Here is a 57,671-nt window from a genome sequence, read left to right on the forward strand (position 1 = left end):
CAGCAACGACTGAACACCCGACAAGGGGGTCAGTCCCAATCCGTCGTTACGGGGTTACTCCCAACCCGCCGTTGACAACGCCCTGGTCGTCTACGTCGAGCGACTGCGGGGGAGTGCCGCGTGACGGAGAAGAAGCGCACCCGACAGCCGAACGGTACGTCGAGCATCTACGAGGGCAAGGACGGCTACTGGCACGGCCGGGTCACCGTCGGGGTTCGCGACGACGGCAAGCCGGACCGCCGCCACGTCATGCGGAAGTCCAAGGCGGCCGCCATCCGCGCGGTTCGCAAGCTCGAACGCGACCGTGATTCGGCAACCGTCCAGGCGCCCGGCCGGGTCGGCACGGTGGGGGAGTGGTTGGAGCACTGGGTGGAGAACATCGCCGCCGCCGTGGTCCGGGAGAACACGCTCGCCGGGTACCGGGTCGCGATCCGTACGCACCTGATCCCTGGGATCGGCGCCCATCGGCTCGACCGGCTGCAGCCCGAGCACCTGGAGAAGCTGTACGCGCGGATGATCCGCAACGGCAGCTCGCCCGGCACTGCACACCAGGTGCACCGCACGCTCCGGACCGCGCTCGGTGAGGCCGAACGGCGCGGACGGATCACCAGGAACCCGGCCGCGCTCGCGAAGGCGCCCCGGGTCAGCGGGACGGAGGTGGAGCCGTACTCGGTCGACGAGGTCCGGCGGCTGCTCACCACCGCGGCCGAGGGGCGGAACCACGCCCGCTGGGCCATCGCCCTCGCGCTCGGGCTCCGTCAGGGTGAGGTCCTGGGGCTGCGTTGGGCCGACGTCGACCTGGACACCGGGACGCTCCTCGTCCGCCGGGGGCGACTGCGTCCCCGCTACCGGCACGACTGCGGCGGCTCGTGCGGGAAGAAGGCCGGCTACTGCCCGAACCGGGTCGCGGATCGGCCGGAGACCGACGAGACGAAGTCGCGCGCCGGACGTCGCGCCATCGGCCTCCCCGACGAGCTGGTCGCGCTCCTGAAGTCCCACCGTGAGGAGCAGGACCGCGAGCGTGACACGGCCGCGCAGCTCTGGCGGGACTCCGGCTACGTCTTCACCGACGAGCGCGGCGAACCGCTCAACCCGAACACCGACTACCACCACTGGAAGAAGCTGCTGCGCGCCTCCGGGGTCCGTGACGGACGCCTGCACGACGCCCGCCACACCGCCGCGACGGTGCTGCTGATCCTCGGTGTTCCGGAACGCGCGGTCATGGGCCTGATGGGCTGGTCGACGACCGCGATGGCGGCCCGCTACCAGCACATCACCGGGGTCGTGCGCAGCGACGTCGCCCAGCGTGTGGGCGGTCTGATCTGGGGCCGGCCGGATGACAAGTGAGACTGGAAATGAGACTGAACGCCGAACGCCGGGCCACCTTGTGCGGGTGGGCCCGGCGTTCTGCCTGTTCAGGCTGGCGGAGGATACGGGATTTGAACCCGTGAGGGATTGCTCCCAACACGCTTTCCAAGCGTGCGCCCTAGGCCACTAGGCGAATCCTCCGCGAAGAAGGTTACGCGACGCCCTCGGCGATCCGACGCGGCCCCCTCGCCGCCCGACGGCGCCGTCCGTGGCACACTGTCCGCGGACCCCGTGCGGCGTCCATCCTGTGAACTCCCCCAGGGCCGGAAGGCAGCAAGGGTCAACAGGCTCTGGCGGGTGCGCGGGGTCCCCTTCTGTCTCCGAGCGGGTCCCCGAAGTGTCGGACCCCCTGAGTAGCCTTCCCCTCGTGGCTCTGGCTCTGTACCGCAAGTACCGCCCGGCCAAGCTGGCCGACGTCGTGGGGCAGGAGCACGTCACCGAGCCCCTGGCCACCGCCCTCACCGCGGGGCGGATCAACCACGCGTACCTGTTCTCGGGGCCGCGGGGCTGTGGCAAGACGTCCTCGGCGCGCATCCTGGCGCGGTCGCTGAACTGCGAGCAGGGGCCGACCCCGGACCCGTGCGGCGTCTGCAACTCGTGCATCGCGCTCGCCCCCGAGGGGTCGGGCAGCATCGACGTCGTCGAGCTCGACGCGGCGTCCCACGGTGGTGTGGAGGACGCGCGCGAGCTGCGTGACCGGGCGTTCTACGCGCCGGCCGAGTCGCGCTACCGCGTGTTCGTCGTCGACGAGGCGCACATGGTCACCACCCAGGGCTTCAACGCGTTGCTCAAGATCGTCGAGGAGCCCCCGGAGCACCTGGTCTTCGTGTTCGCGACGACGGAGCCGGAGAAGGTGCTCCCGACGATCCGGTCGCGGACCCACCACTACCCGTTCCGGCTGATCCCGCCCGGGACGATGCGCTCGCTGCTGGAGAAGATCTGCGGCGAGGAGCAGGTGACCGTCGCGCCGCCGGTGTTCCCGCTGGTCATCCGGGCCGGGGGCGGTTCGGCCCGGGACACGCTGTCGGTGCTGGACCAGCTGCTCGCCGGTGCCGGGCCGCAGGGAGTGACCTACGAGCGCGCGGTCGCGCTGCTCGGGGTGACCGACTCCGGCCTGATCGACGACACCGTCGACGCGCTCGCCGCGGCCGACGGCGCCGCCGTCTACGGTGCGGTCGACCGGCTCGTCGAGGCCGGGCACGACCCGCGGCGTTTCGCCTCGGACCTGCTGCAGCGCTTCCGTGACCTGATGCTCGTGCAGGCCGTGCCGGACGCCGCGGAGCAGGGCCTGGTCGACGGCGCCGAGGACGAGCTGGCCCGGATGGCGGACCAGGCCGCCCGGCTCGGTCCGGCGACCCTCACCCGCTACGGCGAGATCCTGCACCAGGGCCTGATCGAGATGCGCGGGGCCACCGCGCCGCGGCTGCTGCTGGAACTGCTGGTCGCGCGGATGCTGCTCCCCGCGGCCACGACGTCCGACGGCGGTCTGCTCGAACGCCTGGAGCGCATCGAGCGGCGCAACGCGATCGCCCCCGACCCCGCCGGCCCGTCCGACGACGGTGCCGCCAAGCGGTTCGTGCGGCCCAGCGAGCGCCCGCCGGCGCCCACCTCCGACGGCGCCCCCCCGGGTGCGGGCAGCGGCGCGCCGTCGCGTTCCGCGGAACGCGACGCCCGGGACCCGGCCGCCGTGCCCGCCCCGGCGCCGGCGCGACCGGACGAGCCGGCGCCGCGGCCCGCGGTGACCAGGGCTGCGGACGGGCCGCGTTCCGCGGAACGCGACGACGAGAACGGCGCCGCGGCCACGCCGACCGCCGGTCCGGCCGCACCGGCACGCTCCGGCGACCGGGCCGAGGCCGACCCGCGTTCCGCGGAACGCGCTCCGGCCTCCGTCCCCGATGCCCCTGTGCCCGATGTCCCCGTGCCCGATGTCCCCGTGCCCGACGACTCCGTCCCCGCCGCGTCCGTCCCCGCCGTGGCGGCGCCTGCCGAGTCCGACCCTGCCGCCCCCGAGGCGGGCGACGGCCCGGTCCCGGTGGACGGCCCCGCATCGGACGCTCCCGCCACCGGTACCGGGCACGCGGACGGCGAGCCCGCCCGGCAGGCCGACGGCCCCGGTGACGGCGCCCGGCGGGCGGACGATCCCGGCCCGGGCGGCGCCGGCGGCACCGAGGAACCGGCAGCGCCGGCGGCCCCGTCCCGGAGCCCCGCTCCGCCCCGCGACGGCGCGCCCCCCGACGCCGTGCCGCCGGAGTCGGCGCAGCCGGTGTCGTCGGCGTCGTCGCTGGACGCGACCGCGGTCCGCCGGGTCTGGCCGGAGATCCTCGCCGCCGTCCGTCAGCGCAGCCGCAGCACGGAGGCACTGCTGGTCAACGCCACCGTCCGGGCGGTCGACGGTGACACCCTGGTCCTCGCGATCGGGGCCCCGCCGCTGGCCCGGCGACTGTCCGAGGCGCGCAACACCGACGTGATCGCCGACGCCCTGCGCGCCGTCCTCGGGGTTCAGTGGCGGGTCCACTGCGATACCGGGGAGGCCGCGACCGCGCGTCGCGCCGCCGCACCGGACCGCGCCCAGCGGGCGGTGCCGCAGCGTCCCTCGCAGCGCGACGCCCCGCAGCGTGAGCAGGGCGGGCGCCCCGCTCGCCGTCCCGCGGGGGACTCCGACGTCCCGCTGCCCCCGGAACCGCCGCCGGAGGACGCACCGCCGGACCCTCGTGATGCCGGACCGCAGGGGGGCGACGGTCCGGGCGCACGACCGGCCCCGGTGCGGAACCAGGCCGCCGAGGAGGAGGACATGCTCGCCGAGGCCGCGGCCGAGGCGGCGTCGCCGGGCGCCCGTCGCGACCCCGAGGCCGCCGCGCTGGAGATCCTCACCTCGCACCTGGGAGCACGCAAACTCGACCCACGCTGACCCCGGCCCGGACGGAGCGCGGTCAGCGGCGCAGCTGTGCCAGCACCGCCGAGGCCACCGCCGCCGCGATCCGGTCCCGCCCGGCCGGGTCGGTCAGCACGGCGGCGTCGCCGGCGTTGCGCATGTTGCCCGCCTCCACCAGCGCCGTCGGGACGGTCGAGGAGTTCAGACCGGCCAGGTCCGCGCGGCCGTCGAGCCCGTCGCGGCCGATGTAGCCGGCCGGGGCGAACCCGGCCGAGCGCAGCGCGTCCCGCAGCCCGGTGGCCAGGCGCAGCGACGCCGGTCCCGTCCCGTGCACGGCGGGCTCGGCGTAGGCGACGTGGAACCCGCGGGCCGAGGCCGCCGCGCCGTCCGCGTGCAGCGACACGGCCAGCGCCGCGCCGGCCCGGCCGCCCGCCGCCCCGCGGGCGTCGACACACGGGCCGACACCGACGTCGTCGGAACGGGTGAGGACCACCCGCACTCCGGCGGCCTCCAGCCGGGACCGCACGCGCCCGGCCAGGTCCCAGGTGAAGGCGTGCTCGGCGTAGCCGGCGTTCGTGGAGGTGCCGGTCGTGTTGCACGGTTTGGTCCCGCCGCGCCCGTCGGGGACCGGCCGGTTCACCGCGGCCGTGTTCGCGGCGTTGCCGCCGTTGTGACCGGGGTCGAGCAGCACGACCGGGCGGGCGACCGGCGCCGGCGTGGTCGGCAGCGAACGGGTCGTCGCGGCCGGTAGCGGGGCCGCGTCGACGGGAGGCGGGACCGGCGCCGGCGCACCGCAGCCGGCGCACACCAGCGCGACGACGAGCGGGAGGACGGCCGTGGCGGAACGGATCAGGGCGCGCACGGTCGGTCAGCCTGACACGTCTACCCTGGAGAACGAGACGTCCGCGCCGGTCGCGCCGGGGAAGCCCCCGATCGCGCGAGCCGGACCCGACAGCGAGGGGTACGCGTGCAACCCGGTCAGCCCGACATGCAGATGATCCTGCAGCAGGCCCAGAAGATGCAGCAGCAGCTCCAGCAGGCGCAGGCCGAGCTCGCGACCGCCGAGGTCACCGGCCAGGCCGGGAACGGGCTGGTCGAGGTCACCGTCACCGCGGGTCTGGAGCCGCGTTCGGTGCGGATCGACCCGAAGGTCGTCGACCCCGAGGACGTCGAGACCCTGCAGGACCTCGTCGCCGGCGCGCTCGCCGACGCGGTCCGCCGTGCGCAGGAGCTGCAGCAGGAGAAGATGGGCCCGCTCGCCGGCGGCCTCGACATGGGCGGCCTGGGCCTCCCGGGCGCCTGAGGTGTTCGAAGGACCGGTCCAGGACCTGATCGACGAGCTGGGACGCCTGCCCGGGGTCGGTCCGAAGAGCGCCCAGCGCATCGCGTTCCACCTGCTCGCCGCGGACCCGGCCGACATCAACCGGCTCCAGGAGGTCCTGCAGACGGTCAAGCAGGGCGTCGCGTTCTGCGACGTGTGCGGCAACGTCGCGTCGGACACCCGCTGCCGCTACTGCTCCGACGCGCGGCGCGACCCGACGCTGGTGTGCGTGGTCGAGGAGCCCAAGGACGTCCTGGCCGTCGAGCGGACCCGGGAGTTCAAGGGTCGCTACCACGTGCTCGGCGGTGCGCTCGACCCGCTGGCCGGGATCGGCCCGGACAGCCTGCGGATCCGTGAGCTGCTCGCCCGCCTCGGCGGCACCGGTCCGGCGACCGACGAGACCGAGATCTCCGAGGTCATCATCGCGACCGACCCCAACACCGAGGGTGAGGCCACCGCGACCTACCTGGTCCGGCTGCTGCGCGACTTCCCCGGTCTGAGCGTCACGCGGCTCGCGTCCGGCCTGCCGATGGGCGGCGACCTGGAGTTCGCCGACGAGATGACGCTCGGCCGCGCGCTCGCCGGCCGACGGGCCCTGTAGACCCGGACACGGAACGGCCGGTCCGTACCGGGCACGACGCCCCGGTCGTGACCGGCCACCCGGCGCAGCAACCCCCCGTCGCTGCGCCTCCTTGCTGGTGAGATCCCGACTGCTCCTTCGGCGAGCCTCAGCGGGGCTGATGCTCCTTCGGCGAGCCTCAGTCGGTGTCCTCGTCGCCCCACGCGTCCACGTGGTGCGATCGGCCGTGGAGCTGGCGCTGCCTGCGCTCCCACTCCCGGCGGCGCTGCTCGGCGATCCGGCGCCACGCCTCGCTCTGGCGCCGGTCGGTCACCCCGATCACGATCGCCGAGAGGACCAGCGTGGCCAGCCCTGCCAGGGCCACCGCCACCAGCGCGATCACGGCGACCACCGCCCGGTACGGGCGCGGTGGTACGTGCCTGTGTGCGGCACCTGCGTCCTGCGGATCATGTCCATCTCCCTTCGTGTGTCGCGGTCGGTCCGTGGTCCCTGTCCGCCACGGTTGGTGTGGCTGCCGTCACGTCCGGGTGATGTCAGCATGCCCGACTCAGCGCACCCGTGCAATTGCAGACTCAGGGAATTGCACGGAGATGTAGATTGCACGGCGGGACCGGGGAGGGGGCGCGGGGTGGAGCAGGAGCCGACCGGCGCACGACGACGGCTGGGTGCCGAGCTGCGCCGGCTGCGCGTCAACGCCGGGCTGAAGCTGGAGGACGCCGCGTCCGGGGTGGGCTGCTCGGCGTCGAAGATCAGCAGGCTGGAGAACGGCAAGGGGGTGCCGCGCCCGGCCGACGTCGCCGCGCTGGTCGAGGTCTACGGCGGGGTCTCCGGGGTCGAGGCGGAGATGCTCGAACGGCTGGTCACCGAGAGCCGCACCCGTGGCTGGTGGGAGCCGTTCACCGAGGGCCTGCGCAGCGACCCGCACTTCCTGCCGTCGCCGGGGCGCTACGCGGCCGCCGAGACCGACGCGACCGCCGTCGCCGCCTTCGACCTGACCGTGCTGCACGGGCTGCTCCAGACGCCCGCCTACGCCCACGCCGCGCTGCGCGCCCGGCTCCCGGGCCGCCCGGACTGGGAGATCGACCAGCTCGTGCGGCTGCGCGGTCGTCGCCACGAGGCGCTCACCGCGACACCGCCGCTGGCGCTCGACGTGGTCGTCGACGAGGCCGTGCTCGTCCGCGCGACCGGCGGTCCCGCGGTGATGGCCGAGCAGCTCGACCGGCTGCTCACCCTTTCGGAGCTGCCCGACGTGACGCTGCGTGTGCTCCCGTTCGGCGCCGGGCCGCAGCGCGCCCACGCCGGCCGATTCGCGATCCTGACCGTCCCCGACGCACTCGGACCCGACGTCGTCCACACCGAGGGGCACGCAGGGGAGTCGTTCCTGGAGTCGCCCGCCGACCTGCGCACCTACCGTGAGGTCTTCGCCGAGGTCCGGGCCGCCGCGCTCGCCGAGGACGCCTCACGGGATGCGGTCGCGAACCACCGGGACGCGCACCGGACGGCCGTCGTCGAGGGGACGGGCGAACGGGACGTGCGTACCAGTTCGTAGCACTATCGTGACGCAAGGGACTACCAGTTGGTAACGGACCGCTATAGGTTTCCCCGTCATCAGGTGTCCTCACGCGCACATCGGGTGGACACCTCTGCCGACGAGGGGACCGGAATGCGCAGACGGTGGATGACGGCGGTCATGGCGGGCGTGCTCGCAGTGGGCATGACCGCCTGCGCGAGCTCGGAGCGCGGAGCGGGCGGCGACGCCGCCGGGGGGGGGGCGTTCGTCTTCGGCGCCGCCGGCGCGCCGAAGAACTTCGACCCGATCTTCAACGACGACGGCGAGAGCTTCCGCCCGGCGCGGCAGATGTTCGACACGCTGATCACCTACAAGCCGGGGACCACCGAGCTCGAGCCCGGCCTGGCCACCGAGTGGAAGTCCACTCCGGACGGCAAGACCTGGACGTTCACCCTCCGCGAGGGCGTCACGTTCCACGACGGCACGCCGTTCGACGCGACCGCGGTCTGCGCGAACTTCGACCGTTGGTTCACCATGAAGGGCGCCGCGGCCCAGAGCCAGATGATCTACTACGGCGACATCTTCGAGGGCTTCGCCAAGAACGAGGGTGACGCCTCGGGCGCACCGCTCTACAAGTCCTGCACGGCGCAGAGCCCGAACACCGCCGTCCTGGCGCTGAACAAGTTCAAGGGCGCGTTCCCGGCCGCCTTCGGCCTCACGTCGTTCTCGATCTCCAGCCCGACGGCGCTCAAGCAGTACGACGCCGACGCCGTCACCCAGAGCGGTGACTCCTTCACCTACCCCGCCTACGCGAACGAGCACCCGACGGGCACCGGGCCGTTCAAGTTCGAGAGCTTCGACAAGGCGAACAACACGATCACCCTGGTCCGCAACGACCAGTACTGGGGCGAGAAGGCCAAGCTCGACCGGCTCATCTTCAAGATCATCCCGGACGAGAACGCCCGCAAGCAGGAGCTGGCCGCCGGCACCATCGACGGCTACGACTACCCGTCGCCCGCGGACTACCAGACCCTGAAGGACCAGGGCGACCAGGTGCTGATCCGCCAGCCGTTCTCGCTGCTCTACATGGGCATCAACACGAAGAACAACCCCAAGCTCAAGGACCTTCGGGTCCGTCAGGCGCTCGCCTACGCGATCGACCGCGAGTCGCTGGTCCGCACGAAGATGCCGGAGGGCTCCGCGGTCGCGAAGGAGTTCGTGCCGCCGACCGTCGCGGGCTACGCCGACGACGTCACCGAGTACCCGTACGACCCGGAGAAGGCCAAGCAGCTGCTCGCCGAGGCCGGCGCGCAGAACCTGACGCTGAACTTCTACTACCCGACCGAGATCACCCGGCCCTACATGCCGAACCCGGCGGACCTGTTCTCGGCGATGTCGGCGAACCTGAAGGCCGTCGGCATCACGGTCAACCCGGTCGCGCGGCCGTGGAACGGCGGCTACAAGGACGACGTCCAGAAGGCCGGCAAGCACGACCTGCACCTGCTCGGCTGGACCGGCGACTACAACGACGCCGGCAACTTCGTCGGCACGTTCTTCGGCCGGGAGAAGGCCGAGTTCGGGCCGCAGGACCCGGCGATGTTCGCCGAGCTGGCCAAGGCCGACGCCATCCCGGACCCGGCCGGCCACGCCGCGGCGTACCAGCAGGCCAACAAGGACATCATGGCCAAGTACCTGCCGGCCGTGCCGATCCTGACCACCGGCCCGGCGATCGTCGTCGGACCGAACGTGCAGGGCCTCGTCCCGTCGCCGCTGACCGACGAGCGCTTCGTCTCCGTCAGCAAGAACTGACCGTGCCCCGGGCGCCGCGGAGATCCCGCGGCGCCCGGCCGCGTGTCCCGCCTCCCACCACTGAGGACATCCACGCATGCTGCGCTTCGTCGCGCGCCGCCTGCTCCAGGTCGTCCCGACGCTGCTCATCCTGTCCGTGCTGTTGTTCGCCTGGCTGCGCTCGCTGCCCGGTGGACCGGCCGGTGCGCTGCTCGGAGACAAGGCGACCCCGGAGTCGATCGCCGCACTCAACAAGACACTGGGCCTGGACCAACCCATCCCGATCCAGTACCTGCACTACCTCGGCCGGGCGCTGACCGGCGACTTCGGCGCCTCCCTCGTCACCGGAGACCCGGTGATCACCGAGCTCGGCCGCGCACTGCCGGGCACGATCGAGCTCTCCCTGGCGGCGCTGCTGCTCGCCGTCGCCCTCGGGATCCCGCTCGGCTACCTCGCCGCCCGCCACCGCGGCGGGATCTGGGACAACCTGACCATCGTCGGAACGCTGGTCGGCGTCGCCGTCCCGGTGTTCTTCCTCGGCTACGTGCTCAAGCAGTTCCTGGCCGTCGATCTCGGCCTGTTCCCGCCGTCCGGGCTGCAGTCGACCGGCATCGACGCCACCTCGGTGACCGGCTTCCCCACCCTCGACGGCCTGCTCACCCGCGAGTTCGACGCCAGCTGGGACTCGCTGATGCACCTCGTGCTGCCGGCCGTCACGCTGGCGACGATCCCGCTCGCCGTCATCGTGCGGATCACCCGGGCCTCGGTGCTCGACGTGCTGGAGTCCGACTTCGTCCGCACCGCCAACGCCAAGGGCCTCGCGCCGGGCACCGTCCGCGGCCGGCACGTCCTGCGCAACGCGCTGCTGCCGGTCTCCACGACGATCGGCCTGCAGACCGGCCTGCTCCTCGCCGGCGCGGTGCTGACCGAGAAGGTGTTCAACCGGCCCGGCATCGGCACCCTGATCGCCGAGGGCATCGAGCGCCGCGACTACCCGCGGCTGCAGGCCGTGGTGCTGCTCGGCGCACTGATCTACGTGCTGGTCAACCTGCTCGTCGACCTGTCCTACGCCGTGATCGACCCGAGGGTGAGGCTGCGATGAGCGCACCGACCACCTGGGCGCAACGGCGCAGGGACCGGATCGACGACACCGCGGGTCGCAGCCTGTCCGCCGACGCGCTGCGCCGGCTGCGCCGCAGTCCCACCGCGATCGTCGGTACGGTGATCATCGGGCTGTTCGTGCTGGTCTCGGTGTTCGCGCCGCTGCTGGCCCCGCACGACCCGGCCCAGGCGTTCCCGCAGCTGCTCGACCAGCTGCGTCCCGGCTCGATCCCCGGACCGCAGCCCGGCTTCCCGCTCGGCAGTGACCAGAACGGCCGCGACGAGTTCTCCCGGATGATCCTGGCGTCGCGCCAGACCCTGCTCGTCGGCGTGCTCGCCACCGTGTTCGGGCTCGCGGTGGGTCTGGTCATCGGCGTGCTCGCCGGGGCGTTCGGCGGCTGGATCGACACCGTCCTCATGCGGGTCACCGACGTGCTGCTGTCGATCCCGTCACTGCTGCTCGCCATCTCCGTCGCGGCGCTGGCCGCCCGGCCCAGCCAGACCACGGTCATCATCGCCGTCGCACTGGTGAACGTGCCGATCTTCGCGCGGCTGCTGCGCGGGTCGATGCTCGCCCAGCGCGACTCCGACCACGTCCTCGCGGCCACCGCGCTCGGGGTGAAGCGACGGGCGGTGGTGCTGCGGCACATGCTGCCCAACGCGATCGGCCCCGTGATCGTCCAGGCCACGCTGACCCTGGCGACGGCGATCCTGGACGCGGCCGCGCTCTCCTTCCTCGGCCTCGGCGACGCCGACCCGGCCCGCGCGGAGTGGGGCCTGATGCTCGCCTCCGCACAGCCCTACCTCGACGTCCGGCCCGGGCTGGCGGTCTACCCGGCGATCGCGATCATCGTCGTCGCGCTCGGGTTCACGCTGCTCGGCGAGTCGCTGCGCGAGGCCATCGACCCCAAGGGACGCCGATGAACCCCCTGCTGTCCGTCGAGGACCTGTCCGTGCGCTTCGTGCGCCGGGGCGAGGCCGACGTCGTCGCCGTCGACGGGGTGTCGTTCGACGTGCGCCCCGGTGAGGTCGTCGGCCTGGTCGGCGAGTCCGGCTGCGGCAAGTCCGTGACCTCACTGGCGATCATGGGGCTGCTCCCGGGGCGGACCCCCCGCGTGGGCGGCTCCGTGACGTTCGACGACGGGACCGGCAGCCCGACCGACCTGCTCACCCTGTCCGACGCGCAGCTGCGCGAGCGGCGCGGTCGCGACATCGGGATGGTCTTCCAGGACCCGCTGTCGTCGCTGAACCCGGTCGTGTCGGTGGGTGTCCAGATCACCGAGGCGCTCACCCGGCACCGCGGGATGGGAAAGGACGAGGCCCGCCGCGAGGCCGTCTCCCTGCTGGAGCGGGTCGGCATCCCCGACCCGGCCCGACGGGTGTCGGCCTACCCGCACCAGATGTCGGGCGGGATGCGCCAGCGCGCGCTGATCGCGATCGCGCTGGCCTGCCGGCCGAAGCTGCTCATCGCCGACGAGCCGACCACCGCCCTCGACGTCACCATCCAGGCCCAGATCCTGGAGCTGCTGCGCGAGCTCGTCGCCGAGACGGGGACGGCGCTGATCATGATCACGCACGACCTCGGCGTCGTCGCGGGGCTCTGCGACCGGGTCAACGTCCTCTACGGCGGCCGGGTCGTGGAACGCGCGGAGCGGCACGCGCTGTTCGGCGGTCCGCGCCACCCGTACACCTCCGGGCTGATCCGGTCGATCCCGCGGCTGGACTCCGACCCCGCCGCGGAGCTGCCCGCGATCACCGGGTCGGTGTCGGACAACCTGCCCTGGGACCACGCCTGCGCCTTCGCGCCGCGCTGCCCGCGGGCGCTGGAGACCTGCACCTCGGTCACCCCGGTGGCCGACGACGCGGCGGGCCGGCTGCTGCGCTGCCACAACCCCGAGCCGATCGGAGCAACGGCATGAGCCCCCTGCTGGAGGTCGAGGACCTGCAGGTCCACTTCCCGATCACCCGGGGTGTGCTGGTGCAGCGCACGGTCGGGCACGTCAAGGCCGTCGACGGTGTCTCGCTGCGGATCGAGCGCGGTGAGACCTACGGCCTGGTCGGCGAGTCCGGCTGCGGCAAGTCGACCCTCGGGCGGGCGATCCTCAAGCTCACCGAGCCGACCGCGGGCACGGTGTCCTTCGACGGCACCGACGTCGCCGCACTGAAGGGGGAGCCGCTGCGCCGGATGCGCCGCCGGTTCCAGATGGTGTTCCAGGACCCGATGTCCAGCCTGGACCCGCGCCAGTCGGTCGGGTCGCTGCTGCGCGAGGGCCTGGCCGCGCACGGGATCGAGTCCGGCCCGGACCGGCTCGCCGAGCTCATGCGCGCGGTGGGGCTGCCCGAGTCCGCACTGCGCCGCTACCCGCACGAGTTCTCCGGCGGGCAGCGTCAGCGCATCGGGATCGCCCGGGCCCTGTGCGTGGAGCCCGACCTCGTCGTCGCGGACGAGCCGGTCTCGGCGCTGGACGTGTCGGTGCAGGCCCAGGTGCTCAACCTGCTGCGCTCGCTGCAGCGCGAGCTCGGCCTGACCTACCTGGTGATCGCGCACGACCTGGCCGTCGTGCGGCACGTGTCGGACCGGGTCGGGGTGATGTACCTCGGGTCGATCGTGGAGGAGGCGCCCGCCCGCGCGCTCTACGACGGCCCGCTGCACCCCTACACCCGGGCGCTGCTCTCGGCGGTGCCCCAGCCGGACCCGACGGTGGAGGACACCCGCGAGCGGATCCTGCTGTCCGGAGACCTGCCGTCGCCGGCCGCGCCGCCCGCCGGGTGCCGGTTCCACACCCGCTGCCCGTGGCGTCAGGAGGACCGGTGCTCCACCGAGCGCCCGCAGCTCCGGACGCTCGACGGCGACACCACCGGGCACCGGGTCGCCTGCCACCACGCCGAGGCCATCCGCGACGGGGTCATCACCCCGCACGAGGTGACCGCGGAGGAGGCCGACGCCGCCGTCGGCCCGGGCAGCGGCCCGGAGGTACCCGGCCAGCAGATCACCCTCGGCGACGCGATCGGCCGCTGACCGGCCCACCGGTCACCCGTGACCGGGCCGTCCGTACGAGAGGTGCGTACGGACGGCCCGTTCGCGCGGCGGTGGTGGAGGCGTCAGCGCAGGGCGCGGTTGATCGCGCTCACGACGCCCTTGAGGCTGGCGCTGGTGATGGAGCTGTCGATCCCGACGCCCCAGAACACCTTCTCCTCGACGGCGCACTCGACGTAGGCCGCGGCGCGGGCGTCGTCACCGCCGCCCATCGCGTGCTCGTGGTAGTCGAGGACCCGGACGTCGAACCCGATCCCGGCCAGCGCGTCCACGAACGCCGCGATCGGCCCGTTCCCGGAGCCGGCGATCTCGTGCAGGTCGGACTCGACGCGCACCGTCGCCACGATCTCGTCGCGGCCCTCGCCGTCGCTGTGGACGCGGTGGCGCACCAGCTTGAGCGGGGTCTCGCGGCCCAGGTACTCGACGTCGAACGCGTCGCGCATCGCCTTGGGCTCGACCTCGCCGCCCTCGGTGTCGGTGTAGGCCTGGATGACGTGGCTGAACTCGATCTGCAGCCGTCGCGGCAGGTCGAGCTGGTGCTCGGTCTTCATGATGTAGGCGATGCCGCCCTTGCCGGACTGGCTGTTGACCCGGATGACGGCTTCGTAGGTGCGGCCGATGTCCTTCGGGTCCACCGGCAGGTACGGGACCTCCCAGGTGTGGTCGGCGACCGGGTGCCCGGCCTCGGCGGCGTCGGCCTCCATCGCGGCGAAGCCCTTGTTGATCGCGTCCTGGTGGGAGCCGGAGAACGCGGTGTAGACCAGGTCGCCGCCCCACGGGTGGCGCTCGTGCACCGGCAGCTGGTTGCAGTACTCGACGGTGCGGCGGATCTCGTCGATGTCGGAGAAGTCGATCTGCGGGTCGACGCCCTGGGTGAACATGTTCATGCCCAGCGCGACCAGGTCGACGTTGCCGGTGCGCTCGCCGTTGCCGAACAGGCAGCCCTCGATGCGGTCGGCGCCGGCCTGGTAGCCGAGCTCGGCGGCGGCGATGCCGGTGCCGCGGTCGTTGTGCGGGTGCAGCGACAGGATCAGCGCGTCGCGCCGGGCCAGGTTGCGGTGCATCCACTCGATGGAGTCCGCGTAGACGTTCGGCGTCGCCATCTCGACCGTCGCCGGCAGGTTGACGATCATCGGGTGCTCGGGCGTCGGCTGCCAGATCGCGCTCACCGCGTTGGTGATCTCGACGGCGTACTCCAGCTCGGTGCCGGTGTAGGACTCCGGCGAGTACTGGAAGGTCCAGTCGGTCGCCGGGTACTTCTCGGCGAACTTCGCGACCTCCTCCGCGCCGTCGGTGGCGATCTTGGTGATGCCCGCGCGGTCGGAGCGGAAGACGACCCTGCGCTGCAGGATCGACGTCGAGTTGTAGAGGTGGACGATCGCCGAGTGCGCGCCCTCGCAGGCCTCGAAGGTCCGCTGGATCAGCTCCGGCCGGGCCTGGGTCAGGACCTGGATCTGCACGTCGGACGGGATCGCCTCGTCCTCGATGATCTCGCGGACGAAGTCGAAGTCGGTCTGGCTCGCCGCCGGGAAGCCGACCTCGATCTGCTTGTAGCCCATGCGTACCAGCAGGTCGAACATGCGCCGCTTCCGCAGCGGGCTCATCGGGTCGATCAGCGCCTGGTTGCCGTCACGCAGGTCGACCGCGCACCACAGCGGCGCGGTGTCGATGACCTTGTCCGGCCACGTGCGGTCCGGCAGCGAGACCGGCTCGACCAGCTGATGGAACGGCTTGTACCGGTGCACCGGCATCTGCGATCCGCGCTGGCGGTTCCAGGCCGGCTGGGTCGCGTGCGGCGCGCCCTCGGGGGTGCGGACGTTGCTGCGGGCGCGGGCCTCGTAGGCGTCGGGAGAGGTGGTCACGGGAACTGCTCCTGGATGTCGGACGGTCGTGGCGACCGGCGGACACGCGAAACCCCGCGACGAGGGGCCGGTCGGTTCAGACCCCGCCGCGGCGGCGAAGGAGCAGGCGCGCCATGCCCCCACCGTAGACCCGACCCCCCGTTGCACGGCAACCCGCTGTCCCGGACCGGTGTTGGTGTCACCCGGACGACGGCACGCAACGAAGTGATCACAACCGAGAGCGTTCTCCCTCGTTGTGGGGGCAGTGAGGGCACGGCGGTGCGACCATGACGCCGTCGGAGACAAAGGGGTGTGTGATGGCGGCAACCGTGGGCACGACCGTGCGGCAGGGCATGGGCATCATCGCGACGATCGTGCGGATCGTGGGCCTGGTGATCGTGGCCATCCTGGTCGCGCACATCGTGCTGACCCTGCTCGACGCCAACCCGGCGAACTTCCTCACCGAGTTCATCTCGTCGTGGGCGGCCCAGTTGAACCTCGGCCGCGGTGACCTGTTCACCCCGGCCCAGCCGAAGATGGCCGTCACGCTGAACTACGGGGTCGCGGCGATCCTCTGGCTGATCATCACCACGGTCGTCGTCAGGCTGCTGCGCCGCGTCTGAGGACCGTCCGCTCCGCCAGCCGGGTGAGCGCCTTCGGGAAGATCTCGGCCGGCGGGGTCACGAGCCCGGCCCCGACCTGCCCGACGCCCGCGACCCGTCCGGCCATCCCGGTGTTGATCTGCGGGAGGATGCCCGTCCGGCAGACCCGGGTGACGTCGATGCCGCTGGGGACCCCGGCGAACTCCAGGATGGGGACGGTCCACCGCCGGCTCTCCCCGAGCGTGATCTCCCGCATCCGGCGGGTGGTGGCCAGTGCGTCCGGCACGGTGCCGCCGACGAACCGCACGATCGCCGGGGCGGTCGCCATGGCGAAGCCACCGATCCCGGCCGTCTCGGTGATCGCCGAGTCGCCGATGTCGGGGTTGGCGTCGGCCGGGCCGTAGTCGCCCAGGAACAGGCCGTCGGCCAGCTGGGCCGGGCCGGTGAACCACTCGTCGCCGGTGCCGGAGACCTGGATGCCGAAGTCGGTTCCGTTGCGCGCCATCGCCACCACCATGGTGGAGCCGTCGACGTCCCGGGCGGCGTCCAGGGCCAGCTTGCACGCGGGCATGGCGAGGTTCAGGAAGAAGTGGTCGTTGCCCCCGACGAACCGCAGCACCTCCGCGACGTCGGTGCTCGCCACACCGGCGGCGGCCGCCGTCGCGACGAGGTCCGGGCCCAGGTCCCGCAGCAGCATCAGGGTCCCCGCCCGGTTGCGGTTGTGCGCCTCGTCGCCCATCTGCAGCATCTGGGTCAGCACGCCGGTCACGTCGACCGGCTCACCCGCGTCCCGCCGCGCCCGGACGGCGCCGCGCAGCAGCGGGCCCAACACGTCGCCCATCCAGCGCAGCCGCCGGATCACCTCCGGGCCGTACGCGCCGTAGCGCAGGACCTTGCCCAGCCCCTCGTTCAGGGAGCAGTGGGCGCGGCGGCCGGTGGCCGGGTCCTCGAGCACGAACATCCACATGCCCGGGGTGACGACGCCGGCCATCGGGCCGACCGCCCCGCGGTGGTGGCACGGCTCCAGCGAGACCGAGGAACCCGACGCGAACAGCGCCGCGGCGTCCGCCGGGTCGGTGACCAGGCCCTCCAGCGCGGCGCCGCCCATCAGGGCACCGCGGAGCGGGCCGGACGCACGCTCCCAGGTGATCGGTGGCCCGGCGTGCAGGAACTCTCCCGGTGCGAGGCCGAGGACCTCCGAGGCCGGGGCGACGTCGACGAGCGTCGCGGTGACGTCGAGCATCGCGGCGAGGGCGCGCTCGTTCGCCGCCCGGCGCAGCGGGTCGGTGGCGACGGTCGCCAGATCGGCCGCGGTGCCGTCCATCGGCGGGCGCCAGTCGACCCGGGTGACCGGGACCGCCTGGTCGGCGGCGGACTCGGCGAGCAGGTCGGTGCCGGTGCTCACCAGCGAGGGGGTGGTCATCGGGCGGCTCCGGTCGTCGTGTCGGCGGGCAGGAGTGCGAGTGCCCGGCGCGTGGCGCCGGCGTGCGAGAGGTGGACCTCCGCGCCGGCCCCGACCAGCGCGTCGACCTGCGCCGTCAGGTCCTGCGGGTCGGCGCCGGTCCCGACGACCGAGACGACGACCGGCACCCGGGCCTCGGCGATCGCGGGGGCCAGCACGGAGGCCGGGTCCGGCTCGGCGCCGTGCCCCAGCACCAGGTCGAGCAGGACGACGGCGGTCTCCGGGTCGGCGAGCGCGGCCGCGAGGTGCTCCAGGCGCACCGTCGGGTCGATCATCGGATGGGCGCGGCCGCGGGTCCACTCGTCGCCGCCGAAGTCGACGAAGGTGTGGCCGGCCCGGGCAGCGTCCTCGCCCGCGATCTGCGCGGACTCGGTGGCGAGCGTGCCGCCGACGAACAGGCCGCGCAGCCGGTGACCGCCGTACGCCGGACGCGCGGTGCCGTGCACCGGCCAGTCCGGGACGGGGCGGCCCAGCCGCGCCAGGGCGGCCTCGGTCGCCGCGGTCAGGTCGGGCCTGTCCGGCCCGAGCAGCGCGTACTCGACCGGCGTCGTGAGCGTCGCGACCAGCCGGTCGATCCGTTCGGCGACCTCGGCGGCGGGGGGCTTGGACACCAGCACGATCAGCTCGACGGCCGGGTCTGCGTCGAGGCGGCGCAGGGCCTCCCGGGTGGCGAGGCCGCCGACCGGCGCGGACAGGTCCCGCCCGCCGACGCCGAGCGCGGCGCGCACACCGACCCCGGCGTGGTCGAGCAGCGCCATCACCTGCTGGCACCCGGTCCCGGACGCGGCGACGAGCCCCACCGGACCGGGCTCGACGACGTTGGCGAACCCCAGGCCGAGCCCGTCCAGCACGGCCGTCCCGCAGTCCGGGCCCATGACCAGCAGGGACCGCTGCGCGGCGACCTGCTTGAGCGCCACCTCCTGCTCCACCGGCACGTTGTCGCTGAAGATCATGACGTCGCTGCCGGCGTCGAGGGCGTCCATCGCCTCGACGGTGGCGTGCGGCCCGGGCACCGAGACGAGCACGACCGAGCCCGGTGCCCGGTCCAGCGCGGCGGCGGTGGTGCGCGGCGGCGCGACCGCACCGGCCCCGCCGCCGTCCGGTGCCGGTCTGCCCGCCTCGGCGAGCGCGCGGTCGACACCGGCGACGGCGGCGGGCAGCGCGTCGTCACCGGTCAGGTGCAGGGCGACGACCAGGTCGTTCGCGCCGGTCCCGGCGGGGACGGTGAACCCCATGCCGGTCAGGACGTCGACGTTGAGCGGGGTGGCCATGGCGACCTGCGCGGCGACCACCCCGTCGAGCTGCTGGGCGGTGCGGCTGACCCGGAGCAGCGTGACCGAGTCGGCGTAGGCGCCGGGCCGGACCTCGACGTGCGTCGTCGTCATGCGGCGACTCCTTCGGTGTGCAGGGCGGACAGGGCGAGCGCGGCGCCGTGGACCATCGCGGTCCCGGAGGTGTGCCCGACGGCGGTGAGCGCGGCGCGGGCCGCGGGCTCGGCCGCCGTGCCGAGTGCGGTGACCAGCGCGGCGAACTGGGGCACGACCTCGCCGCGCAGGGCACACCGCAGGAGCTCGGCGGACAGCAGCGTGGTGCGGTGCAGGTGGGCCAGGACGGCGGCGTCCACCTCCGGGGTGGCGACGCCGGCGGACCGGTGCAGGGCGAGCCAGCCGCACAGGACGTCGTCGCCGAGCGGGGTGAGCCCCTCGCCGCGTCCGACGAGCCCGGCGACGGCGCCGGGGGTCACCTCGGCCGGCAGGCCGGGGACCGGCCGGAGCCCGGTGCGGGGCAGGGGGGACCGCGCGGGAACCCGGGTGTCGACCAGCCGCCGGACGACGACCGGCTCGTCGTCGAGGTGCAGGATCCCGCCGTGCACGGCGGCGGTGCCGAGGGCGAGTGCGGGGAGCCGGGACCGCAGTCCGCAGGGCACCGGCACCGCGTCCGCGCCGAGAACGCCGACGCAGGTCTCGCGACCGTCGTCGTGGACGGCGAGGTAGACGGCGTCGGGCCCGCGGTGCACGACCCGGACCGGGCCGTCCGCGGCCCGCCGCAGCAGGTCGCGGACCCGGACGGGTGCGCTGACTCCGATCACGGACCGAAACTAGCCTGGGCAGTCGCGTCCGCCGATGTTAACTTGTGCCACCTTCGGACCGAAGGGGCGGCAACAGTTGCTGACGGAGGAGAACGGGGACCCGGAGTTCCCGGCCCGCGAGGCGCTGGCCCGGCTCGACGCGCTGCACACCGGGCTGACCCGGATCGCGCTGGAGGGCGGGGACCTCGCGGGGATCGCGGCCGAGGTCGGGCGAGTGCTCGACGTGGGCGTCGCGGTCACCTCCACCGACGGGCGGGAGCGGGCGTCGGCGCTGTCGGAGGACCAGCTCCGGATGCTGACCGAGCACGACCTCGTCGACCCGACGGGCCGGCTGCGCGTCGAGCGGATGGGGATCGACGGCGTCCCGGTCGCGGGCGGGGAGGCCCGCACCCTGCGGGTCGCGGCCGGTGGGCAGAACCTCGCCCGGCTGGTCTGCGTGCGCCTGACCGCCCGGCTCGCCCCGGACGACGTCCAGGCGCTGGAGCGCGCCGCCGCGGTGGCCGCGCTGCTGATCACCCGCGAGGAGGCGGTCACCGCCGTCGAGACCAAGTACCAGGGCGACTTCCTGCGGGACCTGCTGCTGCGCCGCACCGCCGACCCCGCCTACGTCGCCGAGCACGCGGACACCCTCGGCTGGGACCTGCGCCGCCCGATGGTCGTGCTGACCGCCGAGCTCGACCCGATCGACGCGCGGGTCCCGGCCGAGCAGTGGCGCGCCTGGCAGAAGCGGTTCTCGGCGGGGTGGCGCCAGGTCTGCTCCGGGCTGGGGGAGGGCATCCCCACCGTCGACTTCTCCTCCGAGGTCGTGACCCTGCTGCCGGTCGACGCGGACCCCGGTCCACCCCCCGGCCGCGACATCGTGCGGCGGGCCGTCACCGCGGTCGCCGGGGACAAGGGCGGCGGGCGACGGCAGTTCTCGGCGGGTGTCAGCCGCCCGGTGCCCGACATCGACGCCCTGCCCGGCGCCTACGCCCAGGCACGGCGGGCGGTCGAGGTGGGCCGCCGGATCTCCGGCGGCGGCAGCACGACGTTCTTCGACCAGCTCGGCCTGCACCGGCTGCTCGCGCTCGTCCCGGACCCGGCGGAGCTGGACTCCTTCGTCCGCGACGCGCTGGGTCCGCTCGCCGAGGCCACCACCGAGGCCGCCGAGCTGCGCGAGACCCTGCAGGTCCTGCTCGACACGAACTTCACCGTGGCCGAGGCGGCCCGGGTGCAGTTCTTCCACTACAATACGATGCGCTACCGCGTCGCCAAGCTGGAACGGCTCCTCGGTCCGCTGTCGACGGACCCGAACCTGCGGCTCGACGTCGCCGTCGCGCTGCAGGCACTGCGCACCGTCGGCCGACCGGGCGGAACGTGAACGACATCCGGCGGAAACCGCACGGCCCGACGCATGCAGGCATCGTGCTGGCGTCATCAATTCGTGCCAGTGGATCCACCGGTCAATCGGCAGTAGTAGCCGTCGAGGTGCGACCTGGGTCTCATTAGCTTGAGTCGGGTCTCCGGTGCCGTGTGAAGGGATCGCCATGTCGATGTTCAGGTGGGAAGTGGTCGATCCGGGGCCGGGGGAGGCGGTCGCACCCCGCCAGCGGCTCCCCTGGGGGAAGACGGTCGGGCTGGGGATGCAGCACGTCGTCGCGATGTTCGGGGCGACCTTCGTGTTCCCCGTGGTGATGGGGCTGGACCCCAACCTCGCGATCCTCTTCTCGGGCCTGTGCACCGTCCTGTTCCTGGTCGTCTGCAAGAACATGGTGCCCAGCTACCTCGGCACCAGCGCCGCCTTCGTCGGCGGGGTCGCGGCGATCCGGGCGGCCGGCGGCGACTCCGCCGCCGTGACCGGGGCGATCATGGTCTCCGGCCTGGTGCTGCTCGCGATCGGTGTGTTCGTGCACCTCGCAGGCGCCCGGCTCGTGCACCGGGTGCTCCCGCCCGCGGTGACCGGTGCGGTCGTCATGCTGATCGGGTTCAACCTGGCCCCGGTCGTCGCGTCGGTGTACTGGCCGGTGGACCAGTGGACCGCACTGCTCACCGCGACGTTCCTGGTCTGCGCCGCTGTCCTGTTCCGCGGGTTCTGGGGACGGATCGCGGTGTTCCTCGCGCTCGTCTTCGGGTTCGTGCTCTCCTGGCTGCTCGACCTCCTGAGCGGCCCGATCACCTCCTGCGGCGGCGCGGACTGCACCCCGGAGCCGCACTCGCGCGTCTCCTTCGAGGGCCTGGCCGACGCCGCCTGGTTCGGACTGCCCAGCGGGACCCTGGACGACGGCGTCCCGGCCGTGCACGCGCCCAGCTTCTCGCTGATGTTCGTGCTGCTGGTGCTCCCCGGCGTCATCGCGCTGGTCGCCGAGAACCTGGGGCACGTCAAGGCGGTCGCCGAGATGACCGGCGACGACCTCGACCCCTACCTGGGCCGGGCGCTGGGCGCCGACGGCGCCGCCACCGCGCTGGCCAGCCTGTTCGGCGGGTCCCCGACGACGACCTACGCCGAGAACATCGGCGTCATGGGAGCGACCAGGGTGTACTCCACCGCGGCCTACTACGTCGCGGCCGCCGTGGCGATCCTGCTCGGCCTGTGCCCCAAGTTCGGGGTGCTGGTCGGGGCGATCCCCGGCGGCGTGCTCGGCGGGATCACGCTCGTGCTCTACGGGATGATCGCGCTGGTCGGCGCCAAGATCTGGGTGGAGAACGGCGTCGACTTCGGCGAACCCCGCAACCTCGTCGGCCTCGCGGCGGGCATGGTCGCCGGCATCGGCGGCGTCGCGCTGGACCTGGGCAACGGGTTCGAGCTGGGTGGCATCGCGCTCGGCACCATCCTGGTGATCGTCTACTTCCACGCCGTCGCGCTGCGCGACCGCCGGTCCGGGACGACCGGCCCGTCCGGGACACCCGCCGGGACGATGGTGACCAGGGTCGACGACGGGGAGGCGAAGGACACCCCGTGAAGCCCGCGCCCTTCGACTACGTCCGCCCGACGGACCTGGCCGGGGCCGTCGCCGCGCTCGCGGCGCCGGACTCGAAGGTGCTGGCCGGTGGACAGAGTCTCGTGCCGTTGCTCTCCATGCGGCTGGCCGCACCGTCCCTGGTCGTCGACATCAACGGGGTACCCGGCCTGGGGACGATCGACGAGGTCGAGGGAGGTGTCCGGGTCGGCGCGCTGGCCCGGCACACCGCGGTCCTGGAGTCACCGCTGCTCACCAGGGTCCAGCCGCTGGTGCCGGCGGCGCTGGCCCACGTCGCGCACCCCACGATCCGCAACCGCGGCACGACCGTCGGGTCGCTCGTGCACGCCGACGCCGCCGCCGAGATGCCGGTCGTGCTGCGGCTGCTGGAGGGCTCGCTCGAGGTCGAGGGGCCCGCCGGACGCCGCACGATCGGAGCGCGTGAGCTGTTCGTCGGCCCGCTGGAGTCGGCGGTCGGCCCGGACGAGATCGCCGTCTCGGCGTTCTTCCCCGCCCGGCCGCCGGGCGCGGGCGTCGCCTTCGACGAGGTCGCCCGCCGGCACGGCGACTACGCCCTGGTCGGTGCGGGGGCGGTCGTCGACGGCGACCGGATCCGGGTCGGTTACCTGTCGGTGAGCGACGTTCCCGTGGTCGTCGACCTGACCGGCGTCGCCCCGGCCGACCGGGCCGACGCCGCCCTCGAACACCTGGACCCGGCCACCGACATCCACGCCACGGCGGCCTACCGGCGACAGCTGGTCCGGGTCCTGACCGACCGGGTGGTGGCCGCGGCGACCCGGGACGCGACCGCGCAGGGAGGCGGGCGATGAGCGAGACGCTCCACGACATCCGGCTGACGGTGAACGACGTCGTCCACGACCTGCGGGTCCCGGCACGACGGCTGCTGTCCGACGCGCTGCGCCACGACCTCGGCCTGACCGGCACCCACGTCGGCTGCGAGCACGGGGTCTGCGGGGCCTGCACGATCCTGCTCGACGGCGAGCCGGCCCGGGCCTGTCTGATGCTCGCCGTCGCCGCGCAGTCCTGCGCGATCACCACCGTCGAGGGGCTGGCCGAGCCGGACGGGTCGTTGTCCCCGGTGCAGCAGGCCTTCGCCGAGTGCCACGGTCTGCAGTGCGGCTTCTGCACCCCCGGCTTCCTGACGACGATCACCGCCGGGCTGCGCCGCGGCCCCTGCCCCACCCGGGAGCGGGCCCGCGACATGATCGGCGGGAACCTCTGCCGCTGCACCGGCTACCAGAACATCGTCACGGCGGTCGAGCGGGCCGCCGAGATCGGGGCCGCCCGGTGACCACCAAGCTCATGGGCCAGCGCGTCCAGCGGGTCGAGGACCAGCGCTTCCTGCGCGGTGGCGGCCGCTACCTCGACGACGTCGACCCCGGACCCGGCGTGCTGCACGCCGCGGTGCTGCGCTCCCCGCACGCGCACGCCCGCATCCGCGACATCGACGTGTCCGGCGTCCTCGACGTGCCGGGCGTGCACGCGGTCTACACCCACGACGACCTGACCGGCCCGATGGCGGAGCCGCTGCCCGTGCTCATCCCGCACCCCGCGCTGACCCACGGCCGCACCCAGTTCGCGCTGGCCGTCGACGAGGTCAACCACGTCGGGGAGGCGGTCGCGTTCGTCGTCGCCGAGGACCGCTACCTCGCCGAGGACGCCGTCGACCGGATCGTCGTCGACTACGAGGTGCTGCCCGCCGTCGTCGGGATCGCGGCGGCCCGCGCGGCCGAGCGGCTCGTGCACGACGACGTGCCCGGCAACGTCGGCGCCCGGCTGGAGCAGGCCGTCGGCGACGCCCCGGCCGCCATCGCCGCGGCGCCGCACCGCCTGGAGCTGGACCTGGAGATCGAGCGCAGCGCGTGCATGCCGCTGGAGGGCCGGGGCACCGTCGCCCGCTGGGACCCCGCCCTCGGCCGGCTCGTCCTGTGGACCTCCACCCAGAGCTCCACCGGGGTCCGCGCCGCCGTCGCGGCGCGGCTGGGTCTGGACATCGGGCGGGTCGACGTGATCACCCCGGACGTCGGCGGCGGCTTCGGCGTCAAGATCGTCCACCCGTGGCCGGAGGAGTTGCTGGTCCCGATGGCCGCCCGCGCCCTGGGCCGGCCGGTGAAGTTCGTGGAGAACCGGCGCGAGCACTTCGTCTCCTCCGCGCACGAGCGCGGCCAGGTCCAGCACGTCGAGGTCGGTTTCGACGACGACGGCAGGCTGCTCGGCCTCGACGTCGAGTTCTGGCACGACCACGGCGCCTACACCCCGTACGGCCTGATCGTCCCGATCATCACCTCGACCCAGCTGCTCGGCCCGTACAAGCCGGGCGCCTACCGGGTCGCCTTCTCCTCGCTCTACACCAACACCGTGATCGTGACGCCGTACCGCGGCGCCGGGCGCCCCCAGGGCTGCTTCGCCATGGAACGCACGATGGACGCGATCGCGGGCTACCTGGGCCGCGATCGTGCCGAGGTCCGCGCGGTGAACTTCATCCAGCCGCACGAGTTCCCCTACGACCACGGCCTGATCTTCCAGGACGGCAGGCCGCTGGAGTACGACTCGGGCGACTACCCGGCTCTGCTGGAGAAGCTGCGCAGGCTGATCGACTGGGACGGGTTCGCGGCCTTCCGCCGCGACTGCGCCGAGCAGGGCCGGACCGTCGGCATCGGGCTGGCCTGCTACGTCGAGGGCACCGGTGTCGGCCCCTACGAGGGTGCGCACGTGCACGTCGCGACGACCGGCCGGGTCACGGTCGCGACCGGGCTCACCACCCAGGGCCAGAGCCACGAGACCGCGTTCGCCCAGATCGTCGCCGACGAGCTGGGGGTGCGGTTCTCCGACGTCGAGGTCGTCACCGGCGACACCCGGCGGATGCCCTACGCGGTCGGCACGTTCGCCTCCCGGGCCGCGGTCATGTCCGGCTCGGCGGTCCTCAAGGCCGCCCGGCGGACGAAGGAGAAGGCCCTGCGGCTGGCCGCCGACGCGCTCGAGGCCGACGTCGCGGACCTGGAGATCGTCGACGGCGTGGTGGGGGTTCGGGGCACCGAGCGGTCGATCCCGCTGGGCACGTTGTCGGTGCTGTCCAACCCGCTGCGCTACGCCTTCGACGAGGCCTCGAAGGCCGCCACCCAGTTCTCGGTCGGGGACACCGACGCGTTGCCGGTCCCCGACGGGGAGCAACCGGGCCTGGAGGGCACCGACTTCCACAGCACGCCGCGGGCGACCTACGCCTCCGGGATGCACGCCGCGATCGTCGAGACCGACCCGGACACCGCCGAGATCCGGATCCTGCGCTACGCCGTCGTCCACGACTGCGGCCACCTGATCAACCCGATGGTCGTCGAGGGACAGATCCACGGCGGCGTCGCCCAGGGCGTCGGCGGCGCGCTGTACGAGCGGATGGCCTACGGCGAGTCCGGCCAGCTGCTCAACGCGTCCTTCATGGACTTCCTGATGCCGTACGTGTCCGAGGTCCCCGACGGGATCGAGATCGACCACCTGGAGACGCCCTCGCCGCTCAACCCCCTCGGCATCAAGGGGGCGGGCGAGGCGGGTGTCATCCCGGTCTCGGCGGTGATCGCCGCCGCGGTGTCCGACGCCGAGGGCTTCCGGGTCACCGCGATGCCGATCTCCCCGTCGGACCTGTTCAGCCTGCGTGAGGAGCACCGCTCGTGAAGATCAGTGGCAGCAACGTCGTCGAGCACCCGGTCGAGCGGGTCTGGGAGGCGCTGCTCGACCCCCGGGTGCTGGTCGCGACCATCCCCGGCTGCGAACGGCTGGAGCCCACCGGCGAGAACGCCTACGCGATGACGGTGACCGCCGGGGTCGCGGCGATCAGGGGCACCTACACCGGCAGCTGTGCGCTGTCGAAGCTGGAACCGTACGAGTCGCTGGTCATGACCCTGAACGGGGCGGGCGGGCCGGGCACGGTCGACGCCGTCGTCGACGTCACCTTCGACGACCTCGGCGCGGGCGGCACCCGGATCGGCTACACCGCCGACGCGACGGTCGGCGGCATGGTCGGCGGCGTCGGCCAGCGGATGCTCGCCAGCGTGTCCACGCGGATGGCGGGCCGGTTCTTCGACGCCGTCGGCGCGGCGATCGGCGCGGGTGGTGCGGTCGCCGTGCCCCCTGTGTCCCCTCCGCCCCCTCTGCCCGCAGCCCCCGGGCCGGCCGTAGGGGTGGCGGAGCCGGCACCGCTCGTCGGCGCCCCGGCCTACGCCGAGCCCATGACGGGTGCGGAGGTGTTCACGCCCGCGCCCGCCGCCGGGGGCCCGGGCGCCGGTGAGCTCACCCGCGGCATCGGGATCGGTGCGGCGGTCGCCCTGCTGGGCGTGCTGGTCGGCGCCGTGGTCGGGCGTCGCCGGTGAGCGCCGACATCACGGTCGCGACCCCGGCCCGCGAGCAGGCAGCCGCGGTCCGGGCCAAGGAGATCTCCGCCCGCGAGCTGCTCGACCTGCACCTGGAGCGGATCGCGCTGCGCAACCCGCGGCTCAACGCGATCGTCTCCCTCGACGAGGAACGCGCCCGGGCCGGGGCCGAGGCCGCCGACCGCGCACTGGCCGCCGGGGCGGAGCCCGGTCCGCTGCACGGGCTGCCGTTCGCGTTCAAGGACACCCACGCCGTCGCCGGCTGGCGGACCACGTACGGCTCCCCGCTGTTCGCCGAGCACGTCCCGGACACCGACGAGCTGCTGGTGGAGCGGGTGCGGGCGGCCGGTGCGGTGACGATCGGCAAGACCAACGTCCCCGAGTTCGCGGCCGGTTCGCACACGTTCAACCGGGTGTTCGGCACCACGCTCAACCCGCACGACCCGACCCGGTCCGCCGGCGGGTCCTCGGGAGGGGCGGCGTGCGCGCTGGCGACCGGGATGGTGCCGCTGGCCGAGGGCTCGGACATGGGCGGCTCGCTGCGCAACCCGGCGTCGTTCTGCGGGGTCGTCGGACTGCGGCCGTCCTGGGGGCGGGTGCCGGAGTGGCCGTCGGCGAACATGTGGGAGCCCACCTCCACCGGTGGGCCGATGGCCCGCACCGTCGACGACCTGGCGCTGCTGCTGTCGGTGCTGGCCGGGCCGGACCCGCGGGCGCCGCATGCGCTCGGCGACCCCGGCGCAGCCTTCGGGGCGCCGGTCGTCCCGGCGCCGCTCGCCGGCCTGCGGGTGGGGTTGTCCGCCGATCTGGACGGGGCGTTCGCCGTCGACCGGAGCGTCCGCGCGGTCGTCGAGGCGGCCGGGGTGGCACTGGCCGGGGCGGGCGCGGCGGTGACCGGCTCGATCCCGGACCTCACCGGCGCCGACGAGTGCTTCCGCACCCTGCGTGAGTGGCACTTCCAGGCCCGGTTCGGTCTGCAGCTGGCCGTGCACCCGACGGAGTTCAAGTCCTCGCTGGCCGCGAACATCCGGGCGGGGGAGTCGCTGACCGGCGCGGACGTCGCCGTCGCGTTCCAGCGGCGCACCACGCTGGCGCACCGGATGCGGGAGTACTTCGCCGACCACGACGTGCTGGTGCTGCCGGTGTCGCAGGTCCCGCCGTTCCCGGCCGACCGGGAGTTCCCGGACACCGTCGACGGGATGCCGATGGACTCCTACCTGGACTGGATGCGTTCGGCGTACTTGATCACCGTGACCGGCTGCCCCGCCGTCTCGGTGCCGTTCGGGACCACTCCCGACGGGCTCCCGGTGGGCGTCCAGATCGTGGCCCGCCACGGCGCCGACCGGTACCTCCTGGAGGTCGCGGCCGCGGTCGAGGCACTGGCGAAGAGTGCCACTCGAACGGCGCTTTGACGGCAGAAGTCGCCATGTCCCACCGCTCGGTCGGTGAGTTCAATCGACAGCACCGACCCCAGGCAGGAAGGACCCCGATGACCCGGCGCATCCGGATCGGCATCGACACCGGTGGCACGTTCACCGACGTCGTCGCCTTCGACGAACGGTCGGGCGAGCTCGTCACGACCAAGACGCCCTCCACCCCGGCCAACCCGGCCGACGGCTTCCTCGCCGGCATCGACAAGGTCCTGGATCTGCTGGGCGCGGCCCAGAGGAGCGCAGGCGGAACGAGCATGTGCACCGAGAGGAGCGCAGGCGGAACGAGCATGTGCACCGAGAGGAGCGCAGGCGGAACGAGCATGTGCACCGCCGCCGACATCGAGGCCGTCAGCCACGGCACGACCGTCGCCACCAACCTCCTGCTCGAGGGGAAGGTCGGCCGGCTCGGTTTCGTGACCACCGCCGGCTACGAGGCCATGCTGGAGATCGCCCGCCAGTCGGTGCCGGACGGCTACGGCAACTCCTACTTCTGGGTCAAGCCGAACCGGATCGTGCCCCGCGACCTGGTCCGTGGTGTGGAGGGCCGGCTCGACTTCACCGGCGCCGAGGTCCGCCCGTTCGACGAGGCCGGGGCCCGCGCGACCGCCCGCTGGTTCCGCGACCGCGGCGTCGACACCCTGGGCGTCTGCTTCCTGCACGCCTACGCCGACCCCACCCACGAGCAGCGGATGCGGGAGGTCCTCGCCGAGGAGCACCCGGCCGCCGTCGTGTCGCTGTCCAGCGAGGTCCTGCGCGAGTACCGCGAGTTCGAGCGGGCGACGACGGTCCTCGTGGACGCCGCGGTGAAGCCGCGGCTGTCGGCCTACGTCGCCAACATCACCGAGCGGCTCACCGAGTACGACGGTCGCGCGATCCCGTTCTACGTCATGAAGTCCAACGGCGGCGTCCTGTCCGCCGACGAGGTCGTCCACCAGCCGATCACGACCGTCCTGTCCGGGCCCGCCGCCGGGGCGCTCGGCGCCGCGTTGATCGCGCAGGAGGCCGGCTACGACAAGGTCCTCACCTCCGACGGCGGCGGCACCTCCACCGACGTCAGCGTCGTCATCGGGGGCGAGCCGACACTCACCACCGAGGGCACGGTCGGGCGGTTCCCGTCCAAGATCCCGATGATCGACGTCGTGACCGTCGGCGCCGGCGGTGGCTCGATCGCCTGGATCTCGCCGGAGGGCACCCTCAAGGTCGGCCCGCACTCGGCCGGCGCCGACCCCGGTCCGCTCTGCTACGGCAGGGGCGGCACCGAGGTGACCGTGACCGACGCGCACGTCGTCCTCGGCCGCATCCCCCCGCACCTGCTCGGCGGGGAGATCCCGCTCGACGTCGCCGCCGCCCGCGCCGGCATCGAGCGCCTCGCCAAGGAGCTCGACCTGACCCCGGAGGCCTGCGCCACCGGCGTCCTGGAGATCTCCGCCTGGAACCAGGCCAACGCGTTGCGCCAGGTCACCGTCAAGCGCGGCCTCGACGTCCGCGACTTCGCCCTCACCACCTTCGGCGGGTCCGGCTCCCTGCTGCTGTGCCGGCTCGTCGACGTGCTCGGCGTCCCGACCGTCCTGGTCCCGCCGAACCCCGGCAACGTCTCCGCGTTCGGCCTGCTCACCGTGGACGTGAAGAACGACTACGTGCAGACCCACGTCGCGCTGGCCGACGGGCTCGACCCGGCCGAGATCTCCCGCGTCGTCGACGACCTCACCGCGCAGGCCGCCGCCGCGCTGGACCGGGAGGGGTTCCCGGCCGCGCAGCACGCCTTCGTCCGCACCGCCGACCTGCGCTACTTCGGGCAGGCCTTCGAGGTGCGCGTCCCGGTGCCGGACGGACCCGTCACCCCGGCCACCCTGGCCGCGGTCGCCGACGCCTTCCACACCGCGCACCGGGCCCTCTACGGCTACGACTTCGCGGGCGACCCCGGCCAGCAGGTCGAGTGGGTCAACCTCCGTGTCTCGGGCATCGGCCCGATCCGCCGCCCGGAGATCGCCACCCACGACCTCGTCGCCGACCCGGTCGCCGTCGCCGCGGGCCGGCGCCCGGTCTGTTTCGACGCCGCGCAGGGCTACCTCGACACCCCGGTGTACCGGCGGACCGACCTCGTCCCCGGCGCGGTCGTCGACGGCCCGGCGGTCGTCGAGGAGTTCGGCTCCACCGTCCCGTTGCACCCGGGCTTCACCGCCCGCGTCGACACCCGCCTGAACATCATCGTGACCCGGAGGGCCGCCCAGTGACCCCTGCGACCCCAGCGACCCCAGCGGAGACGACGGCGACCGAGCGCCCGGCCGACACCGGCTCGCGTCGCGCCCCCACGGCGTTCCCCTTCGGCCCGCTGACCGACGACGCCGGCGCGAGCGCCGACCCGGTCCTCGTCGAGATCGTGCAGGGCTCGCTGACCAGTGTGGAGTCCGAGGTCGAGACGGCCATCGCCCGCACCAGCCGCAGCCCGATGATCCGCGATGCGCACGACTTCCGGGCCGGCATCCACGACCGGAGGCTGCGCAAGCTCACCGGCCGCTCCTACTCCGCGCTCGTGCACCCGATCGCGCGGGAGTTCCCGCTGGACCAGATGCGCGAGGGCGACGTCTTCTTCCACAACGACGTCTACCGCTCCGAGGGCGGCATCGGGCACCTGCCCGACCTGTGCGTCACCGTCCCGGTGTTCGCGGGTCCCGCCGAGGACCGGCGGGTGGTCGCGTTCGTGCAGGCCTTCGGCCACCACGACGACATCGGCGGGGCGGTCCCCGGCTCGATGCCCTCGAACGCCACCAGCGTGTTCGAGGAGGGATTGATGGTCCCGCCGATCCGGCTGTGGGACGCGGGTGTCCCGAACCGGGCCGCCCTGGCGATCATGACGCGCAACTCGCGGATGCCCGACTCGCTCGCCGCCGACCTCGACGCCGAGTGCTCGGCCTGCCTGATGGGTGCCCGTCGCCTCGGCGAGCTGTTCGACCGCTACGGCATCGTCACCGTCGAGTCCTGCTTCGACGCGATCATCTCCCGCACCACCGAGACCTACCGCCGCGAGATCCTCGGCCGGATCCCGGTGGGGACCTGGACCTGGGAGGACTACGCCGAGCACGACGGCGTCGACGAGCCCCGCCTGCACGCCCAGCGGATCACGCTCACCCGCACCGGCCCCGACGACCCCGACGGCGAGCGGCTGATCCTGGACTTCGCCGGCACCTCCCCGCAGGCCAAGGGGCCGATCAACCACTGCGGCGACTACTCCGACGGCGTCTTCCTCAAGAAGTGGCTCGCGCCGATCCTGCGCAACCTCGCCGACTCCCCGGAACGGATGGCCGAGCTCGACGTCAACGAGGGGATCGTCCCGCTCATCGAGATGCGGTTCCCGCCGCCCGGGACGCTGCTGACCCCGGTGTTCCCGGCGCCGACCAACGCGCGCACCTTCGTCATCCTGCGGCTGCTCGGGGTGCTCGCCGGCGTCGTCGCCAAGGCCGTCGACGGTCGGATGCCCGCCGACCAGGAGACGATCCGCTACACCGGCGTCTACGGCGAGGACCTCGAGGGCCGCCCCTACCTCATGCGTGAGGTGCTGGGCGGTGGCTCCGGCGGCCGCTACTACGCCGACGGCGAGGACACCATCCACGTCGTCCCCGACTCGCGGAACCTGCCCACCGAGTTCACCGAGGCCCGCTTCCCGTTCCGCGTCGAGTCGCTGTCGCTGGCCACCGACTCCGGCGGCGCCGGGGAGTTCCGCGGTGGCCTCGGCTACGAGAAGCACGTCAGGATGCTGAAGGACGCGCACTTCATGTCGATCGCGGACCGGTCGATCCTGGCCTGCTGGGGGGTCCGCGGCGGGAAGGCGGGGCGGCCGTTCGAGGTCGTGATCGATCCGGGTGGGCCGCGCGAGCGGGTGGTCGACGCGCTGGCCGACGCCGAGCCGGTCCGGGCCGGTGAGGTGATCCGGATCCGCACCACCGGGGGCGGCGGCTGGGGCGACCCGCTGCGCCGCGACCCGGCGGCGGTCGTGCGGGACGTGCTGTGGCGCAAGGTGTCCGCCGCGGCGGCGCTGGCCGACTACGGCGTCGTCCTGACCGGGGACCTCGACGACGGCACCCTCGGCTTCGACACGGGCGCCACCACGGCCGAGCGCGCGGGTCGCGCCGCGTGGTCCCGCGACGACGACGCGTTCTTCGACCGCGGCCCCGGCTACGCGACGCTGGCCGGCGGGGCCGCGCATGCCGACGTCGACCGGCTCTGAGGTCGCCGTGCGGGTCGTGATCTGCGGGGGCCACGGCAAGACCGGGCGGGCGGTGGCGGCCGCGCTGCGGGCGCGGGGCGCCACCGCCGTCCCGCTGGGGCGCGCGGACGACGTGGCCGCGGCCGCGGCCGGCGCCGACGCCGCCTACCTGATCGCCCCGAACCTGCACCCGGACGAGCCGGCGCTGGTCGCGGGCTGGCTCGACGGGCTGCGTGCCGCGGGGGTCGGCCGGGTCGGCTACCATTCGGTGGCCGCGCCGTACGCCCCGGACATGCCGCACCACCTGGGCAAGGCCAGGGCCGAGGACGTCGTCCGCCGGTCCGGGCTGCGCTGGACGGTCCTGCAGCCCGGTGCCTACCTGCAGAACCTGGACCTGACCGGGCCGGTCCGGGTGCCCTACGACGTGCACGCCGTCTTCGGGTTCGCCGACCTCGCCGAGGTCGGGGCGGCCGCCGCGACCGTCCTGACCGAACCCGGCCACGAGGGCGCCACCTACGAGCTCGCGACGCGCACGGCGACCGTCGCCGAGCTGGCGGCGGAGGCGGGTACGACCGCCGAGCGGGTCCCCGGGCCGTCCGGCCTCGGCCCGGTCCTCGACGCGATGTTCGCCTACTACGACCGGTACGGCCTGCCCGTGGGCACCCGCCCGCTCGCCCATCTCCTCGGCAAGGAGCAACCGTGATCGTCGGTGACCCCTGCCGGCCGACCGGCCAGGTCCCCGTCGCCGGTGGCACAGCGAGCGGCACGGCGGCCACCCTGCGCCCGGGGGCGTCGTCGTGAGGGTCCTGCTGGCACTGGGCGGCAACGCGATGACCGCCGCCGACGGCAGTGCGCGGCCGGAGGACCAGATCGCCGCGGCGCGCGTCGCCGCCGCGGCGGTGGCCGGGCTGCTGGCCCGCGACCACGACGTCGTCATCACCCACGGCAACGGCCCGCAGGTCGGGAACCTGCTGGTCAAGAACGAGCTGGCGGCCGCTGTCGTTCCACCGGTCGGGCTGGACTGGTGCGGTGCGCAGACCCAGGGGACGCTCGGCTTCGTCCTCACCACGGCGCTGGACGCGGCGCTGGCGGCGGCCGGGGTCGACCGGCGCACCGCCGCCGTGGTGACCCGCACCCGGGTCGCGGCCGACGACCCGGGCCTGGTCCGGCCGTCGAAGCCGGTCGGGCGTCACCTCCCGGCCGACGAGGCCGCCGTGCTGGTCGCACACGGCCAGACCTGGCAGGACCGCGGCGAGCGAGGATGGCGCCGGATGGTCGCCTCGCCAGAGCCGCTCGAGATCGTCGACGGCCCGGCGATCCGGGCCCTGGTCGACGCCGGGTTCGTCGTCGTCGGCAACGGCGGCGGCGGGATCCCGGTCGTGCGGCTCCCCGGCGGCGAGCTGGCCGGCGTCGAGGCCGTCATCGACAAGGACCTCGGTGCCGCGCTGTTCGCCCGCACGGTCGGCGCGGACGTGCTCGTCATCGGCACCGACGTGCCGCACGCGGTGCTGCACTTCGGGACCCCGGCCGCCGAGCCGCTCGGCACGATCGGGGTCGAGACGCTGCGTGCCCACGCCGCCGACGGTCACTTCGCCGGCGGATCGATGGGCCCCAAGGTCGACGCGGCCTGCCGCTTCGTCGAGGGCGGCGGCACCCGCGCCGTCATCACCGACCTGACCCACATCACCGAGGCCGTCACCGGCGACGCCGGAACCGTCGTCGTCCCGTCCTGAGACCGCTGGAGAAGGAGAGTCCGTCATGCCCGACGCCATCGAGGTGCGCAAGGTCCCGATCCACTCCGTGTCCGACGCGAGCGAGCTCGCGTCGCTGATCGACGACGGGGTCCTGCACGCCGACCGGGTCGTCGCGATCATCGGCAAGACCGAGGGGAACGGCGGGGTCAACGACTACACCCGCATCATCGCCGACCGTGCCTTCCGCGAGGTGCTGGTCGAGAAGGGCGCCCCGGCCGAGCAGGTCCGGGAGGTCCCGATCGTCTGGTCCGGCGGCACCGACGGCGTGATCAGCCCGCACGCGACGATCTTCGCGACCGTCCCGCCGGAGGACGTCGTGCCCTCCGACGAGCCCCGCCTGACCGTCGGCTTCGCGATGAGCGAGCAGCTCGCGCCGGAGGACATCGGCCGCACGTCGATGATCACCAAGGTGGCCGACGCGGTGCAGGCCGCGATGAAGAAGGCCGGCATCACCGACCCCGCCGACGTGCACTACGTCCAGACCAAGACCCCGCTGCTGACCATCCACACCATCCGTGACGCCAAGTCCCGCGGGAAGACCGTGTGGACCGAGCACACCCACGAGTCGATGGACCTGTCCAACGGCTGCACCGCGCTCGGCGTCGCCGTGGCGCTCGGCGAGATCGAGATGCCGTCCGACGCCGACGTCATGCACGACCGCGGGCTCTACTCGGCGGTGGCGTCCTGCTCGTCGGGTGTCGAGCTGGACCGGGCCCAGGTCGTCGTGGTCGGGAACGCGACCGGGGTCGGCGGCCGCTACCGGATCGGGCACTCGGTGATGACCGACGCGCTCGACGCCGACGGCATCTGGAAGGCGATCCGCGACGCGGGCCTGGATCTGCCGGAGCGGCCGCACACCTCGGACCTGGACGGTCGCCTGGTCAACGTGTTCCTCAAGTGCGAGGCGTCGCAGGACGGCACCGTCCGTGGCCGGCGCAACGCCATGCTCGACGACTCCGACGTGCACTGGCACCGCCAGATCAAGGCCTGCGTCGGCGGGGTCACCGCGGCCGTGACCGGCGACCCCGCGGTGTTCGTGTCCGTGTCCGCGGCCCACCAGGGACCCGAGGGGGGCGGCCCGGTCGCCGCCATCGTCGACCTGGGGTGAGCGCGCCCCGGACCGCTGCTCACCGGAGCGCGCGGTCCCGCCCGGCACTGGCCGCCACGGTGGCGGTGCCGGGCGCGGCGAGCCGGATGCGCCAGGCCCCGCACCGGCAGCGTTGGTAGCTCACGACTCCGTCGGAGGTGCGGTGGCGGGACGCGGTGCGCCATTCGTGGTCCAGGGGTGTGCTCACGACGACCACGCTGCTGTAATGGTTCAGTGCACATCAACCCTTACGGCCAGGATCCGGTCCTGCTCGCGGCCGACCTGGTGAACGTGCCGCCGTCGTCGACCGGGGAGCTGGTGGAGCGTTGCCTCGCCGCCGGGGTGTCCCGCGACTGGGAGCCGGTCGGGTCCGACCTGCCCGTGGTGCGGGACTTCCTGCGCCGGTGGGAGGAGGTCGTCGACGCCGGACCCGGCGCGGAGCGGGCACGGCTGCTCAACGCCCTGCTCGCCGAGTCGACCGGGCCGCCGCGGCTCACCGACCACGACGGGCACTGGCACCTGCACCACCGCGACGACGGCCTGGGCCTGGCCGGTGTGCTGCGCGCCCTGCTCGCGACCGGCACCGCCACCCACCTGGCGACCCGGGGGATGGACCGGCTCGGCCGGTGCGCCGCGCAGGGCTGCGCCCGCGTCTACGCCGACGTCTCCCGCAACGGCAGGCAGCGCTACTGCAGCGCACGCTGCGGCAACACCGACGCGGTCCGTCGGCACCGCCGTCGTACGACGGTCGGGTGAGGGGCGGCTCATACCCGAGCGCCGGTCCGTGGGCGAGCCCGTGTGGTCTGGGTCATCGGTGACCGTCCAGATCCTGAAAACGGGCGGTGCTCGCCGGTACTGTTCCGTTCCGACCAGCGCCGCCGATGCGTCACCTGCGCATCACGGCGGTCGAAGTGTGCACCCGACGGCTCCCACGCGGAGTCAGGATTGGAGGTCGGCGTGGCCCTCGTCGTGCAGAAGTACGGCGGTTCGTCGGTCGAGAACGCGGAGCGCATCAAGAAGGTCGCCGAGCGCATCGTCCGCACCCGCAAGGAGGGCCACGATGTCGTCGTCGTCGTGTCCGCCATGGGTGACACCACCGACGAGCTGACCGATCTCGCCGAGCAGATCTCCCCGAAGCCGCCGCTGCGGGAGATGGACATGCTGCTCACCGCGGGGGAGCGCATCTCGAACGCGCTCGTCGCGATGGCGATCCACTCCCTCGGCGCCGAGGCCCGGTCGTTCACCGGCTCGCAGGCGGGGATGCTCACCACGTCCAAGCACGGTGACGCCCGCATCACCGAGGTGAACCCGTGGCGCCTGCGCGAGGCCCTCGACGAGGGGCACATCGTGCTCGTCGCCGGCTTCCAGGGCATGAGCGCGGACTCCCGCGACATCACCACGCTGGGCCGCGGCGGGTCGGACACCACCGCCGTCGCGCTGGCCGCCGCGCTGAACGCCGACGTCTGCGAGATCTACTCCGACGTCGACGGCGTCTACACCGCCGATCCGCGGATCGTCTCCAAGGCCAGCCTGCTCGAGACGGTCACCTACGAGGAGATGCTCGAGCTGGCCGCGTCCGGCGCGAAGGTGCTGCACCTGCGCGCCGTCGAGTACGCCCGCCGTTACGGCGTCCCGCTGCGGGTGCGCAGTTCCTACAACGACAAGCCGGGCACCCTGGTCTCCGGCTCGATCGAGGAGATCCCGTTGGAGAATCCGATCATCACCGGCGTCGCCCACGACCGGTCCGAGGGCAAGATCACCGTCACCGGCGTGCCGGACACCCCCGGGATGGCGGCGAAGATCTTCCGCACGGTCGCCGACGCGGAGATCAACATCGACATGGTGCTGCAGAACATCTCCAACGTGTCGGACAAGAAGACCGACATCACCTTCTCGCTGCCCCGCACCGACGGTGATACCGCCGTCGCGGCGCTGGAGCGCGCGAAGGCCGAGATCGGGTTCGCCGAGCTGATCTACGACAACGACATCGGCAAGGTCTCCCTGGTCGGCGCCGGCATGCGCAACCACCCCGGCGTCACCGCGAAGTTCTGCGAGGCGCTGTCCGACGCCGGGATCAACATCGAGACCATGAACACCTCGGAGATCCGGATCTCGGTGATCTGCCGCTCCGACCAGCTCGACGACGCGGTGCAGGCGCTGCACGTGGCGTTCGAGCTCGGCGCCGAGGACGACGCGGTGGTCGCCGCCGGAACGGGCCGGTGAGCGGCATGGCCATGGACAAGCCCGTTCTCGCGCTCGTCGGCGCGACCGGTGCCGTCGGCACCACCATGATCGAGATCATCGACGCGCGCGAGTCGGTGCCGTGGGGCGAGATCCGGCTGATCGCGTCCGCGCGCAGCGCCGGCAAGGTGCTGACGGTCCGCGGTCAGGACATCACCGTCCTGGAGCTCGCGCCCGAGGTCTTCGACGGCGTCGACATCGCGATGTTCGACGTGCCGGACGAGGTCTCCGCCGAGTGGGCGCCGATCGCCGCCTCCCGCGGCGCGATCGCCGTCGACAACTCCGGCGCGTTCCGGATGGACCCCGAGGTCCCGCTCGTGGTGCCCGAGGTCAACCCGGAGAAGGTGACCGAGCGCCCCAAGGGCATCATCGCCAACCCGAACTGCACGACGCTGTCGATGATGGCGGCGATGGGTGCGCTGCACCGCGAGTTCGGTCTCGAGGCGCTGGTGGTGTCGTCGTACCAGGCGGCGTCGGGCGCCGGTCAGCCCGGCATCGACCAGCTGCAGGCCGAGATCTCCGCGCTGGCGGGCAAGGACGCCGGCAAGGTCTCCGGCGACGTCGCCGCGGTGCTCACCGAGGCCGGCGTCCCGGTCGGGGACGGCTCGCCGTTCCCCGCCCCGCTGGCGCTCAACGTCGTGCCGTGGGCGGGCTCGCTCAAGGAGGACGGCTGGTCGTCGGAGGAGCTGAAGGTCCGCAACGAGTCCCGCAAGATCCTCGGGATCCCGGAGCTCAAGGTCTCCGCGACCTGCGTGCGCGTCCCGGTCGTCACCACGCACGCGCTGGCGATCCACGCGACCTTCTCCTCGGAGGTCTCGGTGGACGCGGCCCGCAAGGTGCTCGGCGCGCAGCCGACCATCGTGGTGAAGGACGACCCGGCCGCCGGTGAGTGGCCGACCCCGGCCGACGCCGTCGGCGGGGACCCGACCGTGGTCGGCCGGATCCGGCAGTCGCTGGACTTCCCGAACACCCTGGAGCTGTTCGTGTGCGGGGACAACCTGCGCAAGGGCGCCGCGCTGAACACCTACGAGGTGGCGGAGACGGTCGCCGCGGCCGGCTGACCTCTCCTCCACGACGACCCTCGACGACGGCCCGCCGTCCCGGACATCCGGGGCGGCGGGCCGTCGGTCGTGGAGGGTCTACGGCAGGCGCAGCGTCGAGACGATGGCGCGGTGGTCGGTGCCCGGCACCAGGTGCGTCGAGAAGGACTCCGCGCTGATCCCGCCGGTGTAGACGATGTGGTCGATCTGCGGCCCCAGCCACGCCGGTGCCCAGGTCGGCCAGGTCCCGGCCAGCCCGTTGCCGGTCTGCGACCCGGCGTCGCCACAGCCCTGGATGGCGTCGCGGAACACCGAGTGGTCGAGGCTGGCGTTGAAGTCCCCGGCCACGATCGCCGGGCTCGTCCCGGAGCACCACGTGGCGACGGTCTCCAGGTCCGAGCGCCACTGCCCGACCGAGCGCGGCACCGGGGCGACGGAGTGGAACGCGACGAAGCGCAGGTCCCCCAGGCCGCCGCCGGTGATCTCGATGTAGTCGAAGCGGACGTCCTTGCCGACCCGGGTGCGGACGTCGCCGAGCCGGTCCGACCAGGCGACGGTGTTGCCGGTGACGTCGCGGTCCCAGCGGTCGACGCTCGACGCGGTCCGGTAGCCCAGCGGCTCCAGCAGCGGGGCGATCTCGCTCTCGTAGCGCCCGCCCGCCTCCGGGATCGAGACGACGTCGGGGTTCTGCTCGGCGACGAGCGCGGCGAGGGACCGTGCGTCGGCGTTGCCCTCGTAGACGTTGAGCGCCAGCACCTTCAGCGGGGTCCCGCCGGTGGGGGCGGGGCCCGCCACGGTGCGGGGGAGCACCATCGCGGCGCCGCCCAGCGCCACCAGCGCGAGGACGACCGGCACCGGCCAGAACCGGCGGGCGGCCAGGGTGATCAACAGGCCGACCACGACCAGCACGCCGAGCGCGGCGACCATCAGCGGCCGGAACGCGATGACCTGCGCGAACGGCGAGTGGGCGTCGAGGCCGACGAGGTCGGGCAGCGTCGCGAGCGCGGCCGCGGCGCCGAGGAGCAGCGCGAACCCCCAGCGCACCCGACCTCCCCGGCGACGGGGCCGCCCACTCGGGATGGGCTGGGTCTCGGAGTCGGGGTGGGGCGGTGCGCTCACTCGGTCCAGTCTGCCCGAGTGGCACACCCGTCCGCCGCGCCCGGGCGGTGCGCTGCGCTGATCGTCTGTGGACGCTCTCAGGGTGGGACTTGCGCGACCGTTCGTCGACCATTCGGCGGCAGCGGGATCACCGAGATGCAGCCCAGGGGGCCTGGAAGATCCACGATTCCCGCTGAGGTGCATCTCGGTGACGCCGACGGCCGTGCGGCCCGGCCGGTCAGGCCCGGGCGCGCAGCAGCGGCGCCGCCACCGCGGCGGCGACGACCGCGACCGACCCGCACACCAGCATCGCCGCGCCGGGGGACGCGGTGTCGACCAGCAGCCCCGCGAGCGGGGTCGCGATCGCGATCCCGAGCGTCGTCGCGGAGCCCTGCAGCCCGGTGACCAGGCCGCGCACCCGGTCCGGGGCGAGATCGCCGAGCGCGGCACTGCCCGCCGCGAGCGTCGACGCGGTCGCCAGGCCCGCCGGGATCAGCAGGAACAGCAGGCTCCACCACGACCAGGCCAGCGCCGCCGGGAGCGTCGCCAGTCCGAGGGCGGCGAGCAGCAGCGGCAGCGGCAGGCTGCGGCGGGCGCTGCCGTAGAGGAACCCGCCCACCAGCGACGCCAGGCACCACACCACGTTGACCAGCGCGATCGCCCACGCCTGCCCGGCGGAGGTGAGGGCGGCGACGAACGCGAACTCGGTGCCCATGATCGCGATCACCGCGGCGGTCACCGTCAGCAGCGCGCCGATCAGCGGCCGTGTCAGCCAGCTGCGCAGCGGTGGGCGGGGGCCGGAGCGGGCGGCCTCGTCGCCGTCGGCGCGGACCGGAGGGTCGAGCCGCCACAGCGCGATCCCGGCCAGGACGAACCCGGCGCCGATCACGCGCATCGTCGTCGCCGAGCCCAGCCACACCGTCAGCAGCGACCCGACGGCGGGCCCGGCCATGTAGGAGATCTCGACGGTCATCGAGTCCAGCGCGAACGCGGGGCGTCGCCGTCCGGGCGGGACGGCGGCCGCGATGACCTGCCGGACCAGGGAGAACACCGGGAGGGTCAGGACGCCGGCGACGAAGGCAGCGCCGAGCAGACCGGCGTAGCCGAGCAGCGGCGCGACCGACCAGAACAGCAGGCCCGCGGTCATCGTCAGCGCCAGGACCGGGCGCAGCCCGTACCGGTCGACCACCGTCCCGAGCAGTGGGGCGCCGATCGCCATCCCGGTCGGGACCGCGGCGGCGACGAGACCGGCGGCACCGAAGCCGTGGCCCAGGGTGGTGACGGTGTGCAGGGTCAGGGTGACGCCGACGGCCGTCGCGGGAATGCGGGCGGCCATGCCGATCGCGGTGATCGCGCCGACCCCGGGCAGGCGCAGCACGTCGACGAACGCGCCGAGGCCGGTACGCGGTGCGGTGGCGGCGGTGTCGTGCACGACCCCATCCTGACCCGCAGCCCGGCGTCGTCGCGAACCGGTTCCGGGTTTCGACCTGGGCCGCACGGGAAGTCAGTGGGTACCGAACACCGCCGACCGCGACGCGGCCGCGCAGCCGCGGGAGCGTCTCGGTCGCACCGGCGGGGCCATCACCCGCCCGCCCCACCCACCACGCGTACGAGGAGGCTCGGCCGTGACCACGTCGCACCAGCCCAAGCCCACCACCACGGACTCCGGCAGCCCGGTCGCCAGCGACGAGCACTCGCTGACCATCGGCCCCGACGGCCCGCTCCTGCTCAACGACCACTACCTCATCGAGCAGATGGCGAACTTCAACCGGGAGCGCATCCCGGAGCGGCAGCCCCACGCCAAGGGCGGCGGAGCCTTCGCGAAGTTCGAGACCACCGAGGACGTCTCGCAGTACACCAAGGCCGCGTTCCTGCAGCCCGGCGTCGAGTCCCGGGGGATCATCCGGTTCTCCACCGTCGCGGGTGAGCGCGGCAGCCCCGACACCTGGCGTGACCCGCGCGGGTTCTCGCTCAAGCTGTGGACGACCGAGGGCAACTGGGACATGGTCGGCAACAACACGCCGGTCTTCTTCGTCCGCGACCCGATGAAGTTCCAGCACTTCATCCGCAGCCAGAAGCGGCGCGTGGCGAACAACCTGCGCGACCACGACATGCAGTGGGACTTCTGGACGCTGTCGCCGGAGTCGGCGCACCAGGTCACCTGGCTGATGGGCGACCGGGGCATCCCGAAGTCCTGGCGGCAGATGAACGGCTACTCCAGCCACACCTACAGCTGGATCAACGACGCCGGCGAGATGGTCTGGGTGAAGTACCACTTCAAGTCCGACCAGGGCGTGGAGTGCCTGACCCAGGACGAGGCCGACACCCTCGCGGGCTCGGACCCCGACTACCACCAGGCCGACCTGTACAACGAGATCGAGGCGGGCAACCACCCGTCGTGGACGTTGTACGTGCAGGTCATGCCGTTCGCCGACGCGAAGACCTACCGGTACAACCCGTTCGACCTGACCAAGGTGTGGCCGCACAGCGACTACCCGCTGATCAAGGTCGGGAAGCTGACGCTGGACCAGAACGTCGAGGACTACCACGCCGAGATCGAGCAGGCCGCGTTCGAGCCGAACAACCTGGTGCCGGGCACCGGGCTGTCGCCGGACAAGATGCTGCTCGCGCGCGGGTTCTCCTACGCCGACGCCCACCGCGCCCGGCTCGGGGTCAACTACAAGCAGATCCCGGTCAACGCGCCCCGCAGCGAGGTGAACAACTACCAGAAGGACGGCGCGATGCGGATCACGAACACCCGTGACCCGATCTACGCGCCGAACTCCTACGGCGGCCCGGCGGCCGACCCGAAGCGGGTCTCCGAGGCCCTCTGGTACGCCGACGGCGACATGGTCCGCAGCGCGTACACGCTGCGCGAGTCCGACGACGACTGGGGCCAGGCCGGGATCATGGTCCGCGAGGTCTTCGACGACGCCGCCCGCGAACGGTTCGTCGGCAACGTCGCCGGGCACCTGCTCGACGGCGTGACCGAGCCGGTCCTGCAGCGTGCCTTCGAGTACTGGCGCAACGTCGACAAGAACATCGGCGACCGGATCGAGCAGGCCGTCCGCAACGGCGGCTGACCGCTCCGCGCACCGACCGACGGCCCCGGGGACACTCCCGGGGCCGTCGTGCGTCCTAGGCTCGGGCCGTGGAGATCTGGCACAACCCGCGCTGCTCGAAGAGCCGCGCCGCCCTCGCGTTGCTGACCGAGCACGGTGCCGAGCCGACGGTGCGCCGCTACCTCGACGACCCACCGACCCGCGACGAGCTCGAACGGGCGCTGGCCGCGCTGGGTACCGAGGACCCGCTCGCGATCACCCGCACCGGTGAGCCGGCGTTCGGAGAGCAGGGTCTCGCCGGGGCCGACCGGGACACCCTGCTCGACGCGCTGGCCGCCGAGCCGAAGCTGATCGAGCGGCCCGTGGTGATCGACGGCGACCGGGCCGTCGTGGGCAGGCCGCCGGAGAACGTGCTGGGCCTGCTCGGCGACGCGCCCCGGTGAGTCAGCCCAGGGCGCGGCGCACGAAGTCGACCTCGGTCGCGATCAGGTCCAGCTGGTCGGACACCACCAGCGAGCCGTGCCCGGCGTCGAACCGGCTGACCTCGTAGGGCACGTCCCCGCGCGCGGCCAGCGCGTCCAGGTAGTTGTCGATCTGGCGGATCGGGCAGCGCGGGTCGTTCTCCCCGGCCAGCACGAGGACCGGCACCCGGACCTCGTCGACGTAGGTCAGCGGCGAGGCCTCCCGGTAGAGGTCGGGCAGCTCGTCGGGGGAGCCGCCGAACAACGCCCGGTCGAACGCGCGCAGCTGCTCCATCTCGTCGGCGTAGGCGGCGACGTAGTCGGCCACCGGCACCCCGGCGACGGCCGCGGCCCACCGCTGCGGCTGCGTGCCCGCCGCGAGCAGCGACAGGTACCCGCCCCAGGACCAGCCGTCGACCACGCAGCGGGCGGGGTCGACGGTGCCGTCGGCGACCAGCGCGTCCTGCACCGCGGCGACGTCGGCCAGCTCGGTCAGCCCGGGGCGACCCTCGATCGCGTCGCGCCACGCCGAGCCGTAGCCGGTGGAGCCGCGGTAGTTGACCTCGACGACGGTGAACCCGGCCTCGACCCAGGTGGCCCGGCCGGCGTCGAAACGGTCCTCGTCGGCGGCGTGCGGGCCGCCGTGCAGCACGAACACCGCGGGCGCCGGGCCGTCGTCGGTGCGTGGCGCCTCGGCGACGAGGCTGTGCACGACGCCGCCGGGGCCCTCGGTCCACACGTCGCGCACGGCGACCGAGCCGGGCGGGCGCTCCCCGGGCGGGGCGACCAGGACGTCGTCGGTGCCGTCCGGGCGCAGCGCCCGGATCTGGGACGGGGTGGCAGCCGACGACGCGGAGTACTCCACGGTGCCGTCGTCGCGGACCTCGGCGGACCCGACGCAGCCCGGCGCGGTCGGAAGCTCGGTCAGCTCGCCGGAGGCCAGGGCGTAGCGGAACAGCCGGGTCCTGGCGGCGTGGGTGTGCGCGACGAGCAGCGCCGAAGCGTCCGGGACGAAGCCGCCGACGAGCTCGCCGGGCAGGTCGATCGCGAGCTCGGTGACCTCGCCGGTGGTCGGGTCCCAGACCAGCAGCTCGTCGCGGCCGCGGCGTTCGTGGCCGACGAGCAGCCGCTGGTCCCCGGCGACGGGGGAGAACTCCAGCGCGGCGAGGCCGCGGCCGGGCCCGTCGTGCAGCTCGGCGACGGTGTCACCGGTGGCGACGTCGAGCACCCGCAGCGAGGGATGGCGGGAGTCGCCGTGCTCGGAGTGGGAGATGGCGAGCAGCGTCTCGTCCTCCGACAGCGCGCCGACGCCGGCGTCCTCGGTGTGCCGGTAGATCTCGCGGGCGTCGGTGCCGGAGCCGCGCTCGTGCACCGACAGGACGGTGCCGTCGTCGGTGGACACCCCGACCGCGGTGACGCGGCGGCCGATCTCCAGGCCCGCCGGGTAGCCGTCGCCGGCACCGGGGACGGCGGGGACGGTGTCGGTGCCGGGGCCGGAGGTCCACGGCTGGGCGACCCAGTGGCCGAACTCGTCGCCGTCGGTGTCGGCGAACCACCAGATCTGTCCGCCGTCCGGTGGCAGCACGGCCGAGGTGGTGCCGTTGCGCCGGTCGGTGACCTGGCGGTGCTCCCCGGAGTCGCGGTCCCACGCGTGGATCTCGAAGGTGCCGGTCGCGTTGGAGACGTAGACCGAGCGGGCCGGTGCGTCGCGGGCCCAGCCGGGGCGTGACATGCGCACGGCGGTGAACCGGGACCGCCAGCGCTGCTCGCGCTCGTCGTCGAAGAGCGTCGGGGGAACGGGGGCGATCGGGTGCTGGCTCACGACCCGATCGTGCCGAATGCCACGAACGGGTGCACCGGGCGGGGTCGGCGGCCGCGCATCCGGCAGCATGGAGGCATGCGGAGACCGGCCCGGCTGCTGCTCGCCGGGATGCTCGTGCTCCCCTTGGCCGCCGCGGGCTGCGGTGCTGTCGGACCGACGACGGGCACCGTCGCGGCCGGGCCGACCGTCACCGCGTCCGCCGACTCCCACGGCCTGACCCCGGTCCGCTTCGACCACTGGGAGGCACGGCCGGTGACCGCGGTCCCGACCGTGCGGGTGAGACGGGGTACGACGGTGGTGCTCACCGTCGGCAGCGACGTCGCGCGCCGGGTGCTGGTCCCGGAGCAGGGCCGCGCCGTCGACGTCAGCGCCGGGGGCACGGTCACCCTGCGCTTCCTCGCGCTGGGGACGTTCACCGTGCGGGTGGCCGAGCCCGGTGCGGTCCGTGGCGGGACGATCATCGGCCGGGTCGAGCCCTGGCACTGACCGCCGGGGGATCAGGCGAAGGCGTCGGCCCGGTCCGCGATGGCGCGCAGTCCCTCGGCGATGTCCACACCGGACGGCGCGGTGTCGGGGTCGACCATCCACTGGACCATGAGCCCGGTGAGCAGCGCCTGGTAGACGGAGCCGAGCACGTGCACGCGGCGGTCCGCGGCGGCCGGGTCGTCGGGCAGCGTGTGGAAGGTGAGGGCCAGGCCCTCGCGGATCTCCCGCTGGGCCTCGGCGAGCTTCGCGCGCAGTTCGGGCAGCCGCTCGGCATGGGCGAGCGCCTCGACGTGGGTGGCCCACAGCCGTCGCTGGGTGGAGAACAGGCCGACCACCCGGCTCCAGGTCTCCTCGACCCGGCGCTGCGGGTCGGTGGGGCCTCCCGGGGGCTCGGCGAGCGCCCGGTCGAGCTCCTCGCCCCAGGCCGTCGTCGCCCGCAGCAGGGCCTCGGTGAGCAGGGCGTCCTTGGAGCCGAAGTGGTAGCCGATGGAGGCCAGGTTCGTCCCGGACGCGGCCACCACGTCCCGTGCGGTCGTGCGGCCGAACCCCTTCTCGTAGAGGCACTGCGCGGCCCCGTCCAGAAGCTCCTCGCGGTGTCCCATGATCGCGGAACCTATCGGGTCGTCACGGACGTCCGTACACCGGCCGTTCACCCGGTCTGCCACCCTCGTGCAACGCTTGCGTGACGCCGGTCACGGCAGGTAAGGACTGTCGTGACGGCGTCCTCGACGGAGTGGGCGCCGGAGCGACGAGGAGTCACCGTGAGCAGACTGCGATTCGGCACCTTCCTGGCCCCGTTCCACCAGCCCGGGCAGAACCCCACACTCGCGTTGCAGCGCGATCTCGAGCTGGTGGAGCACCTCGACCGGCTCGGCTACGACGAGGCCTGGATCGGGGAGCACCACTCCGCGGGCTCGGAGATCATCGCGTCCCCCGAGATCTTCATCGCGGCCGCCGCGGAGCGGACCCGGCACATCCGGCTGGGCACCGGCGTCACCTCGATCGCCTACCACAACCCGTTGTGGGTGGCCGATCGCATGGTGCTGCTCGACCACCTCACCCGCGGTCGGGTGATGCTCGGCTGCGGCCCCGGCTCGCTGCCGACCGACTCGGCCATGATCGGCCTGAACCCGACCGACACGCGCGAGCTGCTCGAGGTGAACCTCGACATCATCATGCGGCTGCTGCGCGGGGAGACCGTCACCGCCCGGACCCGCACCCACACCCTCGTCGACGCCCAGCTGCAGCTGGCGCCCTACTCCGACCCGTGCTTCGACATCACGGTCGCCGCGGTGGCCTCGCCGACCGGGCCGCGGATGGCCGGGCAGCACGGGGTCGGGCTGCTGTCGATCGGCGCCACCCTCACCCAGGACGGCTTCGACGCGCTCGCCCGCCACTGGGGCGTCGTCGAGGAGCGCGCCGCCCACCACGGGCAGCCGACACCGGACCGCGGCAAGTGGCGCCTGGTCGGGCTGATGCACGTCGCTTAGACCCGGGAGCAGGCCTACCGCGAGGTCGAGTACGGCATCGAGCACTGGTTCCGGTACTTCCAGAAGGTCGCGGCGTTCCCGCAGATGGCGGTGGCGGGTGGTGACGTCAAGGAGATGATCGACTTCATCAACGACGCCGGGATCGGCGCGATCGGCACCGTCGAGGACGCGAAGGCCCAGGTGCGCAAGCTCGTCGACCAGTCAGGAGGGTTCGGCGCGTTCCTGCTGCTCGGCCACGAGTGGGCCGACCCGACCGCGACGAAGCGCTCCTACGAGCTGATCGCCCAGCACGTCATGCCCGAGTTCCAGGGGCAGGCCGCGGGCACCCTGGCCGCGAAGGACCGGGCCAGCTCCACGCGGGAGAAGCACGCACAGAGTCAGCTCGACGCCGTCGACACCATGACCAAGCGCTACGAGCAGGAGCGGTCGGGCGGCTGAGCAGTCCCGGCCGTCCCGGCGCGGCGGTCAGGCACCGCTGCGCCGGGCACGGCCCGCACCGGCCACCCACAGGGTCAGCAGCACCGCCCCGGTCGGCGCCGAGAAGATCAGGAACCACAGGGGGCTGAGGTCGGTGAGCAGCGCCAGCACCGTGGTCCCGGCCGCGGCCGCGGCGGTGATGCACAGCCAGATGATCGACAGGACCTTCATGGCGATGCCGCCGGGGCTCGCGGCGAACACCAGGCCGTCGCGACGGCCCGGGTTCCGCTCGGCGGGCAGGTCCCGGGTCACCCGGCCCAGGTCGCCCCGGGTGCGCATCCGCCAGACCTCGGTCAGGCGCTCGTCGTACTCGGCGAGGTCGAGGTAGCCCTCGGCGTGGGCGGCACGCAGCCGGTCGGCGACGGCCTGGCGTTCGGCGTCGGAGATACGGATCTGCTCGGGTCCCACCACCTCGTCCACCTCCTCGATGATGCCCGTCCGCGCCCGGTCCGTGCCAGCATGACCGCTGTGGCAGCGAGGGTGGTCCCGGCTCGGGCGCGGTTCGCGGCCGCCGTCGTCGGAGCGCGGCCCGGCACCCGGGTGCGGGAGGTGGGCTGCGGACCGGGCGCGGTGGCGTCGTTGGTCTGGACCGAGCCTCACTCGCAGGCGATGCCGTCGTCGTCCCGGTCCAGGGCCGAGCGGTAGCCCGGGTCGCCGCGGTACAGGGGGGCCGCACCGGCGTTGCGGGCCGCGGTGCAGTTGGCGTAGTAGGCCGACCCACCGCCGGAGGAGGGGGCCGGTGCGGCGGGTGCCGGTGCCGCCGGGGCGGCCGGGCGTGGGGCCGGTGCGGCCGGGCGCGGCGCCTGCGGGGCGGGGCGCGGTGCGGCGACGGCCGTGTGCGGGGCGGGCGGGGTCGCCACGAGCGGCCGTGCCTGCGCGGGCACGTACGGACGGTCGACGTCGGTTGCCACCGGCGCACCGGTCGCCGCCGCGGCAGGGGCCACCGGCACGGCCGGTGCCGCGGCCTCGGTCAGCGTGACCGCGGAGGCGCGGTCGTACGTCGTCGATCCCACCGGGTCCTGCGCGGTGACCGTGCCCGCGGCGACCCCGGCCGCCGCCGCGGACGGCGGGCCGAGCACGACGTGGGTGAACCCGGCCTGCGCCAGGACCTCGCGGGCCCGGGCGTCGGTCATGCCGACGACGTCCGGCACCGCGACCGGGGCGGGGGCGGCTGCGGCGACGGGGGCGGCCGGTGCCGCCGCCGGCAGCGCCGGCTGTGGTGCGTTCGCCGCACCGATGACGCCGATGGTGGTCGTCAGCAGACAGAGCACGCTACCCGCCACGCCCAGGGCGAGCCCGGCGCCGCTGCGCCCCGCCGTGGTGGTCGCGCCGGTGCGGAACCGGCGCCGACCGGCCTGCGAGAGCGCCCATGCCGGCACCGTCACGAGCAGACCCAGGAACGGGACCCACCCGGCCGCCAGCCCCACGATCCCCAGCCAGAAACCGGCGGTCGCCGGGGTGTTCCCCCGTCGCACGACGGGGATCGGCTGCGTCGCAGGCTCCACGGCGGGCCAGGACTGGGTGGCGGTCATGGGAGGTCCTCTCACGGTGGTCCTACCGGAGCTGCCCGCTCCGACGAACGACCTATCGAGAGGTGTGACGTGGCCATTACCGCCCGTCATCAGGGTTGATGACGGCGCCTGCGGTCAGGGCGTGAGCACCAGCTTCCCGACCGCGGAGCGCTCGGCGTAGGCGCGGGTCGCGGTCGCCGCGTCGTCCAGCGACAGGGTCCGCGGGCGGGCCGGGTGCAGCTCCCCGGCGCCGATCCGGCGCAGCACGTCCTCGGCCAGGTCCCGCGAGGCGGCGGGGTCGGTGCGCGACCAGTCGCCCCAGTCCACCCCGACCACGGTCCGGTTGCGCAGCAGCACGACGTTCGCCGGGAGCTTCGGGATCGCGCCGGAGGTGAAACCCAGGACGCAGAACCGGCCACCGGCGCCGAGCGCCCGCAGGGCGGCCTCCGCGGCGTCGCCACCGACCGGGTCGATCACGACGTCGGCACCCCCGCCGGTCTGCTCCCGGATCGTGTCCTTGAGGGCGTCGTAGCCGACGGCGATCTCCGCCCCGGCCCCGAGCGCGGCCGCACGCTTGTCCGGGGTGGACGCGACGGCGAGCACCCGGGCGCCGGCGGCGCGGGCGTGGTCCACCGCGGCCTGCCCGATCCCGCCGCTCGCCCCGAGCACGACGACCCACTCACCCGGCCGGACGGTGACCCGGTCCCGGAACGCGAAGGCGATCGTCCCGTGGCTCTCCATCGAGCTGGCCGCGACGCCCGCGTCGACCCCGTCGGGCACCGGGACCAGGAGCTCCTCCGGGACGACGACGTGGCTGGCGAACCCGCCGAAGCCCGTGAGCAGGGCGGCGACCCGCCGGCCGCCCGGGGTCGTCCCGGCGATCGCGCTGCCGGGTGTGAACGGCAGCGGCGGCCGCAGCTGATAGCCGCCGCGGGCGATCAGCCCGTCGACGAAGCTGACCGCGGCGGCCTCGACGGCGACGAGCACCTCGCCAGGACCCGGCTCGGGGGTCGGTTCCTCCACCAGCTCGAACCGCTCCGGATCGGCGAACTCCCGGCAGACCACCCGTCGCACCACGCCTCCTCGCGTCGTCCACTGCGTCCGTGGGTGAGCCTCGCACGCGGTGCCCGGCGATGATCGCCGGTGTGGCCGTGGTCATGGCCGATCGGGCGGACCTCCCGCAGTGCCGCACCGAGCCGGCCGGGTGGTCTTCGTGATCCACTGTCGCGCGGGTCCGGCCCCACTCCCGCCGGGCCCGTCGAGGGAGGAGCATGGTGGGCGTGTCGTCCGACCGCACGGAGCCCGGGGCCGAGGACGACCTCCGGTCCGACGGTCGCAGTACGCGCTGGGACGCACACCGCGCGCGCCGTCGCGAACAGGTGGTCGACGCGGCGCTGGTCGTGCTGGGCCGCGACGGGGAGGACTTCGGCCTGGACCAGGTGGCGCACGAGGCCGGGGTGACCAAGCCGGTGATCTACCGGCACTTCGGCGACCGGGCCGCGCTGCTCGACGCGATGGCCGAGCGGGCGACCGACCGCCTGATGGAACGGCTCATGCCCGCCCTGTACCGGGAGAGCGCGGCCCGGACGCGGATCCACGACTCGGTCGACGCGGTCATCGGCTTCTTCGACGACTCACCGGGTGTCGACCTGCTGTTCCGTCGCCGACTGCCCGGCCAGCGGGGCGAGGTCGTCGACGCCGGCCGGGAGTTCATCGCCTCCGCACTGACCGGCCTGCTCGGGGCCTACGCCGAGATGCTCGACGTCCACGAGGCGGACCTGGTCCGGGTGTGGTCGCAGTCGGTGGTCGGCGCCGTGCAGGCGACCGCGGAGTGGTGGCTGCGTGGCCGGGAGAGTGGGGACGCCCCGGATCGTGACGTCGTCACCGACCACCTGACGGACCTGATCTGGGTGCAGATCGAGGGCATGGCCCGACGGCGGGGGCTGACCCTGGGGCCCGAATCATTACACCCAACGAGGGCCGAGCCGAAATAGGCGTTACTCCGCGTATAGAGTACCGTCGCGAGCCGGTCGCCCCGGCAGGTCTCGGACCCTCGTGGCGGCCACCGGATGTATCTGTGCACGGGCCCCGCCGGCGGGGAACTCCGGGCGCGCAGTCGTGCGGAGGTGGAGCGATGTCCGAGGGGGCGAACGGCGGGGGTCGGCCGGGTCCGATACCGGTCGACGATCTGGCGCCCGGTGGGCCGCGGGCGAAGGCCCGGGGCTGTTTGTGCTCGGTTCTCGCGAACGCGGCGTTCCGGGCGGGGATCGAGAGCAGTCCCTGCATCGATCCACGCTGCCCGATGCACGCCGACACGTCCGAGGACTGATCCCGCCACGGTGGGGCGCTCCGGCGCCCCGCCCTACCCGGCAGGGCGGGGTTCGCCTCGGGGGATGTGTTCCCCGCCCTGCCACTTCCCCTCCGCAGGAGACGATCGTGTTCGACCTGGAGCGCGTGACCGCCGAGCTGAAGCGTGAGCTGGGCGCGGTCCGCGAGGAGCGCCCCGGTGTCCGGCATGCCGGGCTCGTCACCCAGCTGCGCCTGGCGGGGGAGGTCGGCGTCCGCGACGGCACGACGACGATCCGCGCCGAGTTCGACTCCCCGACGCCCGCACTGCGGATGCGTTCCGAGCTCGGGGCGCTGCACGGCCGGGGCGGCCTGCGGGCCGAGGTCGTGACCGGCGGCGGGGGGACCCCGCGCTACCAGGTGCGGGTCACGGCGCCCGGGACCGATCTGGCCCGGGCGACGGGGCTGGTCGACCGGACCGGACGGCCGGTGCTCGGGCTGCCACCGGCCGTCGTCGCGGCGGGGCCCGCCGTGGCCGCCGGGGTCTGGCGTGGGGCGCTGATCGCGCGGGGCCGCGTCGCGAGGCCGGCCGGGCGGGTCCGGTTGGTCGTCAGCTGCCCGGGCCCGGCCGTCGTGCTCGCGCTGGTCGGCGCGGCGCGTGGCCTGGGGGTGCTGGCCGCGCCGCAGGAGACGGTGAGCGAGCACCGGGTCGTCGTGCGGGACCCGGAGTGCCGAGGCCCTGCTGCGCAGCGTCGGGGCGCCGGGCGTGGCCGAGGTGCTGAGCCGGGTCCCGGTCGCCCCGCGGGATACGACCAGCACGGACGGGTCGCTGCAGACGGTGAACGCCCGTCGGGCCGCGACGGCTGCCGCCGCGACGACCGAGCGGGTCCGGGTGGCGCTGCGCGCGCTCGGTGACGACGTCGCCCCCCATCTGCGGGAGGCCGCGCTGCTGCGCCTGGAGTATCCGTCGCTGTCCCTGGCGGAGCTCGGCCGTCTCGCCGACCCGCCGCTGACCAAGGACACCGTCGCCGGGCGGCTGCGCAGGTTGGTCCGGCTGTCCGGCGTCGACGGATCCGACGAGGACTGAGCCCCACCCGCCACGATCCGCCGCAGCGGCGTGCTCGGGGTACGGTGTGGACTCAAGCATTCGCCGCCTAAATTCGTCGAAATCGGGAGGTTGCTTTTCCATGCCTCGGTCCGACTCAGTCGCCAAGAATCCGGAAAAGGGATACGTCGCTCTTCTCGGGTGGAGTCTCAATGCGGTGGAGGCGATCGACCGTTTCGACCGCCGGTACGTCGTCGTGGCCCCGGACTGGGCGGAGGAGTACTGCAGGGAACACGAGATCCCGTACGTCCCGTGGAACTTCGAGCGACTGAACGACCGCTCGATGGAGATCGCGGAGACCTTGCAGGAGATGGGCGTCGACGTCGCCATCCCGCTGTTCGAGGAAACCGTGGAATGGGCCGGCGCGATCAATTCGGTGCTGCTCGACAACCCGCGGCTGTTCGGGCAGGCGATGCTGCTCCGGGACAAGGCGCTGATGAAGCGTCGCGCGCAGCTCGGCGGGATCCGGGTGGGCATCTTCGAGGAGGCCCACGACCGTGACGACATCGTCCGCTTCCTCAAGCGCGTCAACCAGACCCTGCTGAAGCTCGACGGCGACCCGAACGACCCGATCCACATCAAGGCGTTCGACAAGGCGGGGTGCCTCGGACACCGCGTGGTGCGCACCTACGAGGACATCGACAACATCCCGGACGAGGAGTTCCCGCTCCTGATGGAGTCCCACCTCGACGGGTGGGAGTTCGCCGTCGAGGCGTGGGTGCACAACGGGAAGATCAAGTTCCTCAACATCTCCGAGTACGTCACCCTCGGCTACTCGGTGTTCGTGCCGGCGACCCCGGAGCTGGAGAAGTACCGGCCCGCGATCACCGCCCAGATCGAGAAGCTGATCAAGACCTTCGACATCGAGTTCGGCTTCGTCCACCCGGAGTACTTCGTCACCTCCGACGGCGAGATGTACTTCGGCGAGGTTGCGTACCGGCCGCCGGGCTTCAAGGTCTTCGAGCTGCTCGAGCGCTCCTACGGCTTCAACGCCTACCAGGGCCTCGTGCTGGCGTTCGACCCGAAGACCACCGAGGAGGAGATCGACGCCTTCTTCCCGAAGGAGGTCGAGGGTGCCTCCGGCGTGGCCGGCTGCTTCGGGGTCTACCCGCGCCGCCGCGTCGTCAGCAGCCTGCAGATCCCCGAGGAGACCGAGGACGACGACTACTACGAGTCGCACGACCTCACGTCGCCGGTCGAGGAGACGGTGACGAAGAGGACCGCGTTCGGCACACACTGGGGTCTGCTCTACTTCTTCGGGGACGACCCCTACCGGATGCGGGATCTGTTGAAGAAGCAGGAAGAACTCGACTTCTACGTCTGAGGGCGGGTACCCCGCCCACGGCCGTGGAGCCCGAACGAGGGAAGCCGTGTGAAACCGACCGTCGACGTCGCGAGTGGGACCTCCGTGCTGGACAGGCGCCTGGTCTCGCTCGACGACGCCACCCGCGACCTTGCCCGGACCCCGGACTTCGGCAAGACGACGAAGATCCGCAGGGTTCTGGAGCAGCTCCGTCGCGTGCTGCTGCAGGAGGGTGGCCCCGCCGCCGTGCAGGCCCGTGCCCGGCAGCTGGAGGAGGCCGGCGTGTTCGCCGGCACCGACTGGGCCCAGCCCGACATCCTCGTCCCGGCGTTCGTCGGGGCGGGGCTGCACAGCGGCGTCGCCGACACGGTGGTGATGGAGGCGACCAGCGAGCTGCGGATGCTCGCGGTCGCCCTGGGGGAGTACGAGCACCCCGCGATCTCGGCCGACGAGGCCCGCCAGTTCCTGTCCCAGGTGCTGGCGATGAACCTGGAGCTGCTGTTCACCCCGCCGACCGAGGCGGAGCGGGTCCACGAGGGCCGGACGGCCCAGATGATCCGCGACCTGTTCCGGCACATCGCCGAGGGCATCGGCTACGACAGCGTCCTCGACAAGCTGGTCGCCGAGATCTGGCGGATCCTGCGCCAGCGTCCGATCCAGGTCGACCAGGTGACGTCGCTGATCACCCGGCTGTCGGTGTGGCGCGGCGACCCGAGCGTCGACCTGTCCTCCGGGCAGGGCCTCGATCGGCTGATCACCGCGTTGTTCGGGACCACCGAGGCGAGTCGCGAGGACCCGGGCATCGACGTCTTCCGCTCGCGTCTGGAGGCGATGGACACCGGCGGCCTGCAGTACGAGGCGGCCGGGTTCGCCCGGGCCATGCACGACACCGGGCTCGTGTCGCCGTACCACGCGGAGCTGCTGCAGTTCCTGCGGCACGAGAGCGACTACCTGCTCGCCGAGGCGCTCGGTCTGTCCGACACCGGCAAGAACTGCCTGCTGCGCTTCCGCGACCTGGTCCACCGGCTGATCGAGGAGGCCGTCACCCCGCACACCGCGCAGTGCATCTACGGCCTGGCGCTGCTGCTCGACCGCGGGATCCTCTACGAACCGCCGGTCGTGCCCGGACTGTGGCGCCAGATCGCGCTCGAGATCGGCCCGGCGGCCCGGGAACGCCTGGTCGCCGCGTTCGGCGAGCAGCCCGAGCCCGAGGTGCGGCTGCTGGCCGGCGTGCTGTCGATGCTGGGCCAGCCGCTCGGCGTAGGGCAGGGTGACAACCCCACCTGCCAGTCCGCGCGCGCCCTGTCGATGTGGGCCTACAACGACCCGGACTACCTGCTCCAGATGGTCGTCTGGGCGGCCCGCGACGACGAGATCGTCATGCACTTCGAGGGGCAGCGGATCTCCTCGCAGGAGATCGGGGCCGGGGTCGCGGAGAAGCTGCCGATCGACCTCGACCCGGTGTCGCTGGTCGTCGTCCCGCACCTGGACCGGATCTACGCCGAGATGGGCCGCCGCTGCGCGGACCGGCCCGGTGACCCGCACCGCTGGGTCAACCCGGAGTTCCACGGCTGGTGGGCGGCCCGCGGTTTCCACATCAACGTCGACGTCGAAACCGGCAACCTCACCGACCTCGACGCCTTCCTGCGCCAGTTCCACGCCGGCTACCACCCCGCCTACAACGGCGGTCAGCCGCTGATCCACCCGCAGCCCGCCGGGATCGCGGTGACCGACAGCGCCGCCCGCTACGTCGGCTGGCACGCCATCGCGATCCTGCGGGTCGCGCCGGACCTCAGCGACGTGATGCGGGTGTACTTCTACAACCCGAACAACGACAGCGGACAGGACTGGGGCGACGGTGTCGTCGTCTCGACGGCGGGCAACGGGGAACGCTTCGGCGAGGCGTCGCTGCCGTTCGACCAGTTCGCGTCGCGGCTCTACATCTTCCACGGCGACCCGCTGGAGCTCGGCGAGCCGGGCCGCGTGCCCGCCGAGGTCATCGACACGATCGTCGGCTACATCGAACGCAGCTGGGGCGTCGACCGGCTCCCCGCCGGCGCGCTCCAGGCCTCCGAGGGCCCGGCGGCCCCGACCGCCTGACCCGGCCGTGGGGGAGGAACGCCGCCAGGATCCGCCTGCGCCCGCCGCCGGAGGGGCTCCGCCTGCGCCCGGCGTCGTCGGTGCGGTGCCGCCTGCGCCCGGGGCCGTCGTCGGGGTGCCGACGGTGCTCGGCGCCGCCGGAGCGGTGCTGCTGACCGGCGGTGCCTGGGCGGTGGTGCTCCGGCCCGGGTCGGCGCTCGCGCTCGGCGCCGCAGTGGCCGGGATGGGGCTGGTCGTCGTGGCCTGGCTGCTGCTGGTGCGCGCACCGGTGGCCCCCGCCCACGCGGTGCGTGCGCTGCTCGCCTGGGCCGCGCTGCTGCTCGTCGCGCCGCCGCTGTTCTCCCGCGACGTGTACAGCTACCTCGCCCAGGGGATGGTCGCGCTCGGCGGGGCCGACCCGCACCGGACCGGTCCGGCGGCCGGGCTGCCCGCCGGGTCGCCGGTCCTCGCGCGGGTCGACGGGTACTGGCGGGGGACCCCGTCGCCGTACGGGCCGGTGACCGACCTGTGGCAGAAGGCGGTCGCCGCCGTCGCCGGGGACGGGGTGGTCGTCGGGGTGGCGGCGTACCGGCTGCTCGCCGTCGTCGCGGTGGCGGGGATCGCGTGGGCCGTGGTGTGCCTGGCCCGGGAGCACGGGGTCCCGCCCGGGACGGCGCTGGCGTGGGGGGTCGCGAACCCGCTGGTCCTCTGGCACGTCGTCGGCGGGGTGCACAACGACGGGCCGATGCTCGCGCTGCTGCTCCTGGGGCTCGCCGTCGGGCTGCGCGGGCCGTGGGCGCCGCTCGTCGCCGGCACCGCGCTCGTCGCGCTGGGGGCGCTGGTGAAGGTTCCCGCGGCGGCCGGGCTCGTGGTCCTGGCGGTCGCCGCGACCCGGTCCGCGTCCGGCCGCGCCCACCGGTGGGCCGCGGTCGCACTGGTCGCGGGGGTCTCCGTGGTGGTCGCGCTCGTGGTGTCGGCCGTCGAGGTCGGCACGGGGAGCTGGCTCGCCGCGGTCTCCGCACCCGGGCAGCTGTTCAGCTGGATGGCGCCGACCAACTGGGCCGCGGCGCTCGCGGACGTGCTCGGCGCGGACCCGGCCGCGGCGCTGACGGTGGCGCGGACCGTCGGGACGGTGCTCGCCGCGGTGCTCGCGGCCGGAGTGCTCGCGGCGCAGGCCCGCGGCCGGACCACCGCGACGACGGCGGTCGGCCTGGTGCTCGGCGCCGTCGTGGTGCTCGGGCCGGTGCTGCACCCGTGGTACCTGCTGTGGGCCCTGACCCCGCTGGCCTGTGTGCCGCACCGCCCGCGGCCGCGGGCGGTGCTGACCGGGGTCGTGGCGGTGTCTGCGGTGCTGGTGCCGCCGCTCGCGGGGGACTTCTCCGGCCGGCCGGGGCAGCTCGTCGCCGCCTACGCGGGCGCGCTGCTCGTCGTCGCCGTGGTGGTGGCGGTGCTCGTCCGGACCCGCGCGCGGGCCCGCGGCGCGACCGGATCATGCTGACCCTGTGGTGAAGGCACTCGCGCTGCGGATCGCGACGGTCGTCGTCGGCGGGGTGCTGCTGCACCTGGCGTTCCCGCCGCGCACCGTGTGGTGGACCGCGATCGTGGCGTTCGCGCTGCTCTGGTGGGCCCTGTCCGGGGTCCGGGTGCGCCGCGCCGCGTGGCTCGGTGCGGTGTTCGGGTTCGCGTTCTACCTGGCGCACCTGATGTGGATCCAGGACTTCCTGGGCCGCGACTACGGGCCGTTCCCGTGGATCGGGCTGTCGCTGGTGATGGCGGGGTTCCCGGCCCTCGGCGGCGCGCTCGTCGCCCTCGCCGCCCGGCTGCCCGCCGCACCGGTGTGGGG

The 57,671-nt window shown here is 73.6% G+C and carries 52 protein-coding genes, 1 tRNA gene and 1 other RNA gene (1 of these 54 running past the window's edge); 39 read left to right on the forward strand and 15 right to left on the reverse strand.

Annotated elements, in window-relative coordinates:
• Positions 1-120 precede the first annotated feature (120 nt).
• Positions 121-1,347 (forward strand): site-specific integrase, encoded by a 1,227-nt coding sequence (locus FVA95_RS10115; protein WP_149663977.1) that lies wholly within the window; start codon positions 121-123, stop codon positions 1,345-1,347.
• Positions 1,348-1,421: 74 nt separating this feature from the next.
• Here the strand turns inward: FVA95_RS10115 and FVA95_RS10120 are convergent.
• Positions 1,422-1,509: transfer RNA gene (locus tag FVA95_RS10120), tRNA-Ser, on the reverse strand.
• Between the two features lie 80 nt (positions 1,510-1,589).
• Between FVA95_RS10120 and ffs the strand changes: the two genes are divergently transcribed.
• An RNA gene (ffs, locus tag FVA95_RS10125) (signal recognition particle sRNA small type) lies at positions 1,590-1,684 on the forward strand.
• A 51-nt stretch (positions 1,685-1,735) separates the two neighbouring features.
• Positions 1,736-4,276 carry a DNA polymerase III subunit gamma and tau gene (locus FVA95_RS10130; protein ID WP_205015814.1) on the forward strand — a complete coding sequence of 847 codons (2,541 nt, stop codon included), beginning with the start codon at positions 1,736-1,738 and terminating at the stop codon, positions 4,274-4,276.
• Between the two features lie 22 nt (positions 4,277-4,298).
• On the opposite strand, the gene FVA95_RS10135 is transcribed toward FVA95_RS10130, so the two are convergent.
• A complete protein-coding gene (locus FVA95_RS10135) occupies positions 4,299-5,102 on the reverse strand; it encodes an N-acetylmuramoyl-L-alanine amidase (RefSeq protein WP_368667312.1) in 804 nt (267 codons plus the stop codon).
• A 126-nt stretch (positions 5,103-5,228) separates the two neighbouring features.
• Here FVA95_RS10135 and FVA95_RS10140 point away from each other — a divergent pair, with 126 nt between their 5' ends.
• Positions 5,229-5,543 carry a YbaB/EbfC family nucleoid-associated protein gene (locus FVA95_RS10140; RefSeq protein WP_060713646.1) on the forward strand — a complete coding sequence of 105 codons (315 nt, stop codon included), beginning with the start codon at positions 5,229-5,231 and terminating at the stop codon, positions 5,541-5,543.
• A 1-nt stretch (position 5,544) separates the two neighbouring features.
• Positions 5,545-6,162 carry a recombination mediator RecR gene (gene recR / locus FVA95_RS10145; RefSeq protein ID WP_020624774.1) on the forward strand — a complete coding sequence of 206 codons (618 nt, stop codon included), beginning with the start codon at positions 5,545-5,547 and terminating at the stop codon, positions 6,160-6,162.
• Positions 6,163-6,319: 157 nt separating this feature from the next.
• Here the strand turns inward: recR and FVA95_RS30810 are convergent, their stop codons facing one another.
• Positions 6,320-6,523: a hypothetical protein gene (locus tag FVA95_RS30810; RefSeq protein ID WP_139318855.1), complete on the reverse strand. Its 204-nt coding sequence runs from the start codon at positions 6,521-6,523 to the stop codon at positions 6,320-6,322.
• A 246-nt stretch (positions 6,524-6,769) separates the two neighbouring features.
• On the opposite strand from FVA95_RS30810, the gene FVA95_RS10150 reads away from it, so the two are divergent.
• From FVA95_RS10150 to FVA95_RS10175, 6 genes are all read left to right on the forward strand, one after another.
• A complete protein-coding gene (locus tag FVA95_RS10150) occupies positions 6,770-7,690 on the forward strand; it encodes a helix-turn-helix transcriptional regulator (RefSeq protein WP_161992256.1) in 921 nt (306 codons plus the stop codon).
• A gap of 114 nt (positions 7,691-7,804) precedes the next feature.
• The gene (locus tag FVA95_RS10155) at positions 7,805-9,460 is read left to right on the forward strand and encodes an ABC transporter substrate-binding protein (protein ID WP_370460851.1); all 1,656 of its coding nucleotides are present in this window, start codon (positions 7,805-7,807) and stop codon (positions 9,458-9,460) included.
• A gap of 76 nt (positions 9,461-9,536) precedes the next feature.
• Complete coding sequence (locus FVA95_RS10160; RefSeq protein ID WP_060713643.1) at positions 9,537-10,541, forward strand: ABC transporter permease; 1,005 nt, start codon at positions 9,537-9,539, stop codon at positions 10,539-10,541.
• Positions 10,538-11,464, forward strand: a complete 927-nt coding sequence (locus FVA95_RS10165; RefSeq protein ID WP_149663979.1) for an ABC transporter permease — start codon at positions 10,538-10,540, stop codon at positions 11,462-11,464. The genes FVA95_RS10160 and FVA95_RS10165 overlap by 4 nt, the downstream gene beginning before the upstream one ends.
• Positions 11,461-12,459, forward strand: coding sequence for an ABC transporter ATP-binding protein (locus tag FVA95_RS10170; protein ID WP_149663980.1), 999 nt, complete (start codon positions 11,461-11,463; stop codon positions 12,457-12,459). The genes FVA95_RS10165 and FVA95_RS10170 overlap by 4 nt, the downstream gene beginning before the upstream one ends.
• Complete coding sequence (locus FVA95_RS10175) at positions 12,456-13,559, forward strand: ABC transporter ATP-binding protein (RefSeq protein WP_149663981.1); 1,104 nt, start codon at positions 12,456-12,458, stop codon at positions 13,557-13,559. The genes FVA95_RS10170 and FVA95_RS10175 overlap by 4 nt, the downstream gene beginning before the upstream one ends.
• An 83-nt stretch (positions 13,560-13,642) precedes the next feature.
• Here FVA95_RS10175 and leuA read toward each other — a convergent pair whose 3' ends face one another.
• Positions 13,643-15,439, reverse strand: coding sequence for a 2-isopropylmalate synthase (gene leuA, locus FVA95_RS10180; protein WP_149663982.1), 1,797 nt, complete (start codon positions 15,437-15,439; stop codon positions 13,643-13,645).
• Positions 15,440-15,735: 296 nt separating this feature from the next.
• Here leuA and FVA95_RS10185 point away from each other — a divergent pair, with 296 nt between their 5' ends.
• On the forward strand, positions 15,736-16,041 hold the full coding sequence (locus FVA95_RS10185; protein ID WP_240051390.1) for a hypothetical protein: 306 nt from the start codon (positions 15,736-15,738) through the stop codon (positions 16,039-16,041).
• Here the strand turns inward: FVA95_RS10185 and FVA95_RS10190 are convergent.
• From FVA95_RS10190 to FVA95_RS10200, 3 genes are read right to left on the reverse strand one after another with little or no spacing between them, the layout of a single operon-like run.
• Positions 16,019-17,443 (reverse strand): DUF1116 domain-containing protein, encoded by a 1,425-nt coding sequence (locus tag FVA95_RS10190; protein WP_149663983.1) that lies wholly within the window; start codon positions 17,441-17,443, stop codon positions 16,019-16,021. The two genes, FVA95_RS10185 and FVA95_RS10190, sit on opposite strands and share 23 nt — an antisense overlap.
• Positions 17,440-18,867 (reverse strand): FdrA family protein, encoded by a 1,428-nt coding sequence (locus tag FVA95_RS10195; RefSeq protein WP_149663984.1) that lies wholly within the window; start codon positions 18,865-18,867, stop codon positions 17,440-17,442. Before FVA95_RS10195 ends, FVA95_RS10190 begins: the two co-directional genes overlap by 4 nt.
• Complete coding sequence (locus tag FVA95_RS10200) at positions 18,864-19,571, reverse strand: DUF2877 domain-containing protein (protein ID WP_193564331.1); 708 nt, start codon at positions 19,569-19,571, stop codon at positions 18,864-18,866. Before FVA95_RS10200 ends, FVA95_RS10195 begins: the two co-directional genes overlap by 4 nt.
• Before the next feature lie 76 nt (positions 19,572-19,647).
• Here FVA95_RS10200 and FVA95_RS10205 point away from each other — a divergent pair, with 76 nt between their 5' ends.
• The 12 genes from FVA95_RS10205 to FVA95_RS10260 all read left to right on the forward strand — a co-directional run bounded on the left by FVA95_RS10205 (position 19,648) and on the right by FVA95_RS10260 (position 35,388).
• Complete coding sequence (locus tag FVA95_RS10205; RefSeq protein ID WP_240051391.1) at positions 19,648-20,931, forward strand: CdaR family transcriptional regulator; 1,284 nt, start codon at positions 19,648-19,650, stop codon at positions 20,929-20,931.
• 172 nt (positions 20,932-21,103) lie between these two features.
• Positions 21,104-22,510, forward strand: a complete 1,407-nt coding sequence (locus FVA95_RS10210) for a uracil-xanthine permease family protein (protein WP_149663986.1) — start codon at positions 21,104-21,106, stop codon at positions 22,508-22,510.
• The gene (locus FVA95_RS10215) at positions 22,507-23,337 is read left to right on the forward strand and encodes a xanthine dehydrogenase family protein subunit M (RefSeq protein ID WP_149663987.1); all 831 of its coding nucleotides are present in this window, start codon (positions 22,507-22,509) and stop codon (positions 23,335-23,337) included. The genes FVA95_RS10210 and FVA95_RS10215 overlap by 4 nt, the downstream gene beginning before the upstream one ends.
• Positions 23,334-23,819, forward strand: a complete 486-nt coding sequence (locus tag FVA95_RS10220) for a (2Fe-2S)-binding protein (protein ID WP_149663988.1) — start codon at positions 23,334-23,336, stop codon at positions 23,817-23,819. The genes FVA95_RS10215 and FVA95_RS10220 overlap by 4 nt, the downstream gene beginning before the upstream one ends.
• A complete protein-coding gene (cutA, locus tag FVA95_RS10225; protein WP_149663989.1) occupies positions 23,816-26,194 on the forward strand; it encodes an aerobic carbon-monoxide dehydrogenase large subunit in 2,379 nt (792 codons plus the stop codon). Before FVA95_RS10220 ends, cutA begins: the two co-directional genes overlap by 4 nt.
• Complete coding sequence (locus FVA95_RS10230; RefSeq protein WP_149663990.1) at positions 26,191-26,889, forward strand: carbon monoxide dehydrogenase subunit G; 699 nt, start codon at positions 26,191-26,193, stop codon at positions 26,887-26,889. The genes cutA and FVA95_RS10230 overlap by 4 nt, the downstream gene beginning before the upstream one ends.
• On the forward strand, positions 26,886-28,301 hold the full coding sequence (locus tag FVA95_RS10235; protein WP_149663991.1) for an amidase: 1,416 nt from the start codon (positions 26,886-26,888) through the stop codon (positions 28,299-28,301). The genes FVA95_RS10230 and FVA95_RS10235 overlap by 4 nt, the downstream gene beginning before the upstream one ends.
• A 77-nt stretch (positions 28,302-28,378) precedes the next feature.
• Positions 28,379-30,556: a hydantoinase/oxoprolinase family protein gene (locus FVA95_RS10240; protein ID WP_149663992.1), complete on the forward strand. Its 2,178-nt coding sequence runs from the start codon at positions 28,379-28,381 to the stop codon at positions 30,554-30,556.
• Positions 30,553-32,547 (forward strand): hydantoinase B/oxoprolinase family protein, encoded by a 1,995-nt coding sequence (locus FVA95_RS10245; protein WP_193564332.1) that lies wholly within the window; start codon positions 30,553-30,555, stop codon positions 32,545-32,547. Before FVA95_RS10240 ends, FVA95_RS10245 begins: the two co-directional genes overlap by 4 nt.
• On the forward strand, positions 32,525-33,229 hold the full coding sequence (locus tag FVA95_RS10250) for an SDR family oxidoreductase (protein ID WP_149663993.1): 705 nt from the start codon (positions 32,525-32,527) through the stop codon (positions 33,227-33,229). Before FVA95_RS10245 ends, FVA95_RS10250 begins: the two co-directional genes overlap by 23 nt.
• Positions 33,230-33,323: 94 nt before the next feature.
• On the forward strand, positions 33,324-34,259 hold the full coding sequence (locus FVA95_RS10255; RefSeq protein ID WP_149663994.1) for a carbamate kinase: 936 nt from the start codon (positions 33,324-33,326) through the stop codon (positions 34,257-34,259).
• A gap of 25 nt (positions 34,260-34,284) precedes the next feature.
• Entirely contained in the window at positions 34,285-35,388 is a 1,104-nt protein-coding gene (locus FVA95_RS10260; RefSeq protein WP_149663995.1) for a ring-opening amidohydrolase, read from the forward strand.
• Positions 35,389-35,407: 19 nt separating this feature from the next.
• On the opposite strand, the gene FVA95_RS31375 is transcribed toward FVA95_RS10260, so the two are convergent.
• Positions 35,408-35,575: a hypothetical protein gene (locus FVA95_RS31375; RefSeq protein WP_158071558.1), complete on the reverse strand. Its 168-nt coding sequence runs from the start codon at positions 35,573-35,575 to the stop codon at positions 35,408-35,410.
• Positions 35,576-35,601: 26 nt separating this feature from the next.
• Here FVA95_RS31375 and FVA95_RS10265 point away from each other — a divergent pair, with 26 nt between their 5' ends.
• The 3 genes from FVA95_RS10265 (at position 35,602) to FVA95_RS10275 (ending at position 38,669) form a co-directional block, all read left to right on the forward strand.
• Positions 35,602-36,123: a CGNR zinc finger domain-containing protein gene (locus FVA95_RS10265; protein ID WP_149663996.1), complete on the forward strand. Its 522-nt coding sequence runs from the start codon at positions 35,602-35,604 to the stop codon at positions 36,121-36,123.
• A gap of 201 nt (positions 36,124-36,324) precedes the next feature.
• On the forward strand, positions 36,325-37,590 hold the full coding sequence (locus tag FVA95_RS10270; protein WP_149663997.1) for an aspartate kinase: 1,266 nt from the start codon (positions 36,325-36,327) through the stop codon (positions 37,588-37,590).
• Between the two features lie 5 nt (positions 37,591-37,595).
• A complete protein-coding gene (locus FVA95_RS10275) occupies positions 37,596-38,669 on the forward strand; it encodes an aspartate-semialdehyde dehydrogenase (RefSeq protein WP_060714927.1) in 1,074 nt (357 codons plus the stop codon).
• 78 nt (positions 38,670-38,747) lie between these two features.
• On the opposite strand, the gene FVA95_RS10280 is transcribed toward FVA95_RS10275, so the two are convergent.
• Both FVA95_RS10280 and FVA95_RS10285 read right to left on the reverse strand, forming a co-directional pair.
• Entirely contained in the window at positions 38,748-39,692 is a 945-nt protein-coding gene (locus FVA95_RS10280) for an endonuclease/exonuclease/phosphatase family protein (RefSeq protein WP_161992257.1), read from the reverse strand.
• Between the two features lie 292 nt (positions 39,693-39,984).
• On the reverse strand, positions 39,985-41,178 hold the full coding sequence (locus FVA95_RS10285) for an MFS transporter (RefSeq protein ID WP_149663999.1): 1,194 nt from the start codon (positions 41,176-41,178) through the stop codon (positions 39,985-39,987).
• A gap of 193 nt (positions 41,179-41,371) precedes the next feature.
• Between FVA95_RS10285 and FVA95_RS10290 the strand changes: the two genes are divergently transcribed.
• The gene (locus FVA95_RS10290; protein WP_060713623.1) at positions 41,372-42,829 is read left to right on the forward strand and encodes a catalase; all 1,458 of its coding nucleotides are present in this window, start codon (positions 41,372-41,374) and stop codon (positions 42,827-42,829) included.
• Positions 42,830-42,897: 68 nt separating this feature from the next.
• Positions 42,898-43,251 (forward strand): arsenate reductase (glutaredoxin), encoded by a 354-nt coding sequence (arsC, locus tag FVA95_RS10295; protein WP_149664000.1) that lies wholly within the window; start codon positions 42,898-42,900, stop codon positions 43,249-43,251.
• A 1-nt stretch (position 43,252) separates the two neighbouring features.
• Here the strand turns inward: arsC and FVA95_RS10300 are convergent, their stop codons facing one another.
• On the reverse strand, positions 43,253-45,091 hold the full coding sequence (locus FVA95_RS10300; protein ID WP_240051392.1) for a prolyl oligopeptidase family serine peptidase: 1,839 nt from the start codon (positions 45,089-45,091) through the stop codon (positions 43,253-43,255).
• A gap of 75 nt (positions 45,092-45,166) precedes the next feature.
• On the opposite strand from FVA95_RS10300, the gene FVA95_RS10305 reads away from it, so the two are divergent.
• Entirely contained in the window at positions 45,167-45,577 is a 411-nt protein-coding gene (locus FVA95_RS10305) for a hypothetical protein (RefSeq protein ID WP_020623580.1), read from the forward strand.
• Between the two features lie 11 nt (positions 45,578-45,588).
• Here FVA95_RS10305 and FVA95_RS10310 read toward each other — a convergent pair whose 3' ends face one another.
• Positions 45,589-46,179, reverse strand: a complete 591-nt coding sequence (locus tag FVA95_RS10310; RefSeq protein WP_149664002.1) for a TetR/AcrR family transcriptional regulator — start codon at positions 46,177-46,179, stop codon at positions 45,589-45,591.
• A 159-nt stretch (positions 46,180-46,338) separates the two neighbouring features.
• Between FVA95_RS10310 and FVA95_RS32790 the strand changes: the two genes are divergently transcribed.
• Both FVA95_RS32790 and FVA95_RS32795 read left to right on the forward strand, forming a co-directional pair.
• Complete coding sequence (locus FVA95_RS32790) at positions 46,339-47,067, forward strand: LLM class flavin-dependent oxidoreductase (protein ID WP_240051393.1); 729 nt, start codon at positions 46,339-46,341, stop codon at positions 47,065-47,067.
• An 84-nt stretch (positions 47,068-47,151) separates the two neighbouring features.
• Positions 47,152-47,505 carry a hypothetical protein gene (locus FVA95_RS32795; protein ID WP_240051394.1) on the forward strand — a complete coding sequence of 118 codons (354 nt, stop codon included), beginning with the start codon at positions 47,152-47,154 and terminating at the stop codon, positions 47,503-47,505.
• A 27-nt stretch (positions 47,506-47,532) separates the two neighbouring features.
• On the opposite strand, the gene FVA95_RS10320 is transcribed toward FVA95_RS32795, so the two are convergent.
• The 3 genes from FVA95_RS10320 to FVA95_RS10330 form a co-directional block, all read right to left on the reverse strand.
• The gene (locus FVA95_RS10320; RefSeq protein WP_020623577.1) at positions 47,533-47,964 is read right to left on the reverse strand and encodes a DUF1707 domain-containing protein; all 432 of its coding nucleotides are present in this window, start codon (positions 47,962-47,964) and stop codon (positions 47,533-47,535) included.
• 176 nt (positions 47,965-48,140) lie between these two features.
• Positions 48,141-49,076 (reverse strand): excalibur calcium-binding domain-containing protein, encoded by a 936-nt coding sequence (locus FVA95_RS33680; protein WP_205015815.1) that lies wholly within the window; start codon positions 49,074-49,076, stop codon positions 48,141-48,143.
• A gap of 114 nt (positions 49,077-49,190) precedes the next feature.
• Positions 49,191-50,129 carry an NADPH:quinone oxidoreductase family protein gene (locus tag FVA95_RS10330; RefSeq protein WP_164514849.1) on the reverse strand — a complete coding sequence of 313 codons (939 nt, stop codon included), beginning with the start codon at positions 50,127-50,129 and terminating at the stop codon, positions 49,191-49,193.
• Between the two features lie 206 nt (positions 50,130-50,335).
• On the opposite strand from FVA95_RS10330, the gene FVA95_RS10335 reads away from it, so the two are divergent.
• The 7 genes from FVA95_RS10335 to lnt form a co-directional block, all read left to right on the forward strand.
• Positions 50,336-51,049, forward strand: a complete 714-nt coding sequence (locus tag FVA95_RS10335) for a TetR/AcrR family transcriptional regulator (protein WP_161992258.1) — start codon at positions 50,336-50,338, stop codon at positions 51,047-51,049.
• 442 nt (positions 51,050-51,491) lie between these two features.
• On the forward strand, positions 51,492-52,256 hold the full coding sequence (gene whiA, locus FVA95_RS10340; protein WP_161992259.1) for a DNA-binding protein WhiA: 765 nt from the start codon (positions 51,492-51,494) through the stop codon (positions 52,254-52,256).
• Complete coding sequence (gene whiA / locus FVA95_RS33470; RefSeq protein ID WP_161992260.1) at positions 52,180-52,428, forward strand: DNA-binding protein WhiA; 249 nt, start codon at positions 52,180-52,182, stop codon at positions 52,426-52,428. Before whiA (FVA95_RS10340) ends, whiA (FVA95_RS33470) begins: the two co-directional genes overlap by 77 nt.
• A gap of 100 nt (positions 52,429-52,528) precedes the next feature.
• Positions 52,529-53,770, forward strand: coding sequence for an acetyl-CoA carboxylase biotin carboxylase subunit family protein (locus FVA95_RS10350; RefSeq protein WP_149664006.1), 1,242 nt, complete (start codon positions 52,529-52,531; stop codon positions 53,768-53,770).
• Between the two features lie 84 nt (positions 53,771-53,854).
• Positions 53,855-55,849: a hypothetical protein gene (locus FVA95_RS10355; RefSeq protein WP_240051395.1), complete on the forward strand. Its 1,995-nt coding sequence runs from the start codon at positions 53,855-53,857 to the stop codon at positions 55,847-55,849.
• Between the two features lie 85 nt (positions 55,850-55,934).
• The gene (gene mptB, locus FVA95_RS10360; protein WP_149664008.1) at positions 55,935-57,326 is read left to right on the forward strand and encodes a polyprenol phosphomannose-dependent alpha 1,6 mannosyltransferase MptB; all 1,392 of its coding nucleotides are present in this window, start codon (positions 55,935-55,937) and stop codon (positions 57,324-57,326) included.
• A gap of 4 nt (positions 57,327-57,330) precedes the next feature.
• Positions 57,331-57,671: the start of an apolipoprotein N-acyltransferase gene (lnt, locus tag FVA95_RS10365; RefSeq protein ID WP_149664009.1), read on the forward strand. The gene runs 1,156 nt beyond the window's last position; 341 of the gene's 1,497 nt are visible here — the first part of the coding sequence; its start codon is at positions 57,331-57,333; its stop codon lies beyond the right edge, outside the window.

The organism is Pseudonocardia sp. EV170527-09 (assembly GCF_008369905.1).
GTDB lineage: Bacteria > Actinomycetota > Actinomycetes > Mycobacteriales > Pseudonocardiaceae > Pseudonocardia.

Excerpts from the sequence above, each read along its gene's own strand:
- FVA95_RS10165 (WP_149663979.1), top strand. The coding sequence starts at position 10,538 with ATGAGCGCACCGACCACCTGGGCGCAACGGCGCAGGGACCGGATCGAC.
- FVA95_RS10170 (WP_149663980.1), top strand. The coding sequence starts at position 11,461 with ATGAACCCCCTGCTGTCCGTCGAGGACCTGTCCGTGCGCTTCGTGCGC.
- FVA95_RS10160 (WP_060713643.1), top strand. The coding sequence starts at position 9,537 with ATGCTGCGCTTCGTCGCGCGCCGCCTGCTCCAGGTCGTCCCGACGCTG.
- FVA95_RS10250 (WP_149663993.1), top strand. The coding sequence starts at position 32,525 with ATGCCGACGTCGACCGGCTCTGAGGTCGCCGTGCGGGTCGTGATCTGC.
- FVA95_RS10310 (WP_149664002.1), bottom strand. The coding sequence starts at position 46,179 with ATGGGACACCGCGAGGAGCTTCTGGACGGGGCCGCGCAGTGCCTCTAC.
- FVA95_RS10350 (WP_149664006.1), top strand. The coding sequence starts at position 52,529 with ATGCCTCGGTCCGACTCAGTCGCCAAGAATCCGGAAAAGGGATACGTC.
- FVA95_RS10195 (WP_149663984.1), bottom strand. The coding sequence starts at position 18,867 with ATGACGACGACGCACGTCGAGGTCCGGCCCGGCGCCTACGCCGACTCG.
- FVA95_RS32795 (WP_240051394.1), top strand. The coding sequence starts at position 47,152 with ATGGCGGTGGCGGGTGGTGACGTCAAGGAGATGATCGACTTCATCAAC.
- FVA95_RS10260 (WP_149663995.1), top strand. The coding sequence starts at position 34,285 with ATGCCCGACGCCATCGAGGTGCGCAAGGTCCCGATCCACTCCGTGTCC.
- FVA95_RS33680 (WP_205015815.1), bottom strand. The coding sequence starts at position 49,076 with ATGACCGCCACCCAGTCCTGGCCCGCCGTGGAGCCTGCGACGCAGCCG.
- FVA95_RS10210 (WP_149663986.1), top strand. The coding sequence starts at position 21,104 with ATGTTCAGGTGGGAAGTGGTCGATCCGGGGCCGGGGGAGGCGGTCGCA.
- FVA95_RS10275 (WP_060714927.1), top strand. The coding sequence starts at position 37,596 with ATGGCCATGGACAAGCCCGTTCTCGCGCTCGTCGGCGCGACCGGTGCC.
- FVA95_RS10175 (WP_149663981.1), top strand. The coding sequence starts at position 12,456 with ATGAGCCCCCTGCTGGAGGTCGAGGACCTGCAGGTCCACTTCCCGATC.
- FVA95_RS10305 (WP_020623580.1), top strand. The coding sequence starts at position 45,167 with ATGCGGAGACCGGCCCGGCTGCTGCTCGCCGGGATGCTCGTGCTCCCC.
- FVA95_RS10155 (WP_370460851.1), top strand. The coding sequence starts at position 7,805 with ATGCGCAGACGGTGGATGACGGCGGTCATGGCGGGCGTGCTCGCAGTG.
- FVA95_RS10185 (WP_240051390.1), top strand. The coding sequence starts at position 15,736 with ATGGCGGCAACCGTGGGCACGACCGTGCGGCAGGGCATGGGCATCATC.
- FVA95_RS10190 (WP_149663983.1), bottom strand. The coding sequence starts at position 17,443 with ATGACCACCCCCTCGCTGGTGAGCACCGGCACCGACCTGCTCGCCGAG.
- FVA95_RS10140 (WP_060713646.1), top strand. The coding sequence starts at position 5,229 with ATGCAGATGATCCTGCAGCAGGCCCAGAAGATGCAGCAGCAGCTCCAG.
- FVA95_RS10240 (WP_149663992.1), top strand. The coding sequence starts at position 28,379 with ATGACCCGGCGCATCCGGATCGGCATCGACACCGGTGGCACGTTCACC.
- FVA95_RS10220 (WP_149663988.1), top strand. The coding sequence starts at position 23,334 with ATGAGCGAGACGCTCCACGACATCCGGCTGACGGTGAACGACGTCGTC.